Source organism: Pontibacter russatus, from assembly GCF_009931655.1.
In the GTDB taxonomy this organism is placed as follows: domain Bacteria; phylum Bacteroidota; class Bacteroidia; order Cytophagales; family Hymenobacteraceae; genus Pontibacter; species Pontibacter russatus.
On sequence record NZ_CP047984.1, the window covers coordinates 3,528,970 to 3,586,640 of the forward strand.

Annotated in this window: 50 protein-coding genes, 1 tRNA gene and 1 pseudogene (2 of these 52 only partly in view); 31 read left to right on the plus strand and 21 right to left on the minus strand. The window is 55.6% G+C overall.

Translation table 11 applies throughout. The features are described from left to right. From pheT to GSQ62_RS14695, 7 genes are all read left to right on the plus strand, one after another. Positions 1-572, plus strand: the final stretch of a protein-coding gene (pheT, locus tag GSQ62_RS14665) for a phenylalanine--tRNA ligase subunit beta (protein ID WP_161890200.1). 1,849 nt of this gene lie to the left of the window's left edge; 572 of the gene's 2,421 nt are visible here — the last part of the coding sequence; its start codon lies off the left edge, out of view; its stop codon occupies positions 570-572. Between the two features lie 4 nt (positions 573-576). Further along, positions 577-873, plus strand: coding sequence for a hypothetical protein (locus GSQ62_RS14670; protein ID WP_161890201.1), 297 nt, complete (start codon positions 577-579; stop codon positions 871-873). Positions 874-952: 79 nt separating this feature from the next. Beyond that, positions 953-1,243, plus strand: a complete 291-nt coding sequence (locus tag GSQ62_RS14675) for a cell division protein ZapA (protein ID WP_161890202.1) — start codon at positions 953-955, stop codon at positions 1,241-1,243. A 110-nt stretch (positions 1,244-1,353) separates the two neighbouring features. Further along, positions 1,354-2,985 carry a ribonuclease Y gene (gene rny / locus GSQ62_RS14680; RefSeq protein WP_161890203.1) on the plus strand — a complete coding sequence of 544 codons (1,632 nt, stop codon included), beginning with the start codon at positions 1,354-1,356 and terminating at the stop codon, positions 2,983-2,985. Between the two features lie 333 nt (positions 2,986-3,318). Next, positions 3,319-4,431: a glutamate 5-kinase gene (gene proB / locus GSQ62_RS14685; protein WP_161890204.1), complete on the plus strand. Its 1,113-nt coding sequence runs from the start codon at positions 3,319-3,321 to the stop codon at positions 4,429-4,431. Next, positions 4,409-5,659, plus strand: a complete 1,251-nt coding sequence (locus GSQ62_RS14690) for a glutamate-5-semialdehyde dehydrogenase (RefSeq protein WP_161890205.1) — start codon at positions 4,409-4,411, stop codon at positions 5,657-5,659. The genes proB and GSQ62_RS14690 overlap by 23 nt, the downstream gene beginning before the upstream one ends. 181 nt (positions 5,660-5,840) lie before the next feature. Next, positions 5,841-7,190 carry a transposase gene (locus tag GSQ62_RS14695; RefSeq protein WP_161888298.1) on the plus strand — a complete coding sequence of 450 codons (1,350 nt, stop codon included), beginning with the start codon at positions 5,841-5,843 and terminating at the stop codon, positions 7,188-7,190. 32 nt (positions 7,191-7,222) lie between these two features. Here the strand turns inward: GSQ62_RS14695 and GSQ62_RS14700 are convergent, their stop codons facing one another. Further along, complete coding sequence (locus GSQ62_RS14700) at positions 7,223-7,696, minus strand: Dps family protein (RefSeq protein ID WP_161890206.1); 474 nt, start codon at positions 7,694-7,696, stop codon at positions 7,223-7,225. A gap of 172 nt (positions 7,697-7,868) precedes the next feature. Between GSQ62_RS14700 and GSQ62_RS14705 the strand changes: the two genes are divergently transcribed. Further along, the gene (locus GSQ62_RS14705) at positions 7,869-8,816 is read left to right on the plus strand and encodes a hydrogen peroxide-inducible genes activator (RefSeq protein ID WP_161890207.1); all 948 of its coding nucleotides are present in this window, start codon (positions 7,869-7,871) and stop codon (positions 8,814-8,816) included. Positions 8,817-9,168: 352 nt separating this feature from the next. Here the strand turns inward: GSQ62_RS14705 and sucD are convergent, their stop codons facing one another. Next, positions 9,169-10,059 (minus strand): succinate--CoA ligase subunit alpha, encoded by an 891-nt coding sequence (sucD, locus tag GSQ62_RS14710; protein WP_161890208.1) that lies wholly within the window; start codon positions 10,057-10,059, stop codon positions 9,169-9,171. 313 nt (positions 10,060-10,372) lie between these two features. Here sucD and GSQ62_RS14715 point away from each other — a divergent pair. After that, a pseudogene (locus tag GSQ62_RS14715) lies at positions 10,373-11,356 on the plus strand (PLP-dependent cysteine synthase family protein); the annotation flags it as partial. A 342-nt stretch (positions 11,357-11,698) separates the two neighbouring features. After that, complete coding sequence (locus tag GSQ62_RS14720) at positions 11,699-12,139, plus strand: response regulator (RefSeq protein ID WP_161890210.1); 441 nt, start codon at positions 11,699-11,701, stop codon at positions 12,137-12,139. Between the two features lie 65 nt (positions 12,140-12,204). On the opposite strand, the gene GSQ62_RS14725 is transcribed toward GSQ62_RS14720, so the two are convergent. Together GSQ62_RS14725 and ade are read right to left on the minus strand one after the other, a co-directional pair. After that, positions 12,205-13,050: a sulfite exporter TauE/SafE family protein gene (locus GSQ62_RS14725; RefSeq protein ID WP_161890211.1), complete on the minus strand. Its 846-nt coding sequence runs from the start codon at positions 13,048-13,050 to the stop codon at positions 12,205-12,207. A 33-nt stretch (positions 13,051-13,083) separates the two neighbouring features. After that, complete coding sequence (gene ade, locus GSQ62_RS14730) at positions 13,084-14,724, minus strand: adenine deaminase (protein ID WP_161890212.1); 1,641 nt, start codon at positions 14,722-14,724, stop codon at positions 13,084-13,086. Between the two features lie 297 nt (positions 14,725-15,021). Between ade and cmk the strand changes: the two genes are divergently transcribed. The 8 genes from cmk to GSQ62_RS14770 all read left to right on the plus strand — a co-directional run bounded on the left by cmk (position 15,022) and on the right by GSQ62_RS14770 (position 22,620). Beyond that, entirely contained in the window at positions 15,022-15,726 is a 705-nt protein-coding gene (gene cmk, locus GSQ62_RS14735) for a (d)CMP kinase (protein WP_161890213.1), read from the plus strand. A 10-nt stretch (positions 15,727-15,736) separates the two neighbouring features. Further along, on the plus strand, positions 15,737-16,627 hold the full coding sequence (locus tag GSQ62_RS14740) for a 4-hydroxy-3-methylbut-2-enyl diphosphate reductase (RefSeq protein WP_161890214.1): 891 nt from the start codon (positions 15,737-15,739) through the stop codon (positions 16,625-16,627). A 79-nt stretch (positions 16,628-16,706) separates the two neighbouring features. Next, the gene (locus tag GSQ62_RS14745) at positions 16,707-17,288 is read left to right on the plus strand and encodes a DUF502 domain-containing protein (protein WP_237586648.1); all 582 of its coding nucleotides are present in this window, start codon (positions 16,707-16,709) and stop codon (positions 17,286-17,288) included. A gap of 256 nt (positions 17,289-17,544) precedes the next feature. Further along, positions 17,545-18,351: an alpha/beta fold hydrolase gene (locus GSQ62_RS14750; protein WP_161890215.1), complete on the plus strand. Its 807-nt coding sequence runs from the start codon at positions 17,545-17,547 to the stop codon at positions 18,349-18,351. 363 nt (positions 18,352-18,714) lie between these two features. Then, positions 18,715-19,914, plus strand: a complete 1,200-nt coding sequence (locus GSQ62_RS14755; protein ID WP_394351327.1) for a PQQ-dependent sugar dehydrogenase — start codon at positions 18,715-18,717, stop codon at positions 19,912-19,914. Between the two features lie 367 nt (positions 19,915-20,281). Next, positions 20,282-20,770, plus strand: coding sequence for an ATP-dependent zinc protease family protein (locus GSQ62_RS14760; RefSeq protein WP_161890216.1), 489 nt, complete (start codon positions 20,282-20,284; stop codon positions 20,768-20,770). Then, positions 20,767-21,672 carry a 30S ribosomal protein S6--L-glutamate ligase gene (rimK, locus tag GSQ62_RS14765; protein WP_161890217.1) on the plus strand — a complete coding sequence of 302 codons (906 nt, stop codon included), beginning with the start codon at positions 20,767-20,769 and terminating at the stop codon, positions 21,670-21,672. The genes GSQ62_RS14760 and rimK overlap by 4 nt, the downstream gene beginning before the upstream one ends. A 6-nt stretch (positions 21,673-21,678) precedes the next feature. Beyond that, the gene (locus tag GSQ62_RS14770; RefSeq protein WP_161890218.1) at positions 21,679-22,620 is read left to right on the plus strand and encodes a succinylglutamate desuccinylase/aspartoacylase family protein; all 942 of its coding nucleotides are present in this window, start codon (positions 21,679-21,681) and stop codon (positions 22,618-22,620) included. A 77-nt stretch (positions 22,621-22,697) separates the two neighbouring features. On the opposite strand, the gene GSQ62_RS14775 is transcribed toward GSQ62_RS14770, so the two are convergent. The 4 genes from GSQ62_RS14775 to GSQ62_RS14790 form a co-directional block, all read right to left on the minus strand. Beyond that, the gene (locus GSQ62_RS14775; RefSeq protein ID WP_161890219.1) at positions 22,698-23,189 is read right to left on the minus strand and encodes a hypothetical protein; all 492 of its coding nucleotides are present in this window, start codon (positions 23,187-23,189) and stop codon (positions 22,698-22,700) included. Positions 23,190-23,299: 110 nt separating this feature from the next. Next, on the minus strand, positions 23,300-24,088 hold the full coding sequence (locus tag GSQ62_RS14780) for an SAM-dependent methyltransferase (RefSeq protein ID WP_161890220.1): 789 nt from the start codon (positions 24,086-24,088) through the stop codon (positions 23,300-23,302). A gap of 213 nt (positions 24,089-24,301) precedes the next feature. After that, positions 24,302-24,973, minus strand: coding sequence for an NAD-dependent epimerase/dehydratase family protein (locus GSQ62_RS14785; RefSeq protein WP_161890221.1), 672 nt, complete (start codon positions 24,971-24,973; stop codon positions 24,302-24,304). 121 nt (positions 24,974-25,094) lie between these two features. Beyond that, positions 25,095-25,931, minus strand: coding sequence for a CvfB family protein (locus tag GSQ62_RS14790; protein WP_161890222.1), 837 nt, complete (start codon positions 25,929-25,931; stop codon positions 25,095-25,097). A 201-nt stretch (positions 25,932-26,132) separates the two neighbouring features. Between GSQ62_RS14790 and GSQ62_RS14795 the strand changes: the two genes are divergently transcribed. Beyond that, positions 26,133-26,603: a DUF6252 family protein gene (locus tag GSQ62_RS14795; protein WP_161890223.1), complete on the plus strand. Its 471-nt coding sequence runs from the start codon at positions 26,133-26,135 to the stop codon at positions 26,601-26,603. 83 nt (positions 26,604-26,686) lie between these two features. On the opposite strand, the gene GSQ62_RS14800 is transcribed toward GSQ62_RS14795, so the two are convergent. Together GSQ62_RS14800 and GSQ62_RS14805 are read right to left on the minus strand one after the other, a co-directional pair. Further along, positions 26,687-27,313 carry a Dps family protein gene (locus tag GSQ62_RS14800; RefSeq protein ID WP_161890224.1) on the minus strand — a complete coding sequence of 209 codons (627 nt, stop codon included), beginning with the start codon at positions 27,311-27,313 and terminating at the stop codon, positions 26,687-26,689. Between the two features lie 74 nt (positions 27,314-27,387). Beyond that, a complete protein-coding gene (locus GSQ62_RS14805) occupies positions 27,388-29,280 on the minus strand; it encodes a BamA/TamA family outer membrane protein (RefSeq protein WP_161890225.1) in 1,893 nt (630 codons plus the stop codon). 269 nt (positions 29,281-29,549) lie between these two features. Between GSQ62_RS14805 and GSQ62_RS14810 the strand changes: the two genes are divergently transcribed. The 6 genes from GSQ62_RS14810 (at position 29,550) to GSQ62_RS14835 (ending at position 37,169) form a co-directional block, all read left to right on the plus strand. Further along, the gene (locus GSQ62_RS14810; RefSeq protein WP_161890226.1) at positions 29,550-30,815 is read left to right on the plus strand and encodes a putative DNA modification/repair radical SAM protein; all 1,266 of its coding nucleotides are present in this window, start codon (positions 29,550-29,552) and stop codon (positions 30,813-30,815) included. A gap of 161 nt (positions 30,816-30,976) precedes the next feature. Continuing rightward, positions 30,977-31,117 (plus strand): hypothetical protein, encoded by a 141-nt coding sequence (locus tag GSQ62_RS14815; protein ID WP_161890227.1) that lies wholly within the window; start codon positions 30,977-30,979, stop codon positions 31,115-31,117. Between the two features lie 6 nt (positions 31,118-31,123). Then, entirely contained in the window at positions 31,124-31,900 is a 777-nt protein-coding gene (locus tag GSQ62_RS14820; RefSeq protein WP_161890228.1) for a TIGR03915 family putative DNA repair protein, read from the plus strand. 286 nt (positions 31,901-32,186) lie between these two features. Further along, a complete protein-coding gene (locus GSQ62_RS14825) occupies positions 32,187-32,555 on the plus strand; it encodes a hypothetical protein (RefSeq protein ID WP_237586649.1) in 369 nt (122 codons plus the stop codon). 643 nt (positions 32,556-33,198) lie between these two features. Next, entirely contained in the window at positions 33,199-35,163 is a 1,965-nt protein-coding gene (locus GSQ62_RS14830; RefSeq protein WP_161890229.1) for a DUF3857 domain-containing protein, read from the plus strand. A gap of 98 nt (positions 35,164-35,261) precedes the next feature. Then, positions 35,262-37,169 (plus strand): DUF3857 domain-containing protein, encoded by a 1,908-nt coding sequence (locus tag GSQ62_RS14835; RefSeq protein WP_161890230.1) that lies wholly within the window; start codon positions 35,262-35,264, stop codon positions 37,167-37,169. Positions 37,170-37,307: 138 nt separating this feature from the next. On the opposite strand, the gene GSQ62_RS14840 is transcribed toward GSQ62_RS14835, so the two are convergent. From GSQ62_RS14840 to GSQ62_RS14850, 3 genes are all read right to left on the minus strand, one after another. Beyond that, the gene (locus GSQ62_RS14840) at positions 37,308-39,395 is read right to left on the minus strand and encodes a ComEA family DNA-binding protein (protein ID WP_161890231.1); all 2,088 of its coding nucleotides are present in this window, start codon (positions 39,393-39,395) and stop codon (positions 37,308-37,310) included. Beyond that, positions 39,392-40,231: a PorV/PorQ family protein gene (locus tag GSQ62_RS14845; protein WP_161890232.1), complete on the minus strand. Its 840-nt coding sequence runs from the start codon at positions 40,229-40,231 to the stop codon at positions 39,392-39,394. Before GSQ62_RS14845 ends, GSQ62_RS14840 begins: the two co-directional genes overlap by 4 nt. A 314-nt stretch (positions 40,232-40,545) precedes the next feature. Continuing rightward, positions 40,546-42,870 carry a S46 family peptidase gene (locus GSQ62_RS14850; protein WP_237586650.1) on the minus strand — a complete coding sequence of 775 codons (2,325 nt, stop codon included), beginning with the start codon at positions 42,868-42,870 and terminating at the stop codon, positions 40,546-40,548. Between the two features lie 95 nt (positions 42,871-42,965). Here GSQ62_RS14850 and yidD point away from each other — a divergent pair, with 95 nt between their 5' ends. Continuing rightward, the gene (gene yidD / locus GSQ62_RS14855; protein ID WP_161890233.1) at positions 42,966-43,187 is read left to right on the plus strand and encodes a membrane protein insertion efficiency factor YidD; all 222 of its coding nucleotides are present in this window, start codon (positions 42,966-42,968) and stop codon (positions 43,185-43,187) included. 233 nt (positions 43,188-43,420) lie between these two features. Here the strand turns inward: yidD and GSQ62_RS14860 are convergent, their stop codons facing one another. Beyond that, the gene (locus GSQ62_RS14860; RefSeq protein ID WP_161890234.1) at positions 43,421-43,801 is read right to left on the minus strand and encodes a DUF6334 family protein; all 381 of its coding nucleotides are present in this window, start codon (positions 43,799-43,801) and stop codon (positions 43,421-43,423) included. Positions 43,802-43,988: 187 nt separating this feature from the next. After that, positions 43,989-45,974 carry a peptidylprolyl isomerase gene (locus GSQ62_RS14865; RefSeq protein ID WP_161890235.1) on the minus strand — a complete coding sequence of 662 codons (1,986 nt, stop codon included), beginning with the start codon at positions 45,972-45,974 and terminating at the stop codon, positions 43,989-43,991. 115 nt (positions 45,975-46,089) lie between these two features. Between GSQ62_RS14865 and GSQ62_RS14870 the strand changes: the two genes are divergently transcribed. The 4 genes from GSQ62_RS14870 to cysK all read left to right on the plus strand — a co-directional run bounded on the left by GSQ62_RS14870 (position 46,090) and on the right by cysK (position 49,634). Beyond that, the gene (locus GSQ62_RS14870; RefSeq protein ID WP_161890236.1) at positions 46,090-46,569 is read left to right on the plus strand and encodes a hypothetical protein; all 480 of its coding nucleotides are present in this window, start codon (positions 46,090-46,092) and stop codon (positions 46,567-46,569) included. Between the two features lie 468 nt (positions 46,570-47,037). Then, positions 47,038-47,397, plus strand: coding sequence for a hypothetical protein (locus GSQ62_RS14875; RefSeq protein WP_161890237.1), 360 nt, complete (start codon positions 47,038-47,040; stop codon positions 47,395-47,397). Positions 47,398-47,736: 339 nt separating this feature from the next. Next, positions 47,737-48,570: a serine O-acetyltransferase EpsC gene (gene epsC, locus GSQ62_RS14880; protein ID WP_161890238.1), complete on the plus strand. Its 834-nt coding sequence runs from the start codon at positions 47,737-47,739 to the stop codon at positions 48,568-48,570. Between the two features lie 143 nt (positions 48,571-48,713). Then, the gene (cysK, locus tag GSQ62_RS14885) at positions 48,714-49,634 is read left to right on the plus strand and encodes a cysteine synthase A (protein WP_161890239.1); all 921 of its coding nucleotides are present in this window, start codon (positions 48,714-48,716) and stop codon (positions 49,632-49,634) included. Positions 49,635-50,107: 473 nt separating this feature from the next. Here the strand turns inward: cysK and GSQ62_RS14890 are convergent, their stop codons facing one another. After that, entirely contained in the window at positions 50,108-50,884 is a 777-nt protein-coding gene (locus GSQ62_RS14890) for a hypothetical protein (protein WP_161890240.1), read from the minus strand. Positions 50,885-51,827: 943 nt separating this feature from the next. On the opposite strand from GSQ62_RS14890, the gene GSQ62_RS14895 reads away from it, so the two are divergent. Then, entirely contained in the window at positions 51,828-53,981 is a 2,154-nt protein-coding gene (locus tag GSQ62_RS14895) for an outer membrane protein assembly factor BamB family protein (RefSeq protein ID WP_161890241.1), read from the plus strand. A 218-nt stretch (positions 53,982-54,199) separates the two neighbouring features. On the opposite strand, the gene GSQ62_RS14900 is transcribed toward GSQ62_RS14895, so the two are convergent. The 5 genes from GSQ62_RS14900 to GSQ62_RS14920 form a co-directional block, all read right to left on the minus strand. Further along, positions 54,200-55,018: a hypothetical protein gene (locus GSQ62_RS14900; protein WP_161890242.1), complete on the minus strand. Its 819-nt coding sequence runs from the start codon at positions 55,016-55,018 to the stop codon at positions 54,200-54,202. Between the two features lies 1 nt (position 55,019). Next, complete coding sequence (locus GSQ62_RS14905) at positions 55,020-55,904, minus strand: DUF488 domain-containing protein (protein ID WP_161890243.1); 885 nt, start codon at positions 55,902-55,904, stop codon at positions 55,020-55,022. 498 nt (positions 55,905-56,402) lie between these two features. After that, complete coding sequence (locus GSQ62_RS14910) at positions 56,403-56,654, minus strand: GIY-YIG nuclease family protein (protein WP_161890244.1); 252 nt, start codon at positions 56,652-56,654, stop codon at positions 56,403-56,405. 37 nt (positions 56,655-56,691) lie between these two features. After that, a tRNA-Ala gene (locus GSQ62_RS14915) sits at positions 56,692-56,765 on the minus strand. Positions 56,766-56,978: 213 nt separating this feature from the next. Beyond that, positions 56,979-57,671, minus strand: partial view of a TonB-dependent receptor gene (locus tag GSQ62_RS14920; RefSeq protein WP_161890245.1) — the end only. 2,589 nt of this gene lie beyond the right edge of the window; the window shows 693 of its 3,282 coding nt (coding positions 2,590-3,282); its start codon lies off the right edge, out of view — the gene reads right to left on this strand; its stop codon occupies positions 56,979-56,981.

Below are 57,671 nucleotides of genomic sequence, written 5' to 3' on the forward strand. Positions count from 1 at the left end.
AGCAGACAAGCAACAAGTCAACCTTCCATGACCTGGCGGGCGTGGTGCAGAACGTGCTGCGCAAACTGAATGCCGGAGACTTCGAGGTGCAGCCGCTGCAGCCCAGCAGCTATATGCGTCAGGGCGTCGCCTATGTAAAGAACGGTACTGTGATAGCAGAGCTCGGGCCGCTGGACGCCAGTGTTACCCGCTTCATGGAAGTGAAGGAGCAGGTTTGGTATGCCGAGCTCAACTGGGATTACCTCCTGAAGAAGTACAAAGACAACCTGGTGGCCGGGGAGCTGCCTAAATTTCCGGAAGTGCGCCGCGACCTGTCGCTCGTTCTGGATAAAAATGTTACCTTCGATGAGGTACGGCGCATCGCTTTTCGCACCGAGCGTAAGCTGCTGCAGGAAGTGAACGTGTTCGATGTGTACGAGGGCGACAAGATCGACGCCGGTAAGAAAGCCTATGCCCTCAGCTTCACGCTGCTGGACCGCCAGCAGACCCTGACCGACAAGGTGATCGACGCCACCATGAGCCGGTTGATGCAGCAATTTGAGAAACAACTGGGAGCTTTAATCCGCAAATAGTGTTATGGCCAAGGAAAAGCAGTTACAACAACTCCAGCATATTGAGGACAGGTTGCGCAAGCTCGTTGCCCGCCACACCGAGGTGCAGCAGAAGCTGGCCCGCGCCCAGGAAGAAATCAAGTTCCTGGAAGGGCTGGTGGATGAGAAGGAGCAGCAAATAAAAAATTTTCAAAATCAGGAGAATATTGTTAAAATTGTAGACACGATAGCAGGAAATCCTGCAAATTCGACAGAGTTAAAGCTCAAGCTGAACGAATATATCAGAGAGATTGATAAGTGTATCGCTTACCTACAGGACTAAGCACCAGCATATAAGGAGTATTTAAGAACTCCGTCGCTATGAAAGCACCTGAGAAAGCACAACCCCTAAAACGCAACGGATGGGTGAATTAGCCATAAAGATTCGCATCGCGGAACGCGAGTATCCGATGCGGGTGAAGGAAGAGGAGGAAGAAAGAATCAGGATTGTCGGCAAGATTCTGAACGAGCGTTTGCGCTTTTTCAAGGATCAGTTCGGCCTGCAGGACAAGCAGGACCTGCTGGCCCTGGTGGCCTTCGAAACCATGGTCGACAAGGTGAAACTGGAGGAGGAGAAAGACTCCCACGGCACCGACATCGGGCAGCAACTTTCTGTTCTGGAAGACATCTTATCAACCGTTAACCTGAAGTAGGCATTGCGGCCGCCGCTGGCCCGCCACTTAATTTTCGTTAGGGCTGTAAGCCTTACCTGTCTTTTGCAGGCACTGCTATGTGTTTTTATTCATCATAAAAGCTAATAGTTATGCCCGATATCCTTTATATTTTACTGACGGCCATCGTCGCGCTCGGAGTGGGCGTGTTCATTGGCCGGTCCATGCTGCAGAAAGTGTACAAGCAGCAGGAGGAAGACGCACGCCAGCGCGCCAAGAGCATCATCCGCGAGGCCGAGGCAAATGCCGAAAGCATCAAGAAAGACCGCATCCTGGAGGCCAAGGAAAAATACCTGAAGCTGAAGGAGGAGTTCGACGAGGAGATGAACAAAAAGAAGAACATCATCCTCCAGAACGAGGCCAAGGTGAAGCAGCGCGAGCAGCAGGCCACCAAGCAATATGAGCAGGCCAAGCGCCTGGAGGCGGACCTGGAGAAAGAGAAAGAGGCCCTAACCACGCAGCTCGACAAGGAGAGAGCCAATATGAGCAGCCAGCTCGACAAGGAAAAGGAGAACCTGAACACGCAGCTGGAGCAGCTGAAGAAGCGCAAAGAGGAGGTAGAGGCGAAGCACAGCGAGATTGTAGGCCAGTTGGAGCGGATAGCCGGACTCACAGCCTCTGAGGCCCGTGAGCAACTGGTGGAGGCGCTGAAAAGCGAGGCGCAGACGCAGGCTTCGTCGCACATCAAGGACATCGTGGCGCAGGCCAAGCTCACCGCCACCAAAGAGGCCAAGAAAATCGTCATCGAAACCATCCAGCGGACCGCTGCGGAGCACGCCATCGAGAACTGCGTGTCGGTGTTCAACATCGAGAGCGACGATATCAAAGGCAAGATCATTGGCCGCGAGGGCCGCAACATCCGTGCCTTAGAAGCCGCCACCGGTGTGGAGATCATCGTGGATGATACCCCGGAGGCCATCATTATATCTGGTTTTGACCCGGTGCGCCGCGAAATCGCGCGCCTGTCGCTGCACCGCCTGGTGGCGGACGGCCGCATACACCCGGCCCGCATCGAGGAGGTGGTTGCCAAAACACGCAAAAACATCGAGGAGGAAATCGTGGAGATCGGGGAGCGCACCGCCATTGATTTGGGCATCCACGGGTTGCACCCTGAGTTGGTAAGAATGGTGGGCCGCATGCGTTTCCGCTCGTCTTACGGGCAGAACCTGCTGCAGCACTCCCGCGAAGTAGCCAACCTTTGCGCCACCATGGCCGCCGAGCTTGGCCTGAACGTGAAACACGCGAAACGCGCCGGTCTGCTGCATGACATCGGCAAGGTGACGCCGGACGAGCCGGAACTGCCGCACGCCATCATCGGTATGGAGCTGGCCAAGAAATACAAAGAGCACCCGGATGTGTGCAACGCCATCGGCGCGCACCACGACGAGGTAGAGATGACCGCCATGGTGTCTCCGCTGGTGCAGGCCTGCGACGCCATCTCCGGTTCCAGACCGGGCGCCCGCCGCGAAATCATGGAGTCCTACATCAAGCGCCTGAAAGAGCTGGAGGAAACGGCCGTTTCGTTTGAGGGCGTGAACCAGTGCTACGCCATCCAGGCGGGCCGCGAACTGCGCGTGATGGTGGATGCCGATAACGTGTCGGACGAAAAAGCGTCCCAAATCTCTTATGACATCTCACAGAAGATTGAGAAGGAGATGCAGTACCCGGGCCAGATCAAAATCACGGTTATCCGGGAGATGCGCGCCATCAGCTACGCCAAGTAATAAGCCATATATAACAAAGCCGCCTGCCGCGTTTGTGGCGGGCGGCTTTGTTTTTTTGCCATTTCGCCCTCCACTTTCCTTCCACAACCAGCACTCTTGTACTGCCTGCCAAGTTATAGTCCCCCTTTGAAGGGGGTAGGGGGATGATAGGCTGTGAGAAGATTCTAATGCGACATGAACGAGAAAAGTTGTTGAAGAGAACTGATTACATATCGCATATATGGCTGCCCTGTTTTTGCCTGCCGTACCTGCGTTCCCTCAATTCACCGGCGATTGCTTCTGTTTTAGAAACATTAGCTTTAATTTAGTTCTTCATTGTTAAAATGACGCCGCATGGCCTTAGCTTATAAAAGAATCATAATCAAAATAGGGTCTAACGTGCTCACGCTGGACAACGGCATGCCTGATCTGGCCAGAATCGGGCATTTGGTAGAGCAGATAGCGGAGATAAAGAAGCAGGGAAAGGAAGTGATTTTGGTGTCGTCGGGGGCGGTGGCGTCGGGGAGGAGCCTGGTGCAGGTGTCGGAGAAGTTTGACGCGGTGGCCAGCCGGCAGCTGCTGGCGGCAGTGGGGCAGGTAAAGCTCATCAACACCTACTCGGAGCTGTTCGGCCGGTTTGGCCTTGTTTGCGCGCAGGTGCTGGTGACGAAGGAGGATTTCCGCGACCGGCTGCACTACCTGAACATGAAAAACTGCTTCCAGATTCTGCTGCAGCACGACATCATCCCGGTCATCAACGAGAACGACGTCATCTCCATCACCGAGCTCATGTTCACCGACAACGACGAGCTCGCCGGGCTCGTGGCCTCCATGCTGAATGCCGACGCCCTGATTATCTTGTCGAATGTGGATGGCATCTACAACGGGAACCCGAAAGACCCCGGCGCGGAAGTTATCCGGGAGATAGACCATGCCGCCACGGGCCTGTCCTCGTTTATCACCACGCAGCGGTCGCAGTTTGGGCGGGGCGGCATGCTCACCAAAAGCCATATGGCCCGGCGGGTGGCGCAGCTGGGCATAGCCGTGCACATCGCCAACGGCAAAACCGAAAACGTCCTTCCCCGGCTGCTGCAGGAAACCGTCATCAACACCCGCTTTGTGCCCAGCAAGGCTGCCTCGGGCAAGAAAAAGTGGCTGGCCCACAACGAGAACAACGCCAAGGGGGCCGTGCAGGTAAACCAGGGAGCCCGCGAAGCGCTCTTTTCCTCCCGCGCCACCAGTCTGCTGCCGGTGGGCATCACGGGCATCCGCGGCGAGTTCCTGAAAGGCGATGTGGTGAAGCTGCTGGATGAGAACGGCACGCTGCTAGGGCTGGGCATCGCGGAGTACGGCTCAGGCAAAGCGCTGGAGCATATCGGGGAGAAAAACCAAAAGCCCCTGGTACATTACGATTACCTTTTTTTATATCCTGAACCAACTGACTATGGAGTTAGACAAAATATTTGAACAGACACAAAAGGCCAGCAGAGGCCTGAGCGGGCTGACACCGGAAACGGTAGACGCCATTCTGCGAGATGTGGCTACCGCAGCCGTTTCGCAAACGGCCTTCCTGCTTTCCGAAAATGAGAAAGACCTGGCCCGCATGAGCCCGGACGACCCGAAGTACGACCGGCTGAAACTGACCGCCGCCCGCGTGGAAGCCATAGCAGCAGATATGCGCAACGTGGCCGGTCTGACCTCTCCGCTTGGCGAGGTGCTGCTGGAGCGGGAACTTCCGAACGGGCTGCACCTCTCGAAGGTGCGTGTGCCGCTGGGCGTGGTCGGGGTCATATATGAGGCGCGGCCCAATGTGACCTTCGATGTGTTCTCGCTGTGCCTGAAAACCGGGAACGCCTGTATTTTGAAAGGAGGGAGCGACGCCTCTTTCTCGAACGAGGCCATCGTGTCGGTCATTCACGGGGTGCTGGAGAAACACGGCGTCAGCAAAGACATCGTCGCCCTGCTCCCGCCCGACAGGGCGGCCACTGCGGCGCTCTTGGGCGCCGTGGGCTACGTGGATGTGCTGATACCGCGCGGAAGCCAGCAACTGATAGACTTTGTGCGGCAGAATGCCAAAGTGCCCGTCATCGAAACCGGGGCGGGTATTGTGCATACCTATTTTGACGAGACCGCTGACCTGGAAAAGGGAGCAGAAATCATATATAACGCCAAGACCCGGCGCGTGAGCGTGTGCAACGCCCTCGACTGCCTGCTGCTGCACCGCAGCCGGTTGCAGGACCTGGCGGCGCTCGCTGCGCCGCTGGCTGCGGCGGGCGTTACCATATACGCCGACACGCCTTCTTTTGAGGTCTTGCAGCAAAGCTATCCGCAGGATTTACTGCAACAGGCGTCGGAAGAGGATTTCGGCACCGAGTTCCTGTCGCTGAAGATGGCCCTGAAAACCGTGGAGGACCTGGACGAGGCGCTTGACCATATTGCCACCCACAGCTCGAAGCACAGCGAAGCCATCATCTCGGAGAATGAGGCGCATATAAACCGTTTTCTGCAGCTGGTGGATGCGGCCGCCGTGTACGCCAACGCCTCCACTGCCTTCACCGACGGGGCGCAGTTCGGCCTCGGGGCCGAAATCGGCATCAGCACGCAGAAACTGCACGCCCGCGGCCCGATGGGGCTGGAAGAACTCACCAGCTACAAATGGCTCGTGAAAGGCAACGGGCAGACCAGACCGGCTTAACCTTTAGGAAAAAGCATCTTTTTATATGCTGATATAGGCTGCCGGAGAAAGAAAGTGGCAGGTCAGTATATAGAGTCCTATATAAAACATGAGTCATCCCGGAGTTTAGGACTGGGATAAAAAAGGAGAACCTCCTGTTTTAGTGGTACAGTCTATGTATCACCAAAGACGGGAGGTTCTTATGTTTACTACTTTCAAAAACGCAGCACGCCAAGCCGAGGTTCTCTCCCAGGCTCTGTTTTTCTCCTACCGCCTCGAAGGATTTCTTTCTCCTTTCCTTGCCAGGCTCGATGAGCTGCTGGACCGCCGCCTGGTCTACACTTTCCAGAACCTATGCCGGGCGCTGGTGCGCCACCGCAGCCGCTCCACCGGTCTGCTTCTAAGCGAGCTGGGTGGGGTTGTGCTCTCGCCCGACAAAGCCCCGGCGGGCACCAAGCGCCTGTCTAACCTGCTGCGCAGTAAGAAGTGGTCTGCCCAACTCATCACCGACTACCTGAGTCAAGAGGCCCAAACATACGTAGAGCAGCTGCTGGAAGCGGAACGTGAGCTGCCCCTGCTTTTGTGGGACGAGAGCGTGCAGGAAAAGTGCGAAAGCCTCCAAAGCGAGGGCTTATGCGCCGTGCGCAGCGTCAAAGCTAAACGGCAACTCAGAATCAAGAAGGGCTATTATGATCCCCCCACCCGGGAGCCGGTGCACGTGCCAGGCTTTCGGTGGGTGGGCCTCTTGTGCTGCGGCCTGTGGCAGGCTCCACGCATCGCCCGCTTTGCCTGGTGGAGTAGCCGGGGCAAAGAGGCCACCTCCCTGGAGCAGGTGAAGCTCACGCTGCTCTTGTGGGCCCGCCAGACCTTCGGCCAGGCCGTGCTGCACGTCTTTGACCGCGGCTATGCCTCCTCTAAGTGGCTGGGGCTGCTTTTAGGCCGCCACGACCGCTTCCTCTTGCGCTGGCCCTCCAGGTATAAGCTCGTGGATGGGCGTGGGCTTCTAAAGAATGCCTACCGCTTTTCGGTCGGCCGCAAAGCCACCTCCTCAAGAGTAGTAAGGGACATGGTCCGAAAGATCACTTACCGGCGCAGCCTCTTGTGGCAGCCCTGCCTGCACCCGGACTATGACCAGCCGCTCACGCTCCTGATCTGCCGGCCAGGTAAGAAAGGCCGCCAACCCTGGTATTTGCTCACCAGTGAAGAAGTCAGGAGTGATCGCCAGGCCTGGCGCCTGGTCTTTGCTTACGCCAGAAGGTGGCAGGTGGAGCAGGCCTTCCGCTTCAACAAATCAGAAATGGGCATGGAGTCGTGCCGGCTTTGGTTCTGGTCGAGCCGCATGAAGCTCTTGCAGGTGGTCACCCTGGTGTATGCTTTTCTGCTCTCGCTGCTGGATAAAGAGCTGCGGGAGGCGGTCTCCCATCTCCTTAGGCAGGGCTGCCATAGAACAGGAAAGCGGTGCAGGAAAACTCCTACACCGCTTTACCGTATCCGGCTGGCACTGGCCAACCTCTGGAATCTACTCTATCTATCCCTGCAAACTCCGGGATGACTCATGTCTGTTTTGAAATAAGGATATATAACTCAGCTCAGGAAGGCGTTCAGCATCCAGAGCGTTTTCTCATTCTGGTTGATGTCGTCGCTGATGAGGCTCACGGTGCCCTCGTCGCCAGCTTTGGAGGCCATTTGCAGTATCTCCCGTTCCAGGTCCAGCAGTGTGCTCAGGTTCTGGTGCGTCACCATCACCGTTTCTTTGTCACCGCCCAGGTCGCCCGCCTCGTGTATCCGCGACACCCGCACGTAATCAGACAAGGTGTGCAGCGGCGGCTGCCCGATGGTGAGGATGCGTTCTGCGATAGCATCGATTTTGGTGAGGGCAACGGTGTATAGCTCCTCGAACTTGGCGTGCAGCTCAAAGAAGTGGATGCCCTTGATATTCCAGTGGAAACCGCGCAGGTTCTGATAATACAGGTGATAATTGGCCAGCAACTCGTTCAGTTTCTCCGCTATCTGCCTGCTTTCCTCCCGCTGCAGTCCTATATTTGTTCTCTTCTCCATAACTGTATCGATATTTACTGTTTGAAATGTCATACAACAAAGATTATGAAATCCCATATATAAATCAAATCGATATAATATATACAGTTATCGCTTTAATCTATTTTGTAAATTTACACCCAGAGGCATACCTCCCGGATGGCCTGCTTCTTCTTACACTTATAGAAAGCAAATGACACTTGTGCAATTGGAATATTTAGTGGCTGTAGACACCTTCCGGCATTTCGCCACCGCGGCAGAGCACTGCTTTGTGACGCAGCCCACCCTGAGCATGCAACTGCAGAAGCTTGAGGAGGAGATGGGGGCGCAGCTTTTTGACCGGAGCCGGGTGCCGGTGCGGCCCACAGAGCTGGGCAGGGACGTGATTGCGCAGGCGCGGGTGGTGCTGGCCGAGGCCAAGAGGGTGCAGGAGATCGTGCAGAGCCAGAGGCAGGAACTGAGCGGGGAACTGCGCATCGGCATCATCCCGACGCTGGCGCCTTACCTGATCCCGCTGTTCATCACGGGCTTCATGGAGAAATACTCGGAAGTGCGCGTGGAGGTGCAGGAACTGCTGACCGATGAGATTGTGGAGCGGCTGAACCACGAGCTGCTGGACGTGGGCCTGCTGGTGACGCCGCTGGAGAACAAATCCGTGAGGGAACTGCCGCTTTTCTACGAAGCCTTCGTAGCCTATGTAAATCCGGCGCACGCGCTTGCAAAGTCAGCCACCATCAACCCGGGCCAGTTGGATATGGAGGAACTGTGGGTGCTGAACGAGGGACATTGCTTCCGGAGCCAGGTGCTGAACATCTGTAACCGGGGCGGCTTCAGGGGCGCAGACAGAAAAGGGCACCTGGACTATAAGAGCGGCTCGCTGGAAACCCTGAAACGCATCGTGGAGACGCAGCACGGCCTCACGCTGCTCCCGGAACTGTCGGTGCTGGAGATGCCGGAGGAGAAGCGCCGGTTGGTGCGCCCCTTTGCGGAGCCGCAGCCGCTGCGCGAGGTGAGCCTGGCCGTACACCGCAGCTTCCTGAAGAAGAAGCTGGTGCAGGCGCTGCAGCAGGAGATCATCGCCGCCGTGCCCGCAAGCATCCTGAACAGGAAAAAAGAGCAGGTGGTGTCGGTGAAATTTTAGAGTTAGAAATTTAGAGAGTTTAGGAGTTAGAGAGTTGCTGTTGACAAAGACCTCGCAGCGTGCGCAGCTCCTGCGAGCGTCTGGCTGGAGCGGCCGCCGCTTCGTAGTTCAGACGCTCGCGGGACCTTCGGACTCCGCGAGGTCTTTGGTGAAATAGGGCGTGCAGGCAAATTTATATATGGATGTTGTTTTCGGATAAGCTTAATATAGGGAGAAGGCCTCGCAGCGCTCGCACCTGCCCCGAAATGCTTCGGGGCAGGTGCGAGCGTCTGATGGTGTATAAAACAGAGGAGGCTGCCTTTGCGGGGCAGCCTCCTCTGTTTTATAAAGCTTATATACTTGCTATATATACTTACGCGTTGATACCAGCTTCCTGCAGTGCTTTCACCATCTCATCGCCTATTTCGGCAGGAGACTCGACCACGCGGATTCCGTTTTCGCGCATGATCTTCATCTTGGCGGCGGCTGTGTCTTCCGCGCCGCCCACGATGGCACCGGCATGGCCCATGCGGCGGCCCGCTGGCGCTGTCTGGCCCGCGATGAAACCAACCACCGGCTTCTTGTTGCCCGTCTCGCTGATGTACTTGGAAGCCACGGCCTCGTAGTTACCGCCAATCTCACCAATCATCACAATCGCGTCCGTCTCGGGGTCCTCCATCAACAACTGCACGGCGTCTTTTGTAGGTGTCCCGATGATTGGGTCGCCGCCGATACCGATGGCGGTCGAGATGCCCAAACCGGCTTTCACAATCTGGTCAGCGGCCTCATAAGTCAGGGTGCCGGACTTGGAAACAATGCCGATGCGGCCCGGCTTGAACACGAAGCCCGGCATGATGCCGACTTTCGCCTCGCCTGGCGTGATGACGCCCGGGCAGTTCGGCCCGATCAGGGTCACGTCTTTATTTTTGAGGTAGTTTTTAGCAGCCACCATGTCTTTCACAGGAATGCCTTCCGTAATCGCCACAATCACTTTGATGCCTGCGTCAGCGGCCTCCATAATGGCGTCGGCGGCGAAAGCGGGCGGCACGAAGATGATAGACACATCGGCGCCTGTTCTTTTCACGGCTTCCTCCACGGTGTTGTAAACAGGAAGATCAAGGTGGTTGGAACCTCCCTTGCCTGGCGTTACACCACCTACTACGTGTGTGCCGTACTCAATCATCTGAGACGCGTGGAAAGAGCCTTCTGAGCCAGTGAAGCCCTGCACGATCACTTTAGAATCTTTATTTACTAAAACACTCATGTGTATCTTGTTTAGTTTGTGTTGACGGTCGAACTGTAAGCTTGTGCAAAAATAGGCTTTTTTATGGCCGGTACAAAAATTTTTGGCCCTAATACCGCCCCGACTTATGCCATATCCCGGAACAAGTTGTGGCTTCGGGGCTGTTGTGGAGATAAGGTTTACAGGCAGGCAAAACGCGCGGATACGCTTTTCAGCGCAACATCCCGGCAGAGGCTATGTAAGGGAGGTCGCCGGCAAACCTAAGCCAGACAGCCGCCGAAGCATTGAACCGTTTAAATCATTACCTTTGCATCCAGACACAAAAAAGAAGCAGATGAAATATCTGAACCATATCACCGACTCAATAGGGAACACTCCCCTGGTAAAGCTCAACCGCGTGACAGAGGGCATCGAAGCCACAGTGCTGGCCAAGGTAGAGTACCTGAACCCGGGCAACTCCATCAAAGACCGCATGGCCATCAAGATGATTGAGGATGCGGAGGCGGCCGGTATTCTGAAGCCGGGCGGCACCATCATCGAAGGCACATCCGGCAACACCGGTATGGGGCTGGCGCTGGTTGCCATCGCCAAAGGATACAAGTGTATTTTCACCATGTCGGATAAGCAGAGCAAGGAGAAGATTGACGTGCTGAAGGCCGTGGGGGCCGAGGTGATCGTGTGCCCGACCAACGTGGCGCCGGAGCACCCGGATTCTTACTACTCTGTGGCCCGGCGCCTGAACCAGGAGATACCCAACTCGTTTTACCCGAACCAGTACGATAACATGTCGAACACGGTGGCGCACTACGAAACCACCGGCCCTGAGATATGGGACCAGACGGAGGGCCGCATCACGCACTTTGTAACGGGCGTAGGCACGGGCGGCACGGTGTCCGGCACCTCGCAATACCTGAAAGAGCAGAACCCGGAGATCATCACCGTGGGGGTGGACACCTATGGCTCCGTGTTCAAGAAGTACAAAGAGACGGGCATTTTTGACGAGAAGGAGATATACCCCTATGCCACCGAGGGCATCGGCGAGGACATCCTGCCCAGGAACGTAAACTTCGACCTGATCGACACCTTCATCAAGGTAACGGACAAGGACGGGGCCGTAATGGCCAGGAGGCTCACCAAGGAAGAGGGCCTTTTCGTGGGCTGGTCCGGCGGCTCGGCCGTATACGGCGCCCTGGAATACGCCCGCGAAAACAACCTGACAGCGGAAGACATGCTGGTGGTGATACTGCCCGACCATGGCTCGCGTTACCTCGCCAAGCTCTATAACGACGACTGGATGCGCGCCCAGGGATATATGGATTAAACGACGAAGCTATATATAGCCGGAAAGACACCCGATTAGCGGGCTTGGGCGCTTCCTCCCCTATATAAGCAGGGCCCCGCATGTAAAGATGTTTCCGGATTTGAAGATTTTTTTTATTTTTGCTATTGGCTGATAACGTCATAGAGATCGTTTTGCGGGGAATCAAGGAAAACTGTTCGTGCGCCAGCGCGACCAGGTAGAAGGAGACAGCGCTAGCCTTTATACCGCAGGCAGTATGGCCGAAACCATATGGCAGCGCAGCGGTTACATCTGTAGTAGGGGAGGAGACCGCACTTATTATTGCGTTTTCCGCGTGCCTGACACTTTTGAATTTAACTGATGAAGAGAAAGCTTACCGGCGTTCTGCTGATCGACGACGACGACACGACGAACTTCCTGAACCAGCGCCTGCTCGACAGGATGAAGGCAACAGACCATATCCGCACCTTCCAGAACGGCAAGCAGGCCTTCGATTACCTGTACAACGTCAGCAACAACAATTACGAGGCCGAGAGCCAGAATTATTTTAAACCGGAACTGATTTTCCTGGACATCAACATGCCGGTGATGGACGGTTTTGAGATGCTGGACCTGTACGAGCGCCTAAGCCCGGATTTCCGGAGAAACATCAGCATGGTGGTGCTCACCACCTCCACCCACCCGCAGGACACAGCCAACTCCCGCAAATACAACGCCGAGTACCTGACCAAGCCCCTGACGGAAGAGAAAGTGAACGGCCTGCTGCGCAAGCACTTTGCCAGCCAGGAAAGCGAAACATAAAACCCGCCTATATATAAAACGGGCCCCGCAGGATGCTGCGGGGCCCGTTTTATATATAGGCGGGCCTAAAAAGAGAAACCCGTATTCGATTTAAGCATCAGGTTCAGGAGCACGCCCACACCCGCCAGCAGCAGCCCGATGGCAATGAGTTTCTCCATATTATAGCCCGGGTGGTTTTCCTTTTTGAAGAGGCTGCCCAGCAGCGAACCCACGGCAAAAGACAGGACGACAGGCAGGCTGCGGCTCCAGAGCACATTGCCGATGAGAAAGTGGCTGATGAAGCCCGTGAAGCTGGTGACCACCAAAATGAACAGCGAGGTGGAGGTGGCCACCTGTGCGGGTATCCGGAAGAGTTTGATCATGATGGGCGTCTGCAGAAAACCGCCGCCGATGCCAAACAGTCCGGCAATGGTGCCCGACAAAAAGCCAAACACCGACACCACGCCGGCATTGAGGCGGTAGGCCAGGTGGTTTGTCTTGTTTTTCCGGATGAAGGTGGTGGGGATGTCGCGTATCTGGTACATCAGGCCGGAGTGCCGGGGCGGTTTCTTCTGCGTGTGCGGAAGCAGCATTACTATCCCAACAACGATCACAAACAGCGCGAACACCATCTGCAACTCCTGCACCGGCAGAAAGGCCACCAGAAAGGCGCCAAGTACCGTGCCAGCCATGGCGGGCAGCTGTATCAGGGTGCTCACCACATAGTCGATGCTGTGGTTGCGTGAGTTGAAGAAGGAGCCGATGAGCGCGGCGGGCACCATGGCCGCCATGCTGGAGCCGACGGCGATTTCGATGTTATAGCCGAAAAACAGCATCAGAACAGGCACCAGGAACACACCTCCGCCAAAGCCCACGGTCACCCCGAACGCGCTGATGGCAACACCCACTATAAAAAGCACTATCTCCTGCATCCGCTGTTGCTCCGCTGCCGCGGCGAAAGGTTGTCAGTCTGTTTCTGCCACAGGTACGAATTTAAATTCGTCTCCGTTGAAAAGGCCTTTGTCGCTGAGCTTGAGCGACGGGATCACGAGCAGCGCCATGAACGAGAGCGTCATGAACGGCGACGCCAGTTGGCTGCCCATCTCCTTGCTCATCCGGTCGATGGCCGCATACATCTCCGCCACCTTATACCCGTCCTCCGCCGACATGATGCCCGCCACCGGCAGCGGCAGCAGTTGCTCTTTGTCCCTGCCCACGGCCGCCACCCCGCCCCTGGACTGGATAATCAGGTTCACAGCGCGGGCAATGCTGTCATCATCCACGCCCACGGCAATAATGTTGTGCGAGTCGTGGCCCACGGAGGAGGCAATGGCGCCTGCCTTCAGCCCTACGTGCCGGATGAAGGCCACGGCCGGGGCGGCATTTTCGTAGCGGTTCACCACCGTCAGCTTCAGCACGTCCTCGGCCACGTCCGGCACAATAAAGCCATTTTCCACCTTAGCTGCTGCCCAGGCCTCCTTCGTGATCAGCTGCCCGTCGAAGGCCTCTATCACCCTGATTCTGGTGGCGGAAGCGGCCGGTACGGCAAACTCCTCGGGGGCCTTGGGCGCGGTGTTGAAGTTGTTGATCTCCTCGCTCTTCGTCAGCGCAATCCTGGTTTGGCCTTGCTCCGCCACCAGCTGCCCGTTTATATAGGTGGCCTGCACGTTAAAGTCCTCCAGGTTGTCCACCACGATAAAATCGGCGGCGTCGCCCTCGCGCAGCAGGCCCACTTCCAGTTTATAGTGCTCCACGGGGTTTACGCAGGCCGCCTGCAGCACCTGAAATATATCGTTGCCTTTGGCCAGCGCCCGCTTCACCAGCAGGTTTATATGCCCCTCCACCAGGTTGTCGGGATGCTTGTCGTCGGAGCAGAACATGATGTTGTGATAATGCCCGGGCAGCAGCGGAATCAGGGCCTCGAAGTTTTTGGCGGCGCTTCCCTCACGGATAAGTATTTTCATACCGGCGGCCAGTTTGTCCAGCGCCTCTTCGGCTGTGAAGCACTCGTGGTCGGTGGTGATGCCGGCGGAGGCATATAGCCGGGCCTGCTCCCCGCGCAGCCCCGGGGCGTGGCCGTCCACGGCTTTGCCGTATTTTTTCGCCAGCGCGATTTTCTCCATCACCAGCGGGTCGCGGTGCAGCGTGCCGGGCCAGTTCATCATCTCGGCCAGGTATTTTATCTCGTCCCGCTGGAAGAGCTTTTCTATATCGGCGGGCGTTATCTCGGCACCGGCCGTCTCGAACGGCGTGGCCGGAACACAGGACGGAGCCCCGAAGTAGAACTTGAACGGCATCTTGCTTCCGTTGTCCAGCATATACTCCACGCCCTTCAGCCCGAGCACGTTCCCAATCTCGTGCGGGTCGGAGACGGTGGCCACGGTGCCGTGCGGCACGGCCAGCCGGGCGAACTCGCCCGGCACCAGCATCGAGCTCTCGATGTGTACATGGGCATCCACAAAACCCGGTAGTATATAACGGGAGGCCTCCACAGGCGCACGAACTATTTTAGAAATGTGGCCGTTTGAGACATGGACGGTTCCCGGAAAAATCTCGCGGTTGTGTACGTCGATGATGCGCCCGCTCAGGGAGAAGTCTGTGTGCATGGGAACAGTGTTTAGTTAAGAGTTTAAAGTTAAGAGTTAAACATGAGGAGTACATTTTAACTCTTAACTTTAAACTCTTAACTCAAATGGATTTATATTTGCACCAAAATCAGTTGTTTTGAGAAAGATAATTTCACATATCCTTTTAGCGGCCTTTCTGGCGTCGGGCCCCCTGGCCGGCTGCACCGCTAAAACCCCGCAGCAGAAAAAAACAGCCTCCCTCAAACGAAAAAGCAAGCGCGGCGACCTGCCCTGCCCCTGCGACTCTAACTAAACGCTCTCTTAGCTTCTCTCCTGATGAAGAAAATCGTAATCGCACTCGACGGGTATTCCTCCTGCGGCAAAAGCACCACCGCCAAGTTAGTGGCCGCGCAGCTTGGTTATGCCTATATAGACACCGGCGCCATGTACCGGGCGGTTACGCTCTACTTTCTCCGGCACCACGTGTCGCTCACCAACCAGAAGGAAATTAAGGAGGCGCTGGAGAACATCGACATTGACTTCCACTACAACCCCAAAACCGGCCGCAACGAGGTGTTCCTGAACGGGCTGAACGTGGAGGACGAAATACGCAAAATGTATATATCGAACCAGGTGAGCGAGGTGAGCGTAGTGCCGGAAGTGCGCCGGGCCATGGTGGCACAGCAGCAGAAAATGGGCCGCAAGCGCGGCGTGGTGATGGACGGCCGCGACATCGGCACCGCCGTGTTCCCGGACGCGGAGGTGAAAATTTTCATGACGGCCGACGTGGATACCCGCGCCCGGCGACGCCAGGAAGAACTGCTGGAGAAAAAGCAGCTCGTGAACCTGGACGAGATACGCGAGAACCTGCAGAAGCGCGACCACATCGACTCTACCCGAAAGGAGAGCCCGCTGCGCCGCGCCGAGGACGCGCACCTGCTCGACACCTCGCACATGACGATAGACGAGCAGGTGGAGTTTGTGATGGAGAGAGTGGCATCAAACATATTAAGCACCCAGGAGTCTTTGCAACAGAACTGAAGCAGAAAGAATGAACGTAACCATAGACAAGAATTCCGGCTATTGCTTTGGCGTGGAGTTCGCCATCCAGATGGCCGAGGACGAAATGGAGCACTGCGAAGAGCTCTACTGCCTCGGGGATATCGTACACAACAGCATGGAGGTGAAGCGCCTCTACAACAAAGGCCTCCGCATCATCGACCGCGACCAGCTGAAAGAGCTGCGCGACTGCAAGGTGCTGATACGGGCACACGGCGAGCCGCCCGAAACATATAAGCTGGCCCTGGAAAACAACATCGAACTGATTGACGCCTCCTGCCCGGTGGTGCTGAAGCTGCAGAACCGCGTGAAGCACGCCTTCGACAGCGGCAAAGCCGAAGACGCCCAGGTGGTGATATATGGCCAGGTGGGCCACGCCGAGGTCATCGGGCTGACAGGCCAGACCGGCGACGAGGCCATCATCGTGACGACGGAGGCGGACCTGGATAAGATTGACTTTACCCGGCCGGTCACGCTCTTCAGCCAGACCACCAAGAGCACCAAAGGCTTTTACCACATCAAGGGCCTGATAGAAGAGCGCCTGCAGCAGGCCAACCGCGACAGCACCCAGCCTGCCTTCAACGCCAACGACAGCATTTGCCGCCAGGTATCGAACCGCGAGCCGCAGCTGGCCAGGTTTGCCACCGAGCACGACGTGATCGTGTTTGTGAGCGGCAAGAAAAGCTCGAACGGAAAAGCCTTATATAGCGTATGCAAGCAGCACAACCCCAACAGCTATTTCGTGGAGAACGAGGAGGAACTGGAGCCGGAGTGGTTTACCGGGGCCGGGAGCGTGGGCATTTGCGGGGCCACCTCCACACCCATGTGGCTGATGGAGCAGGTGTCGCGGGGTATTTCGGCCCTGGAGGGCGCGCAGGTATAAATATTAGTAAAAGACTATAAAGGCTTTTTTGCTGCATTCAGGCTTTGCTTCGGCAGGGCCTTTTTTGTGAACCGGATATATGAAAAAACTTTTCCGTTACTTTGTTAAAGCTATCCTGATGCGGCAGTTGTTTCGTTTCTTCATAAACGGCCTGCTCATCATCGCGCCGATTGCCATCACGGTGTTTATCGTGGTGGGCATCATCGACTGGCTCGACAGCCTGTTCGACCTGGGCATACCGGGGCTGGGCATCCTGCTGATGGTGGTGCTGCTGACGGTGATTGGCTATATCGGCTCTTCTTTCTTCGTAAAACCCTTTTTCGAGGTGATGGAGCGCATCGTACACAAGGTACCGCTTGTCAGCATCATCTACTCCAGCATCAAGGATTTATTCGACGCCTTTGTGGGCGACAACCAGAAGTTCAACCAGCCGGTGCTGGTAAAAATGGCGGAGGATTCTGATAACCACAAGCTCGGCTTTGTAACCCAGGAGGTGCTGCAGACCATCAACATTGAAGACAAAGTGGCCGTGTACTTTCCGCACTCCTACAACTTCTCCGGAGAGCTCTTCCTGGTGCCCAAGCGCAACGTCACCTACCTCGACCTGCCCAGCAGCGAGGTCATGAAGTTCATCGTGTCCGGCGGCGTGTCCAGGCTGTAGTTTTAGTTGCTGATTGTTGTTTGTTGAATGGCTGCATGGTTAAATTGTTGTTTGTTGGGAGTACGCGTATTATATATGATTGATGATTATATCATAATGATGCAGCCATATATGATAAACAAACCATTTATATATAGCCCCTTAACCACTCAACAATTTAGCAATTCAATGGCCATCAATTAGCAACTAACAATCAACACCCAACAACTCGTAATTCGGAACTCGTAATTCGTAATTCGTAATTCGTAATTAACCCGTGCCCTACCTTCTCCACCATAGGTCGAAGCTGTACTACCGCGTGATCGGGCACGGCAGCCGCGCGTTGCTGGCCTTTCATGGCTACGGGCAGAGCAGCGCTTATTATGAGCCGATGGAGCAGGCGCTGGGCAGCGATTACACCATCTACGCCTTCGACCTTTTCTTCCACGGGCGCAGCCACTTGCACAAGCACGACATGCCGCTCGAAAAGAAGTTTCTGCAGGAGCTGATCGAGCACTTCCTCGCAAAGCAGCAACTCGAGCGATTTTCGCTGATGGGCTTCAGCATGGGCGGCAAGTTTGCCCTCACACTGGTGGAGTGCATGCCGGAGCGCATCGACGAGCTGTTCCTGATTGCGCCGGACGGCATCAAAACAAGTTTCTGGTACAATATCGCCACGTACCCCGGCTGGCTGCAGCAGCTCTTTAAGCGCACCGTGGTGAAGCCGGAGCTGTTCTTCGGGCTGCTGCGCATGCTCGACAAGTACAACATGGTACACAAAAGCATGCTGCGCTTCGCCCACTACCAGATGGACAGTACTCCAAAGCGCCTGCGCGTGTACCGCAGCTGGGTGGGCTTCCGCGAGCTCAACTTCGATATCCGGAAAATCGTGCAACTCCTGAACCGGCACCAGGTGCCCGTCACGATGTTTCTGGGGGAGTACGACCAGATCATTGCGCCGAAGCGGGTGGCGGTATTCATGGATGCGCTGGAGAAAGGGGAACTTGTTGTGCTGAAAGCGGGGCACTCGTTCCTGCTGCAGGATGTGGCGACGCTGCTGCACCGCAAGCGCCTGGAAGGGTAGGCCATGCATCAGCTCCGTGGTATATATAGCTTGATGGCATATATAAAACTGGTTGGTTTTTGATGGCAGGAAGCCTATCCTAACTCCCAAAGAGAGTAATCTACCCAGAAACGGGGTCTAATTCCCCTGCTCGGAGGGGTAGGGGTGAGTTTCCAGTTATCTGAGTTCTGGCAGGTTTATATAGCGCAACTGGAGTTATTTAGGCTATACCCTCGGGATAGTGAAGCACGGGGCCTGAAAACATTGTGCCCCTGTACCAGTATACTTATTCAGAATTCAGGACCCATATGCCTGCCTGTTGTTACTTTCCGGGACTATGCGCAACTTTGGACCGCATGTCCTATATATACCTAGCGATAAAACATGAAAAAACCACTAAGCATTCTCCTTTCTGCCGCTGCCGTTTTCAGCATGGGCTGCTCCTCCGGCGAGAATACCGAAAACGCCGATGTCGCCAAAACGGGCCCGACGGAAATGGAACAGGCCGAAGGCGAAACAGAGGGCAGCCTCCCCACCGGGCCAATAGACAAAGACCTGGAGCGAATAACGCTGCCGGAGGGATTCCGGATAGACTACTATGCCAAGGACGTGGACAATGCCCGCTCCATGGCGCTGAGCGAGTCGGGCATTCTGTTTGTGGGCACCCGTGAGGAAGACAAGGTATATGCCGTGGTAGACGAGAACAAAGACGGCAAAGCCGATGAAGTGGTGGTGGTTGACTCGGGGCTGACGTCTCCGAACGGCGTGGCCATCCGCAACGGCGATTTATATGTGGCGGAGATCAGCCGCGTGATAAAATACCCGGACATTGAGCAGAACTTCCGCAACAACCCCGAGCCGGAGGTGGTTAACGACGATTTCCCGAGCGATGCCCACCACGGCTGGAAGTATATCGCCTTCGGTCCTGACGGCAAGCTGTACGTGCCGGTGGGGGCGCCCTGCAACATCTGCGATCCGGAGAAGGAGATTTACGCCTCCATCACCCGCATGGACCCGGACGGCTCTAACCTGGAGATATATGCCGAGGGCGTGCGCAACACCGTCGGCTTCGACTGGCACCCCGAAACCAAGGAACTGTACTTTACTGACAACGGCCGCGACATGATGGGCGACAACATTCCGCCTGACGAGTTGAACAAGGCCACGGAAAAGGGCCAGCACTTTGGCTACCCCTACTGCCACGCCGGCACCATTCCGGACCCGGAGTTCGGAAAAGGGCACGACTGCAGCGAGTTTGTGAAGCCCGTACAGAACCTGCACCCGCACGGCGGCACGCTCGGCATCAAGTTTTACACCGGCAACATGTTTCCGGAGGAGTACCGGAACCAGGCGTTTATAGCACAGCACGGCTCCTGGAACCGCTCCGAGAAAATCGGCTACAGCGTGGCCACGGTGAAGACCGATGCCAACGGCAACACCACGCACGAGCCTTTTGCCGAGGGCTGGCTGCAGGGGCAGGAAGACTGGGGCCGCCCGGTGGATGTGCTCGTGATGCCCGACGGTTCCATGCTGGTGTCGGACGATAAGAACGACGCCATCTACCGCATCACCTACAGGAAATAGAATGACGAGTTCCGAGTTGTTAGTTGCTGATTGTTGATCGTTAAATGGCTAAATTGTTAAATAGTTTTAGGCTTATATATGAATGATTGACCTATTATATATGGATGCATTGTAATCAAATCGTCATCTGTGATATATAATCAGGACTTACGCAAATAGAAGAATCAAAAGCAAGTCTGGCCGTTGTTGCGTGTTTTCACCATCAACTTGCCGGTGAAAACACGCGGCAAGGGCGACTTTACGTAAGACTTAATAATTAAAAACTATAGTTACGCTCAACAAACAACAATTAAACCATGCAGCTATTCAACAATCAGCAACCAACAATGTATGTTCGGAAATTTGAAGCTATTACTGATTAGAAAGTGTGGGAAAGCGAATCAATCCAAGGCCTGAGAAGAAGACCATCGGGAGGCGTGAGCTGGTTTCCTTCCCGGAACTGGACATCGACGCCATCGAAGCCAAGATAGACACGGGGGCTTACACCTCCGCCATCCACTGCTCCAATATACACGAGGAGACGGCGCCGGACGGTGCCAAAGTGATTGCGCTGGACCTGCTCGACCCCTCGCACCCGCAGTACAACCACAAAAAGCTGAAGTTCTCGGAGTACGACCTGCGCGAAATCAAAAGTTCTTTCGGGGAGGTGCAGGAGCGGTACGTCATCCGCACCAAAATCAAGTTTTTCGACGAGGAGATTGAGGAGGAGTTCTCGCTCTCAGACCGGAGCGATATGAAGTATCCTGTGCTGATAGGCCGCAAGCTGCTGCAGCACCGCTTTATAGTGGACGTGGCCCGGAAGAACCTGGCCTACAAGTCAAAAATCAAACAGAAACAGCATAAAAAGCATTTATGAAGATTGCTATTCTCTCCCGCGACACGAAACTGTACTCTACCAGGCGGCTGGTGGAGGCGGCGCACAAGCGGGGGCACGAGGCCGTGGTGCTCGACCATTTGCGTTGCGACCTGGTGATGGAGCAGAACGACCCGCATATACTATATAAAGGGGAGCGCCTGACCGATATAGATGTGGTAATCCCGCGCATCGGCGCTTCGGTTACGTTTTACGGGGCGGCCGTGGTGCGCCAGTTTCAGATGATGCAGAACACGAAGAGTGCCGTCAGCTCGCAGGCTATCCTGCGCTCCCGCGACAAACTGCGTAGCCTCCAGATTCTCTCACGGGCGGGCCTCGGCATGCCCAAAACCGCATTCACCAACTACTCTAAACAAACCTCCGAGCTGGTGAAGGAAGTGGGAGGCGCGCCGCTGGTGATTAAGCTGCTGGAGGGCACGCAGGGGCTGGGCGTGGTGCTGGCCGAAACCAAGAAAGCCGCCGAGTCGGTGATTGAGGCATTCCACAACCTGAAGGCGCGCATCATTGTGCAGGAGTTTATCAAAGAGGCGGGCGGCGCGGATATCCGGGCTTTTGTGGTGAACGGCGAAGTGGTGGGGGCCATGAAGCGGCAGGGCAAGGAGGGCGAGTTCCGCTCGAACCTGCACCGGGGCGGCAACGCCACCCTCATCAAACTGTCGCGCAAGGAGAAAGCCGCGGCGCTGCTGGCCGCCAAGTCCCTGGGCCTCGCCATTGCCGGCGTGGACATGCTGCAGTCCTCGCGCGGGCCGCTGATACTGGAAGTGAACTCCTCGCCGGGGCTGGAGGGCATCGAGAAGGCCACGCAGAAAGACATCGCCAGCAAGATTATCGAATACACCGAGGCGCTGGTGCAGCAGAAATCAAACAAAGGAGTAGAAGAGTAAAAACGGATGCCAGAAACCATCGTTATCAACGGCAGGCGCATTGACCGCGGCGAGAAGGTGCTGACCAAATTGGCCATCAGCAAGCTGCCGAGCGGCACCGTGATAGAGATTCCCATCTACGTGTTCCGGTCGGTACACGATGGCCCGGTGGTGCTGGTGATGGCGGGCATGCACGGCGACGAGGTGAACGGCACCGAAATTATCCGGCGCATGCTCACCCGCAAAATGCTGTACCCGCTGAAGGGTACCATCATTGCGGTGCCGGTGCTGAACATATATGGCTTCCTGAACTTTTCGCGGGAGGTGCCCGACGGCAAGGACGTGAACCGCAGTTTCCCCGGCAACCGCGAAGGCTCGCTGGCCAGCCGCGTGGCGCACCGCTTCATGAAGGAGGTAATCCCCTACGTAGACTATGGGCTCGACTTCCACACGGGTGGCTCCAGCCGCGCCAACTACCCGCAAATCCGCTGCGTGCTGGCTGACTATCGCAACGAGGAACTGGCCAGAGCTTTCGGAGCGCCCTTTATCCTGAACTCATCCTACCGGCAGGGCTCGCTGCGCAAAGAGGCGGCCAAGCTCGGGAAATCCATCCTGGTATATGAAACCGGCGAGTCGCTGCGCTTTGATGAGAATGGCATCAACATCGGCATTGAGGGCACCTGCCGCGTGCTGCACCACCTGGGTATGATGCTGAACCACACCCCGCCGCAGGAGGAGAGTGTTATCTGTTTAAAAGATATATGGCTGCGGGCCAAAAATGCGGGCCTGTGGCGCAGCCACGTCCGACTGGGCGAGTTTATCAAAAAGAACCAAAACATCGGCAGCATCACCGATCCGTATGGGGAGATGGAGGTGCGCCTGAACGCCCCGGCAGGCGGCTACGTGGTGGGCCTCAACAACATGCCGGTGGTCAACCAGGGCGACGCGCTGCTGCATATATCTTTTTAAATGCACTCCCATATATAAAACGGGCCGCTGCAGGAAACTGCAACGGCCCGTTTTATATATGGGTGAGAGAGTCTTACTTAGAACACATACCGCACGTGCAGGGCCGTGTTCCAGAAGCCGCCGCCCACCGGAATGTTCAGGTAAGGCTTCACGTCTGCGCCGATGGTGAAGGGGATGTCCCGTATATAGTACTCCAGTCCGAGGATGCCGTCAATTCCCACACCCAGCACGTCGTCGTCGTAATGCTTGTGGCCGCGGTCGTAGTAGTCGTGGCCGTCCCAGAAGCCGACGTGGCCGCCGAGGCCGTAGTACCACAGCAGCCCTTCCGCGTTAAATGCCTGCGCGTGCTTCTCGTACAGCACGGTCACCACGGTGCCCCTGTACCGGAAGCTGGTGCTGACGATGCCCTCGATGGCGGCGTCGCTGCTGATGAAGTGCTTGACGGTGAGGCCGGAGGCGCTGCCTCCCCGCAGGCCGATGCCTGTGGTGTAGCTGCTCTGGGCGTTTGCGCTAAAGGCCATGCACAGCACAAGGGCCAGTGCGAAAGAAATGCGGTAGATGGTTTTCATGAAACTGTTAAGAAATTAGGTAAGCAATGGCTGCGGCCTGAACCCAGGCAACAGCGGCAGCAAAATTACTAATCTTAACGTAGCAAAAAACCGATTTTGTGTGGCTGGCGCTACTTATTCGGGCTGGTTTTGTAGTCCTGCAGGTAGGCTGTTTTGCCGGTGCGCCGCCCGATGAGCTTGAAAAAAGAGATAAAGTGCTGCTGGTCAAGCTGCAGGGCCTTGGCAAAAGGGTCGGGCGTTCCCGCCTCCTCGTAATCTTTTATATACTGCTCGCGCACCTGCTGCGCCTCCTCCAGTTCCTGGGCTGCTTGTATCTGCACCAGCCCCGTTTTCTCCCACAGCTTTTTCCACCAGCCGATGGTATGGATAAAGTACCAGTACTTCTGGTAATCCTGGCTTAAAAAATCCGGCACTTGCGCCACCGACTCGATTTCCCTTGTGAAGCAAACGTCCACGATGGCCAGGCAGCCTCCGGGCTTGAGGAAGCGGGCGATATAGGGCAGGTACTTTTCGTCGGTGCCGAAGTAGGTATAGGAGTCTACCACAATCACTGCATCAAAGTATTCTTCGGCGAAGGGCAGGGAACGGGCGTCGGCCTCTAGCGGGATCACCTTTTCCGCGCAACCGGCGTCCAGTATGCGCTGGTAGTTGTCGCTGGCTGCGATGGCCTCGTCCACGGCCCACACGGTCACCCCGAACTCCTTCGCCAGAAAGATAGAGCTGATGGCCTTGCCGCAGCCCAGGTCCAGCACCCGCATCCCCGGCTTCAACTCCAGCGACTTGGTGAGGCTCTCGAGGTTGAAGAGCACATTCTCGCCCATGGAGTGCCGGCGCACCCACTCCGGGTCATATTGGGAGGCTTTCGGGAAAGCGTGTTGCAGCGGTTGTTCAGATGGCATATATAAAGCGTTAGCGGCGATAAGTTAAACGTGATAGCTGTATGGTTGAATGGTTAAATTGTTGAATGGTTGTGGGCTTGTTAATGGATGGTTGATCTATTATATAGAAATACAGCATCATATCGTCATTTGTGCTATATATGGCTACTCCCCATAAATAACCATTAAACCATTTAGCCATATAGCAACTAACAATCAGCAACCAACAATCAGCTAAAGCTTAGCGCCGAGCCTGGCAATGTCGTCGGAGGGATGGATATATACGCCGCGCTGGTCCTGCGAGGCGGCATACAGCATGCCTTTGGCTACGGTTTCCGCCTCAATGGGTTTGTATTTTTCCAAAGGGCCTACCATCAGCCCGCTCAGCGGTTTCATAATTTTGGAGGCGAACGCCTCACCGGCACGGTGTTCTTCGCGCTCCCCCAGCAGCAGCGACGGCCGGAAGATATGCACCGCTTTGAAGGGCTGCGCTTTTACGTGCTGCTCCATCTCGCCTTTCACCTTGTTGTAGAAAAACATGGAACCGGCATCAGCCCCCATGGCCGAGACAACCAGAAACTGCGAGGCGCCTTTCTGCGCGGTGATTTCCGCCAGTTGGGCCACGTAGGTATAGTCCACTTTATAAAACGCTTCTTTGGAACCTGCCTTTTTGATGGTGGTGCCGAGGCAGCAGAACACATCATCGGCCACCAGGTTGGCGGAAAAGTTCTTCAGGTTGTCGAAATCCACCAGGCGCTGCTCCAGGTTGGGGAAGATAAGGGGCAACTCCCGGCGGCCAGCCGATACCACCTCGCTGTAGCGCGGGCATTTCAGGAGCAGTTGCAGGAGTTGGCCGCCAACCAAGCCACTGGCACCGACGATAAGGGCAGTTCTTACTTTTTGCATAAAACATATAGCTTACGCAGTCAGTACGTGCTTCAGGGCTGTATAGGCTGAAAAGAATGATATCTTGATACGGAAAATATTCTGTTGCGGCAGCCCGCCATATATAGGGGTTATAAAAGCGCTACACCAGCCGGATGCTATCCTCTTCCAGCTTTATTTTTCCGGCTTTATACAGGCCGCCGATGGCGCGCTTGAACGTTTTTTTACTCATGGCGAGGGTTTTATAGATGTCCTCGGGTGTGCTGCTGTCGGAGAGGGGGAGCCAGCCGTTGCCCTGCTGCAGCAGCCGCAGTATTTTTTCGGAGGCGTCCTCCGCCTCGCTTAGGATGGTGGCGTCCGGCTTGCGCAGCGTCACGTCAATCTTGTTGTCGGGGCGGATGGCCTTGATATAGCCGGTGGTCTTGTCGCCCATGTGCAGGTCCTGGAACACCTCGTTGCGGTAGAGGATGCCCATATAGGCGTTGTTGATGATGACCTTGATGCCGATATCGGTGAAACCTGCCACCAGCAACTGCACTTCTTCACCTTCAGTCAGTTGGATATGGTCGTTCTGCAGGTATTTGCGCAGTTTGGAGGTGGCCACCACGCGGTCCGAGGCCTCGTCCAGGTACAGGTACACGCAGTACTTGCGGCCCACCTCCATCTTGTCTTTCTGGTTGTGGAAGGGCACCAGCAGGTCTTTCTCCAGGCCCCAGTCCAGAAAAGCGCCGAAAGGGGCGGTGTCGGTGCAGGTGAGGCAGGCAAACTCGCCCACGGTGGCATAAGGCGTCAGGTCGGTGGCGATGATGCGGTCTTCGGAGTCGCGGTACACAAACACCCGCACAAAGTCGCCCACCTGCGCCCCTTTCGGGATGTATTTGGCGGGCAGCAGGATATCGCCGTCGTCGGAGGTGAGGTATACCCCGAAATCCACCTCGCGCGCTATTTCCAGTACGTTGTAATTGCCAAGGTCTACCATATATAAAGTCGCTGTGTCTGTCTTTTTAACGCAGTTCCCCGCCCTGCAAATCTAACAAAAAGCAGCCGAGGGTGAAAGCCGCCGTTAATTTAGCCTGTATATATAAAACGGGGGTATACGCATGCAACGTTTTGACCGATTTCCGGGTCCTATATAAGTAAGCATTTGCCAATCTCTATGGAACGTTCAAGCCTTTTTCCGATGCTCCCCCAACCCCCCGGGGCACTTGCCTTCCAGTTTAGTCCCGACGCCTGGGCCGCAGCCCCGGATGAATTTGTGTCCGTCAAAAAGAATGGCCTCGCCTGGGCCGGAGTGCCGGAAATGCACCTGAACAAAGCCACCTCCACGCTTACGCTTCTGGGAATAGCTAACCGTCCGGCAGACGAGGAAGTGCTCGTCCTGAAACTGAAGTTTGAGGGCCCCGGCACGTATTCGCTCACGAAACAGCAGGCGTACTATTACACCACTGCCGGGGGGCACGAGCTGACAAGCGCCTATGAGCTGGCTTCCTGCGCGGCGGGGGTGCTGGAGATTTCCGGCTACGACCCGGCCGAGATGTTGCTGGAAGGAAGCTTCCGGGTGGTGCTGACGAAAGAGCAGGGCGGCCCGGAAACTAATGCAGAGGCAGTGACTTTTACCGAAGGCCGGTTCAGGGGGAGGGTTGCCATATAGCCCGGAGCCATATATAAAAAGCATATATAAAAAGGCAGCCCCGCGGGCTGCCTTTTTATATATGGCTTAGTAAGATGACTGTTCTACGCCTTTGGTTTGGCGGCGGGTTTCCTGGCAGTGGTTCTGAGGCCTTTTTTGCCAGCCGAGGCTTTGTCGTCTTCCTCCATGATATCCTCCGGCCGCGCAATCAGCCCGATGGAAAGGCCGTCTTCGCCCAGGAAGTGCTCGATGTGGTGGCAGCGGTCCTCGGTTTTGAACAGGATGCCTTCCAGCAGCGACTTGGTGCCGAAGTCGTCGTGCTCAAACGCCAGCTTGATAGACTTGCGCAGTTCCACCGCAATGGTTTTCTCATCCTCCATGTCCTTTTGCAGCATTTCCCGGATGCGGAACTCGCCTTCTTCCTCGTGTGCTATATAGGCCAACTCTATTTGCCTGGCCGGGTGACAAGTCGGCACCACGCCCATCACGGTCAGGCGCTCGGCAATGGCGTCGTACTGCTCGTGAATCTGTGTGTAATGGTCCTCGAAAAACAGGTGCAGGTCGCGGAACTGCGGGCCCTCCACCAGCCAGTGGTGCTTGTGGTACTGGTTATATAGGATGATGAACGAAGCCAGGTGGCGGTCCAGTTCTGCGGCCATTTTCAGGGCCGTTTCTTTTTTCAGCCCCACCGGGTTTCCCTCGTACTCTGATTTCTCTCTAACTTTTTCCATAGTCGGTTTTCGCGTGCTTTTTTGGTTTTGTACCTCTTTAACAGGCAAACCGGCAAAAAGGATACGCCCGCCCTCTAATAAAACTCAGCCACGCCGGGGCGGGTGAACCGGAAATCGCGGAAGTCGTAATAGGGCCGCGATGACTCAAAAATCTTGAACTCGTTGATGCTCTCGTTGGGTGGCAGCTGCGGATAGTAGCTGATGAGAAACTGTATGGTGCTGAAGGACAGGTACTCGTTCCGGAACCGGAAACCGATGCCGTAGCCCCGGTAAGGCGCGTCTCTGAACGGGATGCTCTTGTTGCCGGTAGACAGCCAGGCCACATCAGCGAAGAAAACGGTGGCCAGCTTAAACCCGAAAAGCGAGAAAGGCGTGTAGAGGTTCGCCTCGTAGTTGAGCGCCACCCGGCGCGAGCCCCGCAACAGGCTGGAGCGGAAGCCCCGGATGCCGCTCTCGTTGTTGATGGAGAGCAGTTCCTCGGGGTTGCGGTTGATGCCCCAGGTGCCGCGCCCCCATATAAAATGGCGCAGCTTCCAGTTGCCCCACTCATACAGCCTGGTAAAGTAGAGGCTCTCCAACTGCACCACGCCCTGTTCCCACTCGCCCTCCCGCCGGAAAGAGTCGTAGGAGGCGCGGCCGTAGAGGTAGCCGAAGGTGGGGGCGTACTTTGCCATGGAGAGCGACGCCCCCAGGTACTTCCGCTGCCGCAGGTCGCCGTTCTCATACCCGCCGGTGAGGGAGAGGAGCCCGCCTGCCGGTATATCCTCTGTCCGGCCAAAGCCGAAGAGGTAGCGGTCTTTGTAGTACTTCCGGACGCTGTAGCCGAGGCTGCCCATCACCAGCGTGTTGTCCTGGAAATTCTCGGTGGCTATGACGGAGTAGTTGGTGTTGATGACCCGGAGCCCCGCAATCAGGCGGCCGCGCGGCTCAAACCCCAGATAATACGTCTTGAACTTGAACGAGCGGCCCAGCCAGACGTCCTGTTGGTTATAGGCCAGGTTGCTGTAGCGCGGGATGGTGTCCTCTTCGGTGGGGGGCAGCATGATGCGCTCCTCTATCCAGCTGGCGCCCGCCGCGCCCGCGTACTTGGTGTTGGTCGCGAAAAAGTCGCGGCTCAGGAAAGCGCTCTTCTCTTTGTAGTAATTTTTATGCACAAAGGCCATATCGGCGGTTATATAGGTTCTGCCGATGTTCTCGATGGTGTAGTAGCCCGCCGCCTCCCAGGAGCGGGGCGCGTTGTCGATGCCGAAGCGGTAGGACAGCTCCGTCTGATGGCCCTGGCCCAGGAAGTTGAGCTCGCGCAGCGTGACGCGGCCCCGGCCGGAGGAAGGCGTGAAGGAGCCGGACCCGCCCAGGCTGAAGATGTCCTTCGTGATGACGAACACATCCACGCTGTCGGCGGTGGTGGTCTCCTCGTTCACGATGATGCGGGCATCCAGCAGGTAGTCCGTCTGGCGCAGCAGGCGCTCCGACTCCACCAGCGCCAGCGGCTCCAGGGGCTCCATCTTCTCAAAGAGCAGCTTGTTGCGGATAAGGCCCCGGCCCGTTTTCACGTGGAGCGAGTTGCCCAGTTTCTCTAGGATGTTCTGAGGCACCCGGGCCGTGTCGTTGATAGAGTAGCCAAAAGCGTCCAGAGACAGAATATCGATCCGGCGCACGATTTTATAGGTGTGCTTCTCGTACTCGCGCTGTATCAGCTCGGCATCCAGGCCATATACCTCCTCATCCACCTGGTCGAAGACCAGCACGGCCTTCAGCAGTTTTCCCATGATGGTTTTGCGCTCCGACAGTTTCTTCAGGTTGTCCATCACGCGATCGTCGAAGCGCTGCCGGGTAGTGTCGGTCAGGGTAGAGTCCTGAACGGCGGCGGGTACCTCCTGCGCACGGCACACCCTGCCCAACAGCAACAGCAGCCCCAACAGGCACAGCAGTGGCAGGCGGTAAAGTTTCGGGTGCGGATAGGACATAAGTACAGGTTGGTGGCGCTCAGGCATCTGTTTGTACAGCCTACTAATATAACGGTTTACGGAGGCATTAGTGCTACCGGCGACTGTAAAATTAGGCTCCCGCTCTTTACAGGAACATTTGCGGCATATATAAAGTAAATCTATGTGCTAACATTTTTAGCTTATGCACACTTGTTGATAACCATGTGTATAAAATTTGCTAATAATATTAGGTGATATCCGGTTGATGCCTTACCTTTAAGCTATTGAAAGGGATGAACGTCAGCTATATGGACAGTAAAATAACAGGCAAACTAAAAGTGTTAGCAGATGCTGCGAAGTACGACGTTTCCTGCTCGTCCAGCGGCGGTAAGCGCAAAAACGAAAACAAAGGCCTGGGCAACGCCGAGGGCATGGGCATCTGCCACAGCTACACCGAAGACGGCCGCTGCGTGTCGCTGCTCAAGATACTGCTCACCAACTTCTGCATATATGACTGCGCCTACTGCGTAACGCGCAAGAGCAATGATGTGCAGCGGGCGGCCTTTACGGTGCAGGAGGTGGTGGACCTGACGATTAACTTTTACCGCCGCAACTATATAGAGGGGCTGTTCCTGAGCTCCGGCATTTTCAAGAACTCCGACTATACCATGGAGCGCCTCGTGCGGGTGGCCAAGAAGCTGCGGCAGGAGCACAGGTTCAACGGCTACATCCACCTGAAAACCATACCGGGCGCCAGCGAGGAACTCATCAAAGAAGCGGGGCTATATGCCGACCGGCTGAGCGTGAACATCGAGCTGCCGTCGGAGGCGAGTTTGCAGCAACTGGCCCCGGAGAAGAACTACACAGAGATTCTGCTGCCCATGGGCGCTATCAGCCGGCAACTGGTGCAGGCCAGGGAGGAGAAAAAGCTGTTCAGGTCGGCCCCGGCCTTTGCGCCCGCCGGCCAGAGCACGCAACTGATCGTGGGGGCCTCTGCCGAAAACGACCACCAGATTCTGCAGCTGTCCGACCAGTTATATAAAAGCTTCAGCCTGAAGCGCGTCTACTATTCCGGTTATGTCCCCGTGAGCAGCGACAGCCGCCTGCCCATCATCGCGGAGCCGCCCATCATCCGTGAGAACCGCATTTACCAGGCTGACTGGCTCATGCGTTTCTACGGCTTCGACGCGAAGGAGATCGTGGACGAGCAGCACCCGCACCTGGAGCTGGACATTGACCCGAAACTGGCGTGGGCGCTGCGCAACCGCTTCGTGTTTCCGGTGGAGGTGAACACGGCCGATTATGAGCTGATCCTGCGCGTGCCGGGCATCGGGGTGAAGTCGGCGAAGAAGATTGTGTCGGCGCGGCGGTTTACACAGCTGAGCTTTGAGCACCTGCGCCAGATGGGGGTGGTGCTCAAACGGGCGAAGTATTTTATCACCTGCCAGACCCGGAGCCTGCAGCGCCAGGAGTTCGACTCGCACCAGATCCGAAGAAAGATCCTGTTCGGCGACGGTTCCCTGCGAAGCGCGCTGCTCACACAGCAACTGGACCTGTTCCGGAAAGTCGGCTAAAGCCAAGGTGGTTTTCCATGAAAGCCAGGGGGAGCCGGGAAGGCCTGTTTTCCTATGTCTAATATCTTTTGTCTTAAAAAGGAGCCATGGCCACAGCAAAAAGAAAAGCAGTCATTTCAAATTATAGAGCAAAGTCTGTCACACTTAAAAAAGTTACTGTTATGAGAAAGAACCAGAAAGTCGCCCGCGTATCGCTTTGCTGCAAACTGAACATGCTGGTGCCCCAACTGCAGCGCCTGACGGCCAGGATGCAACCTGAGACGCAGGACAAAAACCGCGGCGGCTACAGCGGCGGCAAGTAACCCGGCATGCACCTCTATACCTACGACGGTTCGTTTGAAGGACTGCTGACGGTGGTGTTTGAGGCGTATGAGCGGAAAGCCTGGCCCACCGCCATCGAGCAGCAGCACCTGGCGCAGCCCAGCATGTTCGGCGAAACTGTTGCCGTGCCTGCCGATGAGCAGAAGGCGCAGCGCGTGTGGCAGGGGCTGCAGAAAAAGTTGTCTGGGGGAGCGCTGAAGGAATTATACCATACCTTCCTGTGGGAGCAGCCGGGCTTCGAGCAACTGATTTTCGATTATATCCGCCTGGCCTTCGGTTCCAATGAAAATATCGAGGGGAATTATGCGGCTCCCTGTGTGCTGCAGGTGCAGCAGGCGGCAAAGCAGGTACACCGCGAGAAGCACCGGATGGAGGCTTTTGTGCGTTTCCAGAAAACTTCCGACGGCCTGTTTTACGCCACTATTTCCCCGGACTTCAATGTGCTGCCGCTGATTGTAAGACACTTTGAGAAGCGGTATGCCGACCAGCGCTGGGCCATATACGACACCCGCCGCCGCTACGGCGCCTACTACGACCTGCAGAGCACGCGGCTGATAAACCTCGAGCTGCCACCGCAGCAGCGGCAGGCAACAGTGGCGGCTGCCGCCCTGGATGCCGAGGAGGAGGGGTACAGGCAACTTTGGCAGGTTTACTTCGAGAGTGTGAACATTCCCGAGCGGCGAAACCCGAAACTGCACCTGCGCCACCTGCCAAGGCGCTATTGGAAGTACCTCTCCGAGAAACAGCCCCAAAGCCTGCGTTGAACGCGGGCTGACTTGAGGTATATATGCCCCTTACCCGTTGCAGAAACTTGATTCACAATAAGATAAGCATTCTGCGAAGAGGCCCGAATAACTGCCTTGGAGCTTTTGGCGCGGTATCTTACGTAGTTGTACTAAAAAGAGATGGGAATCGTGCCTTGGATGTAACTTTGTTTCCCTAAATACGTTCATAGTAATATATATCACTTTAATTGTGCAGCAGAAGGGGAATGTTGTGCGCTTTGTTGTGTGCATATATCCACTTTTTGCCGAAATCTTATTTTGTATTATGAACATACGGGTACGAAAGAAACTGATTCAAGTCGCTCGTGGTCGGGCGCACCTGATGTCCTTCCAAAATCTAATCTACGAGGCCGAACTCGGCCTGAACCTTGAAAACTCCTACGAAAAATCGATGCTGACAGAGGTGATCGATGAAATATCGGAGAAAGAGCATGCCGCAGGGAGGCCGCTGCTGAGTGCGCTGGTGCGCGTAAAAGGGCAGAAAAACCAAGGCGACAATTTCTTCAGGCTTTGTGAGCGGTTGGGCTACGGAAGCTGGAAGGAACTGAAGCGGAACCACAAGTTTATTGAAGAGCAGCGGGAAGCCTGCCGCGAGTTCTGGCAGGACCGCAAAAATTTCGCATCCTATCTGTAACGCAGATAAAATTATCCTAAGGCGCAACTAACGCCAATTTTTTGTGGCGTAGTTGGTGCTGCAGCCATAAGTTAAGCCCGTGCCGCTGGCGTTATGCCAGCGGCACGGGCTTTTTTATGTCCCTTCCTGTGTGATAAATGCGTGTGCGGCAAAATGCCGACCCGGTTGTAGTAATGTCCTGGGCAAAAGACAATTGGGAGGCTCCTGCCATGCTGGCCCATATCTTGTGGCCTGGAACAGGTGTCCGGATAGAGTACAAGTTCCGAAAGGTAGGGTTGTTACCGGTCAACCGGAGTAGATGAGGCAGGTATTAGTGCGTCAACCGCCTGTAAAGTCTACGCCTTGCCCGTGGAACCCGAGTTGCAACAGGAGCCGATGGCAAAAGCTTTCGCCCCGGAACACGTGCTGAGGGAAGCTATATAGCAGTTAATAGGTGGTGAAAAGATATAAAAAGACCTTAAAGTAAAGAAATACATAAAATTATTTAATTTTAATTTGGCTATATATATAAATATACTTTTCTTTATGAAGAATAAGTAACTCAGCTGCGCGGGTCTGAAAGGGCGGCGCTGTAACCCTTGCGTGGACTCACAACTGCTTCTGAATTTATAACCTTAATACAATTACTTTTAGCCGCTTGTCTATGAAAGCAAGAACTTTTACAAAATTCATTATCCTATTTTTTCTTCTGGGAAGCGCCTCGCTTCAGGCGCAGGCGCAGGCAGGCAAATTTGGCAAGGTGGAGGAGGCCGAGCTCAGGATGCAAACCTACGAAAAAGACACCAGCGCCGCCGCCGTGGTGTTATCGGATTACGCCCTGACACGCTTCGACTTTTCGGGGGAGATCAGGGTGATAACAGAGCGCCATATGCGCATCAAAATCCTGAAGAAGTCGGGCTACGACGTGGCCAACATCTCGGTGCCATATTACTCCTACGGCACTACAAGGGATAAAGTGATGAGCATAAAAGGGTATACCTACAACCTGGAGGGCAGCGAGATTGTGAAGGAGAAGCTTGACTCCAAAACGGTTTTTGACGAGAAGCGCAACGAGTACTGGTACCTCAAGAAGTTCACGATGCCCAACATCAAGGAGGGCTCCGTGATTGACGTGGCCTATACCATCAGTTCGGAGCGCGTCTACAGCCTGGATGACTGGGAGTTCCAGCGCTCCATCCCGACTGTGTGGAGCGAGTACCGCCTGCGCATCCCGGAGTATTTCGACTACAAGTTCCTGATGCAGGGCTACCACCCCCTGTACCAGACCGACAACCAGAAATCTGGCGGAACCAATATGGTGAACAACGCCTACGTCTGGATCATGAAAGACGTGCCGGCCCTGAAGGAGGAGAACTACATCACATCTATCACCGATTACCAGTCCAAAATCGGGTTTGAGCTGCAGCAGGTGCGCTTTCCGGGAGAGGCTGCCCGCATCATGACGGGCAGTTGGGACAAAGTGAACGAGGACCTGCTGACATCCGAATATTTTGGCAATCAGCTAAAACGCAACAACTTCTTCAAAGAAGACCTGGCCGCCGTGCAGGCGAAACACAAGGAGCCGGAGCAGCAGATGCTCGCCATCTTCGAACTGGTGAAAGCAAGAATGACCTGGAACGACAAGACCGGCCTTTTTGCTGAAAACCCTATCCGGAAAACGTACGATCTCCGGCAGGGCAGCGCCGCAGAAATTAACCTGCTCCTGACGTCGATGCTGCGGGAGGCGGACCTGGAGGCAAACCCGGTGGCGGTCAGCACCCGTGACCACGGCCGCGTGCTGACATCGAACTCCCCGATGATCGGCAAATTCAATTATGTGATTGCGCATGTGAAGGTGGGAGACAAGGAGTATCTACTGGATGCCACTGAGCCGCTGCTGCCGGCTGGCATGCTGCCCTTCCGCTGCCTCAACGGACACGGCCGCCTGATTAAGAAGGATGGCCACGGCTGGGTTGCCCTGAATGCCTCCTCTCCGCGTTCCACACTCTTCAGCGCCGACATCACCATCAACAGCAAAGGCGGGATGGCCGGGACCGGCCACGAGTCGGCAGCGGGCTACAACGCCCTGTACCTGCGCAAAACCATACTGGAAGAAGGCGAAAGCAAATATGCCGAGAGCAAGGCCAAGGAGGTGGGCGATTTTAAGATGGGCAAGCCCGAGATCAAGAACCTGCGCGACATTGACAGCGCGCTGGACATCACCTACGAAATCAGCGCCAGTGGCAGTGGGCAGGAGAACAGCATTATTTACCTGAACCCGATGCTGGGCCAGGGAGAGAAGGAGAACCCCTTTAAGCTGGAGGAGCGCCTGTACCCGGTTGATTTCGGCGCGCCGATAGACGAGACCTATATGTGCCGCTTCACGATTCCGGAAGGATATGCGCTGGACGAGGCGCCCAAGAGCATCGCTGTGAACCTCCCCGAGCAGGCGGGCCGCTTTATGTATGTGGTGCAGCAGCAGGGCAACGTGGTGCAGGTCATGAGCAAGGTGAGCATCAACAAGCCCGTGTTCTACGCGCCGGAGTACGGCAACCTGAAGGAACTCTACAACCAGATCATCGCCAAGCACGCCGAGCAGATTGTGCTGAAGAAGCTGGCTGCCAAGTAGAGACGCAAGATTTTGTATCCTGTCTGTAGAGACGCAAAATCTTGCGTCTCTACAGACCCCATATTTCACCTTTTTGAGACAGACTCAACACAATCATTATGCACAAGCTATATACATTCCTGTGGGTGCTGGCAGGGCTCCTGCTGCTGCAGCCGCAGGCCCGCGCCACCGGCGATGAGGTGCTGGCAGAGCTGGCGAAGGATGCGAACATCATCATCCGGTCCGAGGAAACCATTTTCACGGTCAACTCCATCAGCAGCGGCACCACCACCTACAAAGTCATCCTCACCATCCTGAACGAGAACGGCAACCACCGCGCGAAACTGTATGTGGGCTACGACAAACTGACAAAGGTAGAGTATATAGAGGGGACCTCGTACGACCGCTTCGGCAAGAAGATCAAGTCGCTGAAGAACAAGGACATCGTGGACATGAGCGCGGTGGATGACGGCTCGCTGTTTACAGACAACCGGGTGAAGATTGCCAACCTGACGCATACCGTGTTCCCTTACTCCGTGGAGTTTTCTTACGAGCTCTCCAACAGCAACATGTTGGTTTACCCGGGCTTTTACCCGCAGGACGAGGAGCGCCTGTCGGTTGAGAAAGCCATATATGAAGTGCGGGTGCCGCTGGGCATGCAGCTGCGCTACCACGAAAGCAACATGCCGCAGGCCGTCAAGAAAGGAGCTACCGCTACGCATGATACTTATATATGGCAGGTGGAGCACCTGAAGCCGGTGGAGACCGAGCCGTACGGGCCGGATTTTGTGGAGCTGGTGCCGGTGGTGCGCACCGCCCCCTCCGATTTCGAGGTGGAAGGCTACAAGGGCAACATGGACACCTGGAAGAGCTACGGACAGTGGTTCAACCAGCTGAACCAGGGCCGCGACGTGCTGCCGGAGGCGACAAAGCAAAAACTTACCGCACTTACCGCCAACGCCAAAACCGAGGAGGAAAAAGTGCGGATGATATATGACTACCTGCAGGGCAAGACGCGCTATGTGTCCATTCAGCTGGGCATTGGTGGCTGGCAGCCATTCGAGGCCAGCTTTGTGGACAGCAAAGGCTACGGCGACTGCAAGGCGCTCACCAACTATACCCAGGCCATGCTGAAGGCAGTGGGCATTGCCTCGCACCATGCCCTGATTCGGGCCGGAGACGATGAGGCGGACATCAGGACGGCTTTTCCGAGCTCGCAGTTCAACCACGTGGTGCTGGCCGTGCCCTTGCCTAACGACACGCTCTGGCTGGAGTGTACGAGCCAGTCAGAGGCCGCCGGCTACTCCGGCAGCTTTACCGGCGGCCGCCATGCGCTGCTGGTAACGCCCGGGGGAGGCAAACTGGTGAAAACCAAAGATTATCTGGCCACCGACAACTCCCAACTGCGCCATATCACGGTGCGGCTGGATGAGAAGGGCAGCGGCACGGCCAGCGTCACGACCCGCTACAAAGGTCTGCAGCAGGAGTCGCGCAGCGGGATTATCCACAACCTGCAGCCCGACGAACAGCGCAAATGGTTGTACAGGCAGGTGCAGGTGCCGTCGTTCGAGATCAGCAAGTTTGCCTTCGAGCAGGAGAAAAGCCGGGTGCCGGTCGTGAAGGAGCAACTGGAGCTGAGCCTGCGCCAGTGCGCCACCATCAGCGGCAAGCGCATGTTCGTGACGCCCAACCTGATGAACAAGTGGACGCACGTGCCCGACCAGAAGGAAAAGCGGCTAACAGAAGTGGTGTGGGAGATGGCTTTCCTGGATGTGGACACCGTGGAGATTGAGCTGCCGGCCGGCTATGCCGTTGAGTTCCTGCCGCAGGAGATAAGCCATACCTCGGAGTTTGGCACATACAAGGCCACTGTAGAAGTAGAGGGCCAGCGCGTCATCTACCGGCGCAGCCTGCAGATGGACAAAGTCCGCTACAGCCCCGAGTCATATATAAAGCTGGTGGAGTTTTTCAACAATGTGATCAAGGCCGACGGCCAGCAGGTCGTGTTTGTGAAGAACATCCCCTGATATATAGCCGTTGAGCTTATTATACAGCGCCACTACATATAATTGTAGTGGCGCTGCTGTTTAGTGTTAGCTGGGTCGGGCGCCTTACATCTCCTACTCGTGAGCAAGCCCGGAACACTACACACGATTCACATCACACTAAAACCGATACCGCACCTGCGCCTTCACATCTGATCTCGCAGGTCCCTCAATCGTGTCGAGGCCTGAGCCGACGCTGTTTTGGTTACGGTAGTGCGTAACACCGTACTTCAGCCATATATCCAGCTTGCGGTGCGGGCGGAATTGCAGCAGCGCATAGAAGCGGCTGCCTTTGCCGCTGAAGGCCGGGATGGAGAACGCAGACAGCACATCGCGCTCATACACATACTGGCGGGTGTCGTAGCTGTCGGTGTCAAAGAGGGCGTAGCGGGTGCTGAGGCGTACCCTGTCAAAGCTAAAATTCACATCCTGCGCAATCAGATAGCCTTTCGTACGGGGCGATTCGTGGCTGTAAGTGCTGAACTGCACCCGCGACTTCAGGGTGATGATTTTAGTGGCAGCCGTCTCAAAATGGATAAGGTAGTTCCGCCGATCCGTCTGCGCCACATAATCCATCGGCGTAGCGTTCTCTGCTACGTTGCGGCCCTTGCTTTCGTAGCGCATCTGGGCATATAGCCCGCTCTCCCGGTTAGGTTTAAAATATAGCCGCACCATATACTCATGGCCATAGGAGGGCGCATCTACGAGGTAGCGCAGCCACGGAAACCGGAAGCGGTCATAATACGCCGTCACCTCCCACTTTGCATAAGGCCTGATTTTGATGCCAGTATATAATCCCTGCTCATTCATGTTGCGGGTGCCCTCGCTGAAGGCGCTGCCGTAAAAGCTGTGGAAGTTACGGGCGTAGTAGCGGTACAGCATCGCCAACTCGATATGGTTCGAGAGGTTCGCGACCAGCCCGTTCACGCTCCCGATGCCGCCGCTTTTGCTCATGGCCGTCTCCCCGAACAGGTACACATTCTGCCAGGTGTAGCTGTAGTGGGTGCCGAGGTTGTAATTGTTCGTGCCGCCAAACTCGAAGCGCTGATATGGTGCCCCGGCCTTTTGTATAGGCGAGCTGTAGTGCGTGCCGAGGGCGGTGAGGCCCAGGTTCAGGGTTCTGTCGCGGGACTGGTAGCTGGCGGTGGTGCCATATACCTGCTCCCGCACCCGGTGCTTGTTGGCCAGCTCGGTGGGGGTGCGGTGGAAGCCGGTGGTCTGGATACCAGAAAAGAAATCATCAAAAGCAGCGAGCGTGTCCAACTGGGTCTGCAGGTTCGCATCCACCCGTTTGTTCGAGTAAAAGCCCGTTATATCTATTCTGCCTAAATTATACGTTACTGCCGCTCCCCTCAGAAAAGCATATTCCAGCACCGAACTGTAGGGCCTGATGCCCACGCTGGCCCGGCTCACGGTGGCAATGGTTTCGCTGCCCTTGCCCACGCTGTAGCCCGAGGAGAGCAGCAGCCCCTGCCCGATTTGCAGCTGGTAATCGCCGAGGGCGATGGCCTTGAACCTGCCCCTGTTATATAGCTGCAGGTGCGCCGTATAATAATCAAAGCCATACCGCCTGGTGCCGGGACTCCATGTAAAAGCTTCGCCGGCGTCTTTCTCGGCTGCAATGCCAAAGCTGTAATCGCGGGCGTGGCTGATGCGGTAGCGCATATATAGTTTTTCAGGCGAGCCAAGGTAGCGGGTGGTGGCGCGGCTGCTGGTGTCGAGGGGCATATAGCCACGGCGTTGCTGTAGCGTGCGCTCGTAGCGGAGAATCAGCGCATTGTTGTCTTCCCCGATCATGCGCTGCCACAGCGGCCGCTGGTCGGCCTGCAGCCCCGCGTCCTGCACCTGCACAAACGGTAGCAGCCTGCGGATGGTGAGTAGGTCAAAACCGGGGATGGCCTGCAGTTCATATATGCTCAGCAACTCCCCGTTTTCGGCTATATAGCTGAAGAAGGAAGCTATCTGCGGGCGCGACAGGATATATAAAGATGCAAGTTCTTCGGGCGTGGCACGGTTCAGGTCGAGAGGCCGCTGGTAGTACTGGAAGAGCGTCTCATAGAAGTCCTCGTACGGCACGTTGGCGTCGTCCTGCTCGGAGAACAACTCCTGCACCAGCAGGTCCAGGTCGATTTGCTGGCGCGGGTAGTCCTGCGCGTGCCCGGGCATATAGCCTGTATATATGACAAGCGCCAGCAGCAGCCGTCTCATCGCGCATCCCCTTTCTGAAATTTATAGGAAACCGAGATATGGTGGCTGGAGCCGAGGCGGGTGGTGGAGCCAAATGCATAAGCCACCTGCAACTGACGCGCCTGAAACCCGATACCGAAGGTGGCGCTGCTGGTAAGTGTGCTGAAGCCGGTGCGCAGGGCCAGTTTCTCCTGCAGCAGCAGGTACTCCAGGCCTGCTTTGAACGTGGCATCATGGTCAATGCTTTTCTCTGTTTCCATCGCTAAAAGAAATCTTGGATAAGGCGCGTAGGAGAGGCCCGCTTTCATCACCGTGGCCAGCCGCTCGTCTTCAAAAGCAGCTAATTTAGCCTGGTTTATATTGAAGGCGTAGGCACCGAAGTACAGGTTTGGGAGTATCTCGCCCCGGCCGCCCACCGACAGCGCCACCGCTTTCCGGCTGCCGTAGCTCGCCACAGCCACCTGCCAAACCTCTGCCTTCGCGCCCAGGCTGAACTGCCCCAACCTGTGCGCCGCGCCTATCCCGACCGACTGCTGGCTATACAGCGCATCCCCAAACCGGCTCAGGCTGATGCCATATATGCCGAACTTGCCCGTGGGATACACCGCCTGCAGGGCCACCGTAGTAAACGCCAGTATCCCAAACCTGTTTTCGACATATACTCCTGCCTCCGGCTGCGCCAGGCTGGCAATGCCGGCTACATTGTTGTGCAGCGCCCACACATCAGGCAGCGTCACCGAGGCGTTCCCGAGGGCGGCGGCGCGTGCTCCCGTCGGCACACCGGCCTGCGCCCTTGCCAGGCCTGGAGCCAGCCAGCACACGGCTGCTATATATAGCAGTAAAAATTGCCTTTGCACGGTTGCGCTATTAGATTCTGCGAAGTTTTAGAATAAGTGCGGTTACGTTGCTCTTTCTGATTATGTTAAAAAGTATCCTTCCACAGTGCAAAACACCTGAAAGTGCCTGCATAGCGGAAATGTGTTGAACCTGACAGAGCCGCTGTTATATAGCTTACAATCTTCCTGCTGTTTCCTCTAAGGCAGAATTTTGGATGACTGAATGGATTAAACCTCACAGCATCATTCTGACCTGTAGTGTTTCAGTTATATATAAAAAAGGCGCTGAGGATAGTCCCCAGCGCCTTTTTTATATATGGCTTTGAGCGGGAAGCTTAGTCCTGCACCTGTAGCTTCACCTTCACATCACCTTTCTTTTTCTGAATCTTGAACTCTTCCTTGCCGTTTTGCAATCTTTGCTGTGCCTCATCCACCACAGCCCGGAGCAGTTCGGCCTGCGGGGTTTCAGCCACAGGTTCGGCCGCGTCGCCGGCACCGGGGCTTTCGGTATCCACAATCGTCATCTCATCAATCAGGTTCTGCGCTCCCGCATACTTGTCGATGATGAACAGCACGTAGCGGGAGTCCACGTTGATGCAGCGCTTGAATTCCGGGTCATATACCAGGTCGCCTGTCATGGCCTCCCAGTTGCCGTCGAAGGCCAGCCCGATGAGTTCTCCCTTTCCGTTGATGACCGGCGAACCGGAGTTGCCGCCCGTAATGTCGTTGTCGGTGATAAAGTTTACAACCAACTCGCCCTCCTCGTTGGCGTAGCGGCCGTAGTCTTTGGCTTCATAGAGTTGAGTCAGCTTGTCAGGCACTATAAACTCCTCGTTCGTAGAATCTGCCTTTGCCATTGCCCCCTCCAGCGTGGTGTAGTAGTTATAGAGCACGCCGTCCTGCGGACTGTACTCTTTCACGGTGCCGTAGCTCAGGCGCAGCGTGGAGTTAGCGTCCGGGTAAAACACTTTGTCCGGGTTCATCTGGCGCAGCCCGGCAATGTACAGGCGGTTTGCCTTGTCCAGTTTGGCATTGCTCTCGGCCAGTTTCGGCGCGATGTTGCTGCGGTAGTTCTCGATGATGGCGTTCACTAGCTGGAAGGCTGGGTCGTTCTCCAGCGCCTTCTGCGTCGGGTTCTTCAGGAAGCTGTTCAGCTTCTGCGCATCCACCACCAGCGAGTTACTGTACACATAATCCGCCAGCTTCCCGAAGTTGCCGTTATACTTCTTCACCAGGTTCTTGAAATACTCTGGCTGCTGCTCTTTGGCGATGTCTTCATAATAATACTTCATCAGCGCAGCAAACACTTTCTTGTCGGCTGGCAGGTAGTAGTCTTTCAAAAAGTCGTCCACGCGCGGCTGCACGTCTGTCGCTGCTGCACGGGCAGCATCCTTGTTCCCTGATTTCAGGGCGTTATACAGTGGTGTCAGGCGGTACGCCATCAGCAGCGACTCGGTGCCCAGCACGGCTTCGTTCAGATATACTGTTCCCAGGTTATATTGCTCGATGTTTTTGTAAGCCTCGGCTATATCATTCAGCACGTTACCATATATGGCTTTGCGCTGCGGGTCGGCATTGGCCCAGGCCTGGAATTTATCCTCGCCCACTAACTTGCCCTCGATGGTGCGCATGCGCTTGATGCCCTCGTTCTGGCCGATAGAGTATTTGTAGTAGTTGGAGGTGGAGGCGTACTTGGAGGCATACTTGATGCGGGTTTCGTCGCTCTTGTCCATCTCCTCTTTCCAAAGGGCTAGCTTGTCTTCGCGCAGCTTGATACGGGACTTGTTCAGCTGGTTTACTTCCAGCTTCAGGCCGTGCGAGGTCATATAGCGCTTGGTACGGCCCGGGAAACCGAACACCATCGTGAAATCGCCGGGGTCTTTGTCGCCGATGTTGATGGGCAGGTGGTGCTTGGGCTTGAACGGTACGTTGTTCTCGGCGTAAGGAGCCGGAGAGCCGTCCGGAGCGGTATATACCCGGAACATGGAGAAGTCGCCGGTGTGACGCGGCCACATCCAGTTGTCGGTGTCGCCGCCATATTTACCGATAGAGGACGGCGGCGCACCTACCAGGCGCACATCGTTGTAGCGGTTGTACACAAACAGGTAAAACTCGTTTCCGTTGTAGAAATCGCGCACGTAGGTTACGTACTTGCCGTTCTCGGCGGCTGCTTTGGCGATGGCCTCCGTGCGCTGCGCAACCAGTTGCTGGCGCTGCTCCTCGGGGGTGCTGCCGTCGATGCCCTCCAGCACTTTGGCAGTAACGTCGTCCATGTGGTGCAGAATATCGACATAGAGGCCCTCGTTTGGCAGTTCCTGCTCTTTAGAGGTGGCCCAGAAGCCGTTGGTGAGGTAGTCGTCCGTCGGGGTGGAGTGCGACTGGATGGCGCTGAAGCCGCAGTGGTGGTTGGTGAGCAGCAGGCCCTGGGGCGAGACGAACTCACCGGTACAGAAACCGCCGAACTGCACGATGGCGTCTTTCAGGCTGGAGTTGTTGACGGAGTAAATTTCTTCGGCGGTCAGCTGCAGGCCCATTTTCTGCATGTCTGTGTGGTTCAGACGCTTGATGAGCATCGGCAGCCACATTCCTTCGTCTGCTTTGGCGGTGAAAGGCACGCTCAGCGACACGAAAAGTAGTAGTGCAAGGATTCTTTTAAGCATGGAAATTTGTTTAGATGAATTAAACTGTTGCAAATTTAATAACATTACGGCACCTAACAGCTGTTAGGTGCCTGAGGCGTCGCAAAAACCAAACCATGGCCTGGATTCTGAAGAAAATCGTGCTGGCGCTGATCTGGTTGTACCAACACATGATATCGCCGCTCACGCCTGCCAGCTGCCGCTACACGCCCACCTGCTCTACTTACGCGGTGCAGGCCGTGAACCGGTACGGCCCCTTTAAAGGCGGTTGGCTCGCCCTGAAGCGCATCGGCCGCTGCCATCCCTGGGGCGGCAGCGGGTATGACCCCGTGCCTTAGGCATTTGGGAGGTGGAGTTTACAGTCATGAGGGTGTGCTGAATTATATATGCCGTTACGCAAGCTTCATTTTGTCCCACTTCAAAGGGGGACTTTTTAAAGTGCTTTACTTCGTGCGTAACATCAATTATATATGATTTCCCCACTTGCACGCGACCTTCCTTATACCCTATGCGCGTCATGTGATGGGTAGCCTTGCCAGCTGATGAAGTAGAACGGACCTATATGGCTGCCTTATCCCCTGCGGAACATGGTTATATATAGCCGCGACTCTTCCGCCACCAACTGCACGTTTGTTCCCTCCGCGTCGTCAAACTCCACCTGAAACCCGTCTTCATAGCCGCGTTGGTTGGTCATGCGCCACAGCCAGCTGATTCTTTTGCGCTGGTTGGAAATCTGGGTCCGGCTGAACTGCTGCTCCAGGGCGGTAAAATCAAGTTCCGGCAGCAGGGACAGCAGCACTTCATCCGTGTCCGCATCCACGGTTATAACCAAGTATACATCCTCCACCAGAAACACCACCTGCCGGAGCCAGCCAAATTCCAGGTCGTGCAGGGCAAAGGCGAGTGTTACCTCCTTCCCGGCAAGTGCTTCTAAGTCAACAGTGCTTTCCATATATAAGTGAGAGACACAAGTATCAGGTAGCAAGACACAAGGCTTTTATGCCGCACCTGATTAATTACCAGTTATTTAAGATGGGTGATGCTGCTGTGGAGAGTGTAAGTTAATTTTGTCCGGACACTTCGCACGCCTCCCCGGTTTATATACCTGCGCCACTGTCAGGGGCTGTCCGGTCATATACTCATTTTGCGGTGATGGGGCTGGTTTCAGATTGCTTCAGTTCCACGTCCAGTATGCGGTCGCCTACTTCCAGTTGATGCACGATGTCCATGCCAGCCACTACCTTGGCAAAAATCGTGTAGCGGCCGTCGAGGTGCGGGGCGGGGGAGTGGGTGATGAACCACTGGTTGCTTTCGGTGTCCTTTCCGGCGGAGGCCATGCCTATATATCCCTCCATATAGCGCAGCGGGGCCAGCTCGGAGCGGATGGAGTAGTCGGAGCTGCCCCAGCCGTCGCCGCGCCTGTCGCCGCCCTGCACCACAAAGTTGGGCACCACCCGGTGAAAGTAGAGGCTGTCGTAGAAGTTTTGCTGTGCCAGCTCCACGAAGTTAGCCACTGAGCCCGGGGCATCCTCCACAAACAGCTGAAGCGTGATGTCGCCTTTCTGGGTGTGCAGCACCACCTGCTGGTCAGCGGGGATAGTCTGCACCAGGCTCCAGTCGATGGGGTGCGTGAAGGGGTTCTGCGATGGGGCGCTCTCGGGCTGGTTGTTCAGGTAGTCCAGCGTTTTCTGAATCTCGGTGTAGGTTTCCATGTCGCGGGGCAGCTGCAGTTTCTGCTGCGCCTGCGCCAGGAAGCTGTAGTCGCGGTAAAATAGGCGCAGGTTGAGCTTCGGGGCCCGGATGGCGGCGGCGGCCATGCCCACGAGGGCCACGTCGCCGGTGCCCACGGCCCGCCGGAGGATGCCGGCAAACTCCTCCTCCAGCCTCTTCGGAAAATCGGGCTGCTGGCGCATCAGCATCAGGGCGTCCATGGCGGCAGTGGCCACCGCGGGCTCCTGCGCCGCGAACATCTCGTCTGCTATATACCGGTAGTTGCCGTAGTCGCCGGAGAGCGCCCGGAGGAGGTAGGCCTTCTCGTAGGGGGTGCGGGCGTTCTGGTACTGCTGCTTATAGCGGCTGTTCAGGTAGGCAATGCCGTGCGGGGGGCTGTTGTGCAAAATCACCCAGATAAGGTTGCCGCGCACGCGGGCGTCCTGCAGCCGCGGCAGAAGCTGCTGGAGCGGGGCCACCGCCACGCCGTTGGGGTTTGCCACCAGAAACTCGGCGGTGGCTATGGCCGTGTTGATATTCTGGTCCTGCAGGGCGGCCAGCACCGCCTGCTCAATCTCCGGGTAATCAAGCCCCGTCATCGCCCGCACCGCACTCAGGCGCACGCGGTAGTCGGGGTCGCTTTGCAGGATGTTGGACAGGAACTGCGCCTTGTCGCGTGCCCGCACCTTCGCCAGCGACTGCACTACGGCCATGCGCACATCCGGCGCTTTGTCGGAGGTGGCCGCTGTGAGCAAATCCCTGCGGTAGGGGGTCAAGTCTATTTTGGGTGTGCGGGCCAGGTAGTGCGCGGCCGCCAGCCGGGTCTCATACGGGTTGGCTTCCGCCAGCAGGTGTACGGCCTCGGCGGTTCCCTGCTGCGTGACCTGCTGCCGTAGCCCGGCGCGGTACAGCCCCCAGGCCTGGCCCGTTCTGGCGACTGGGTTCGGCGGCATATAGGAGTTCAGGAAGACAGTGCCTGCCGGTGTGGACACTTTGCCGACCGCCTCCAGCAGCGCAGCCTGCACCTCCGGGGCTTGCTCCTGCTTCAGATGGCTTATCAGCTCTTGCTCGGCCTGCGCGCTCCCGGTCTGGCCGAGGGCGTAGGCGGCGGCCCGGCGCACGGCCACGGCGGTGTCGGCCAGCAGGTGTACCAGAGTGGGCACCGCCAGCGTGTCCTGCACTGAGGCGAAAGCCAGGGCCGCGGCGGTGCGGTATTGCGGCGAAGGGTTACTCAGAAAAGGCAGCAGGCCGGTGGTGTTGCGCTCGTCCTGCAGGGTGTAAATCTGCCGGAGGGTGCCGTCCGAAAACTTGTTGGCGGCGGGCTTCGGCGCCTCGGCCCGCCGCAGCGGCAGGTACTGGCACGCGGTGAGGGAAACAAGGGCAAACGCGAGGCTGAATGTAAAGGCTCTGTTCATAGGCAGCCTCAAGTTACAGAAAATGCGGCAGAGGGCATAGCCGGGCCAATTCAAATTGCGGTTTGACATTTCTTGAAAATTAGCTATTTTTAAACAACACAAACCGCTGTGGTGCATGCAGGAGATAAGTATCAGGCTCTTTGAAGGTGCTTACACCCTGAAACCCAGGGCGGAGAGGCGTGTGATGCTGCTGGCAGCGGTAGCAGTGGTGCTGCAGGTGCTGCTGCTGGTATACCTTGCCGCCTCCAAGCATTTTGCACCGGCCCTCGTGCTTATTTTTGTGCTCAACCTGGCAGTACCCGCTTATTTCTTTTTCAATATTTGGCTCGACCGCAAGCCAAAGTACCGCCGCCACCTCACCCTGACGGAAGAGGGCGTGTGCTACAGGTCGGGGTTTATGCGTGCCGAGCAGGAGTTTGACTGGGAGGAGGTAGACACCGTACATATCGGCCTGTACCATGTGGTGTTTGTCCTGAAGAACGAGGAGGAGCACTATATAAACCTGGAACGCATCCAGAACGACGAAGTACTGCAGCAGGTAAAAGAGCAGATTGGGGAGATGGTGGAGCAGAAGAGAATTTTGTTCCAAAGATAGTCGGCAGACCCAACGCAGCCTATATAGGGGCGTCTGCACTCTTCCTGGCCGCAGGGCATCCTTTCCAAACGGCGGACATAGACAAAATCAGGCGGAGGGATGCCTGGCTCTCCGGCAAACCTGAGCGCCGCCATGGAATAGGGCATTGCTGATACGGTAAAACTGCCAATCCTTGCAAAGCCTCATTCGAGTAGTAAAACCTGCCGCCGGGCCTATATGATCGGCCCCTTATCTGGGGCCTTGGCCGCCCCGCCACTGCGGATGCATGCGCTCCACAATGCGGGAACGTGTTCTACACTCTGTAGAGCAACTCCCCACAAAACTGTACAATTTTACTTTCCCCTATTTTTCGGGTTTAAACATTAATATCCTGGTATTCAGGATATTGCGTTGGGGTAGTGCGTTCTGGCACGGTTCTGCCATATACCGGAATGTAAACAATTTAAAAGTTTAACTTAAAACTGAATCATGAAAAAGATAACTTTTGTAGCAGCAGCATTCGCATTTGTAGGTTTCTTCTCTAACGAGGCAAGCGCCCAGACTACTACCGAGCCGCAGCAGGAGCAAACGCAGACACAAACACAGCCGGCACAGGAAGCAGGCGCCAAGGAGAAAGTAGCTCAGGACCAGCTTCCGGAGCCCGTAAAAGCCACTCTTGCCAGCGATGTGTACAAAGACTGGGAGATAGGTGACATCTACAAAGTGGCCCCGGCAGCAGGAGCGACGGATGCCAAGGTTGTATATGAAGTTACCATGACAAACGCACAGGGCCAGAAAGGCTCCGTGATGCTGGACGAAGCAGGCAAAGACGCCTCCGCCGGAGAGTAACGGATTTTACCTATTTTGAAAAGGGCAGCCACCTATCGCAGGTGGCTGCCCTTTTTGCTTTATATAGCCTTGCCTGTCACGAACCAGATAGCGCAGGGCCGGAGGTCTCCGCATCTCAGGCACAAGCCGGGAGATTCGCCCAGTACCCGATATAACCCAAAGCCGTGAACTCTGAGAGGATATAGCTGATGCTGAAAAGCCGCCTGGGTTTATATAGGCCCATCTATGCTGTGCTGTTGGCACGGCAGCAGTAGCTTTCAGATTGGGAGGGAATAAACAAGTGCCCCGAATTTTTGTTAATTTCAACGCAACGCCCACACGATACGTTGATAAATCATAATGAACAGTCAGTTTATAAACACGCTCTTTCGGCGGCACCAGGAGGCAAGGCACCAGGTGCCCTCCTCGGCCATATGCAACCTGATGGAGGGTGTGCTCCAATTGCTTTTCCCGGCTTTGGCCGATGAGCGCTTCGAGACGGTGCGGGAACTGGAAGAGTACGCCGGCAGCCTGCAGCAAAACCTGATGCGCGTGCTCTCGGGCATGGAGCAGCAGTTGCCCATGCCCCCGGAGGAGGTGGCCCGGCAGATGATGCAGCACCTGCCCCAGATACACCAGTTGCTGCTGCTCGACGCGGAAGCCATTGCTGCCGGGGACCCTGCGGCGCAGAGCGTGGAGGAAGTCATCCGGACCTACCCGGGCTTTAAGGCGGTGGCCATCCACCGGATGGCCCACGAACTGTACCGGCTGCAGGTGCCGCTGCTGCCGCGGGTGCTGGCCGAGTACGCCCACGCCCGGACCGGCATCGACATCCACCCTGGCGCCCAAATCGGCACGCACTTCTGCATCGACCACGGCACCGGCATCGTGATCGGGGAGACGTGCGTCATCGGCGACTATGTGAAGCTGTACCAGGGCGTGACGCTGGGTGCCCTGAGCGTGGACAAGGCCATGGCCAACATCAAGCGCCACCCCACCATTGAGCACCACGTGGTGATATATGCGGGGGCCACCATACTGGGCGGCAACACCGTGGTGGGCGCCTACAGCACCATCGGGGGTAACGTATGGCTTACGGAGAGCGTACCAGCGTATTCGAGGGTGTACCACCAGCCGCAGATTAACGTGCGCCGCTCCGCCGACCCGGCTGACGTTGTGAATTTTTCCATTTAAACCAGGTGAAGGGATACAGGTATCGCAACAAAAGAATAATTCAGGGCAGCCGTTGCTGTTCAATTCCTTTATCCATATAGCCCCAGATGGCAAAACCTTAGTGAACTTACCCCAGTACGAACGCAATAAAACAGGATAGAAACATGAAAGCGAAATCAGTACTCGAAGTTATCGGCAACACGCCGCATGTGCGCATCAACAGGCTCTTCGGCGATAGGAACGTGGAGGTGTGGATGAAGCAGGAGCGGGCCAACCCAGGCGGCAGCATCAAAGACCGCATCGCGCTGGCCATGATTGAAGACGCGGAGCGCAAGGGCCTGCTGAACGAAGACAGCGTGATCGTGGAGCCGACCTCCGGCAACACCGGCGTGGGCCTGGCGATGGTGGCCGCGGTAAAAGGCTATCAGGTGGTGCTGGTGATGCCGGAGTCGATGTCGATTGAGCGCCGCCGCCTGATGGCCGCCTATGGCGCCAAACTGGAGCTGACGCCGCGCGAGAAGGGCATGAAAGGCTCGATAGCCCGCGCCCAGGAGATACTGCAGGAAAACGACAAGGCCTGGATGCCCATGCAGTTCGACAACGAGGCCAACACGCAGATCCATATCGACACCACCGCCCAGGAGATCCTCGACGACTTCCCCGAAGGGCTGGATTATATCATCACCGGCGTGGGCACGGGGGGGCACATCACGGCAGTGGCCAAAGTGCTGAAGGGCCGCTTCCCGAACCTGAAGGTGTTTGCGGTAGAGCCTTCTGCCTCGCCTGTGCTGAGCGGCGGACAGCCCGGACCGCACCCGATACAGGGCGTGGGCGCCGGCTTTATCCCTTCCATCATGGATACCACTTTACTTGATGGCGTGATTCAGGTAAACGCCGATGACGCGTTTGACTACACCCGGCGCGCTGCCCGCGAGGAAGGTCTGTTTGTGGGCATCTCCTCGGGCTCGTCGCTGGCGGCCGTGGCGCAGAAAATAGAGGAGGGCGTACCCGAAGGCTCCCGTATCCTCACCTTCAGCTATGACACCGGCGAGCGCTACCTCTCCGTAGAGGGATTGTTTGTGTAGCGCCCATGATTTTGTATTGAAACCGCCTCCTGTGATATATGGCCTATATATAGCAGGAGGCGGTTTTGCGTCAGGGGTGAATCAATCCTATCGTCCTGCAAACATACCCACACTTCCCTCCTCGGAGCAGTTAGGGGTAATATATAGCGTATACCCCCTGTTCCGGCAGCAGCTGTGCTTTCAGCTTCCATGTCCTCGTAGGGACAGGTCGCGACCTGTCCGAATCGTTCCCGAACCAATCTGAATCAGGATTTACAGAATTGGAAGGATGACCAGGATTGGCTGTTGTGGTATCAGCTGTTCCTGTTTCATCTTTCGGCCATCGCGTGGACAGGTCGCGACCTGTCCCTACCAGACAAAGGCCAGGTGCCAAACAGTAAAACTCTCCTGAGAATTTATGGGAAGGAAAAGGCCGGAGGCTCGCGCTAAAGGATTTATTACAGTGGCACTGCCATATATAGCACTCCAGCCAGTCAATCCCCGGCCACCAGCGCCGTCATGCGCCACCGGCCCTGTGCATCCTGGTTGAAGATGGCGCGGTAGCCCACGGGGCTGTGCATGTCGGTGTGGTGTATGTATCCGCTCAGTTGCCCGTCCGGCGTCTGCACATACCACCATTCTTTCCGGGCGGCGGCCTCGCCCTGCGGGTAGGATTTAGAGTAGTCTGCCTGCAGGATGATGCGGTCGAGGGAGCAAACCGCGGCGGCGTTGGCGGCGGGCTGCTCCCGCAGGATGGCCCCGGCCCGCGTGACGGCCACGTGCGTGAACGCGTCCAGCGAGTCGGGCCAGTTGCTGTACACGTAGGGGAGGGCATATAGCTTTTGGTTGCCGCCAGCCATATAGCCGCCGCGGAGGCGCAGCAGGTTGTCGAGCAGCAGCCATATCTCCGAGGTGGCGTTCTCGGGATGCCACTGCCTGCTGAAGGCATCCCAGCCGCCGGTGCCGCCAAAGCTGGTTCTGATGCCTGGGTCGAGAAGGGCTTGCAACTGTGGCGCATCCTGGGTTTGTACCGCCTCGTGCAGGTGCTGCAGGTAATTGCGCAGGCTGGTGTCGGCTACCGCCTGCTCCGGAGGCAGCAGGAGCGGGGCTGTGGTGGTGCAGGCGGGCACGGGTTCCGGGGCCAGGGCCGTGGAGTCCGGGGCTTCGGGCTGGCTTCCGGCGCTGGTGGCGCTGCCCAGTTCTGAGCGCCGCTCGTTGCAGGACGTCAGGCAGCTTAGGCCGAGGCTAAGGGCAAACAGTAGCTTTTTCATCGTCAGGTTATATATAACGTGCCGGCAGCAGGTGCCTAGCGCAAAGTCTCTGTCCTTACGTGAAACGGGAGTTGGAGAGGCGAATGCTGCCGGAAATTAATAGCTCCCGGACTTTGCCGCGTTTACGGAAGCGCCGCGCAGGATATAAACCGGGCATAACCTTAGCATAATTCACGGCGACGCTTTATATTAACGCTACGGCTCAGGCAGGCCAGACAAAGCTGGCAGCCCTGTACTTTTCTTTCAGCTCCATTACCGTTCAGAGAACTTCGGATTAATATATGGCTTTAAGAGCTTGCTTGAAATTCATCTTTTGCGCTGCAAATTTCCTGTAAAGGAACCTGGCTTCATGCTTTTTGCGCCCCATAACGCTGCTATGAAGCTCAAAAACCACCTCGCCAGAACCATGGGAAAATAAAAGTTGCAGGCTATATATGATTTGAGGAAAAACCTAAAGCAAAAAGGTAAAAGGCGAAGAACAGGAACCATTATAAATAATAACATGAACTGAATAAATAACTCTATATCAGCCTTTTTAAACGATAGAGTTATATACAGGAAGAAACACCTCAACTTCAGCACGGAGTGAAAGCTCTTCCAGTTTTTCCTTGAAGCGCCTTGTAAGTGTTGCGGTGCCGAACGCAGAGAGGCAGCCCGCAGCGGAGCGAGGGCAGCTTCACTTACACAGCGCTGAGAGGGAAAACGAGGCCTCTCGGCCTGAGAGCACCAAAGCAAACTATAGAACTTAAATTAGTGAAGCCGGAGGGATGAGCTGTAGAGAGCAGCATAAGCAAAACAATCCCCAAGTTCACGCTTAAATATGGCTTCTGTTCTTGCTAAGAACTCAAAGCAACTTCACCAGTTACCCCAAAACGCATACCGTTAAGGCAGAGCCGGAGGGGCTTATATATCACCCTTGTATACATAACACTACATTCAAAGAATGAAACGACTTCTCCTGCCCGTCCTTGTCATAGTTATTCTGGTTGCCGGGCTGCTGCTGTGGGCGCCATGGGCAGATGCCCCCGCTGCGTCCGAACTCTCTGCCTCAGGGCGGGACTGGCGCGAATACCAGGGCGGGCCCGGGCGGAACCAGTACTCCACACTAAACCAGATTACCCCCGCTAACGTGCAGCAATTGGAGATGGCCTGGCAGTACCATACCGGCGACACGGGCCAGATACAGTGTAACCCGATTATTGTGAACGGGGTGCTCTTTGGCATGACGGCCACCACACAGCCTTTCGCGGTAGAGGCGGCCACAGGAAGAGAAATCTGGCGGAAGCGGGCGGAAGGCGCGAATGATTTAAGCACGAGCCGCGGCCTGGTGTACTGGGAGAAGGGCGAAGACAAGCGCATCCTGTACACCAGCGGCGAGTGGCTCTACGCCGTGGAAGCCGCCACCGGGAAGCCTGTCGCGGCATTCGGGGAAAATGGCCGCACCAGCCTGAAAGCAGGGCTCGGGGAAACAGCCGCGAAGAAGATGGTGATCTCCAACACGCCCGGCACCGTCTACGAAGACCTCATCATCATGCCGCTGCGGGTGTCAGAAGGTTCAGATGCTTCTTTAGGGCATGTTCAGGCGTTCAATATCCGAACCGGAGAACTGGCCTGGGCTTTCCACACCATTCCGCAGCCGGGCGAGTACGGCTACGACACCTGGCCGAAAGATGCCTACAAGAACACGGAAGTGGGCGCTGGCAACAACTGGGCGGGCATGGCTGTGGACCGTGAAAGGGGCATCGTGTATGTCCCGACCGGCTCGGCCGCCTTCGATTTCTACGGGGGCAACCGCAAGGGCAGCAACCTTTTCGCCAACACCCTCCTGGCCCTCAACGCCAAAACCGGCGAGCGCATCTGGCACTACCAACTGGTGCATCACGACATTCTGGACCGCGACCCGCCCGCGCCGCCCAACCTGGTGACCATTACCCGCAACGGCAAGAAAGTGGACGCGGTGGCCCAGGTAACCAAGCAGGGCTATGTCTTTGTGTTCGACAGGGAAACGGGAGAGCCGCTCTTCCCGATTGAGGAACGGCCGGTGCCGGCATCCGATATACCGGGCGAAGAGGCGTGGCCTACGCAGCCTTTCCCCACCAAGCCTGCGCCCTATGCCCGGCAAAAGTTTACCGAAGCGGATATCAGCCCCTATGCGGAGAACCGGGAAGAGCTCGTGAAGCAATTACGGAACAGCCGCTCCGAAGGGCCTTTTACACCGCTTAGCGCTAACGGGACTGTCATATACCCCGGCCTGGACGGTGGCGCTGAATGGGGCGGGGCTGCCGCCGACCCGGAAGGCATCCTGTACCTGAACAGCAGCGAGATGGCCTGGCATATAGCACTGGGTTCTTCCGTTTCTGAAGAAGAACTGGCAAGCCTGAGCCTGGGGAAACGGATGTATACCTTAAACTGCACTCCCTGCCACGGGGCCGAACGGGAGGGAAACCCTTCCAGCGGTTTTCCCTCGCTGGTGGACATCAGCAGCCGACGGGAGAGGGAGCATGTGGCCAATGTAATTACGAAGGGGAAAGGCATGATGCCCGCCTTCAGCAAGCTTTCGGAAGAGGAGAAGAAGGCGCTGGTGGGGTTCCTATATGGGGAAGAGGAGGCGCAGCCGGTGATTACCAAAGAGCCGGGGCTGGAGAAGGAAGCGAACAAAAAGCTCCCCTACCAGATTTCCGGCTATACAAAGTTTCTGGACAGCAAAGGCTACCCGGCCGTTCGTCCGCCCTGGGGCACCCTGAACGCGATTGACCTGAACACGGGCGAATATGTCTGGAAGGTTCCATATGGAGAGTACCCCGAACTGATGGCCAAAGGCATTCCACAGACGGGTGCTGAAAGCTACGGCGGACCGGTGGTAACCGCCAGCGGCCTGTTGTTTATAGCCGGCACAAAAGACGGCAAGTTCAGGGCCTACGACAAGAAAACAGGAAAGCTGCTTTGGGAGACACAGCTTCCGGCAGCCGCTTTCGCCACGCCCAGCACCTACGAGGTAAACGGAAAGCAGTATGTGGTCATAGCCTGTGGCGGCACCAAGTTAGGCGCAGCAGGTGGAGACAGCTATGTAGCTTTTGCCCTGCCGGAGGTAGATTAGAAGGAGAGAAGTAGGATATATGGGTAAACGGGGCTGAGTTAAGACACAATTCAGTAGCTAAATCTGGAGCAGCTTAACTGTCAGATGATATCTTGATTATCTCACATAATCCGCAGAGAAAAATGACTATCTTTCTCCCTGCTGCCAGTCCAGATTGGTCTCCGTTTGTTCATTAGCAGCCTCAGACAACAGTCTTTTTAAATGCCATACAACAATTATTAATCGAAGAACACTAACTGGACAATATGTTTAGGATGAAAAGTCCCAATAATTATGAATGGGTTATGCGAAACGTAATGATGCTTTTGCGTGGTACCTAAAAACAAGTGCAGGTCTTTCGTACATGCGAAGTTATCCATGTACTTTTTGCGAACATCTTCAACTGCCCTTGCTTCATTTCCCTCATGGCGTGCTAAGCAATTCCAGTAAAGTTGTCCAATTTCCCAATCCTCTATCATCATAGTACTCTCTTTCCCTTGGTTATCAGTTAAACGGTAAGAGAATTTGTATGGTAACTTCCGCACAACCTCCCTCTTGCCAGACGGTGTAACTTCGAAAATGTTTAACTGCTGTAGACTGGCTAACTTTTCCTTGCTCCATTCCCGATCAACGCTCTCTACCTTGAAGTCAAGTATCTTAGTAGGCTTGAATACAGCCAGTGATGTACAGATATTCTTATCCTTAGATTCAGTAATCAATTCAGCTAAGTTGTAGTACACCTTTTTCAGAGCGTACTTTCTGCGCTCTTTCCACGTGTCGCCATCAGCATCAATCTTATCTACAATCTTGATTTCGCTGTCGTGCGTAACAGGTCTAAAGCTCTCAGGTCTAAAATCCTTTTCATTCTTAACAAGGTCAACCTCTACCCACTGATATTTCTGATATTGCTGTTCATAAGGCTTCTGCCGGAACTGCATAGGATAAATCCTTACCCAAGTCCCGTCTTCTTGGAAACCAGCAGTGCACACCAGTTCATCATACTTACTTGATATTGTCGGGTAAGTTTTAACGGCTATCAGGACCTTCGTTAGTGCCATTCTATATGTGGTTGATTGGAAATGAGGACTTAGGTCTCCCCGCTACGGCTTCCGCCAGATGCATGCGATGGCACTGGCAAATGTTAGCCTCAAAACAGGTTAACGCCACTCTTTTATACTTTGATAGTAAATCTACTATATTTTCCTGAACTGATACAGTACTACTTAGATTTTTACTTTTGTATATGGAGAAGAGTTTGTCGTAGTCCGCTTGACTGTTCAGCTCTTGCCGCTGGCTGGAATCAATACCAACTTCCGGAAAGTGAACGTAATGTATTCCCACATTCTCACAGTACTTGCGCAGTTGTGCTTTCGAGAAGCCGAACTTCTGGCTTAGAGGGTTTTTGCGCACATCGACAAGGACCTTAACGTCATGTCTGATAAGCCTGTTCAGGTATTCTTCTAAGGAGATACCTTCATAACCAATTGTGAACAAGATTGTGGCGTCACTCGCAGGTCTTGCTTCATGGACCCGGCTCACATCTTCTACGGGTAATATGTCTGTCAGTATCTCGCTGTTGATTGCGTAGTATGGGAAGTTTATATAGGTGTGCTTGGTTAGGGACTTGTGCCCCATCTTACCATATAGAGCCTTAATATTTAATAACAGCTTCTGGTCAGCGTCCCGCAGTTGTTTTATATAATCAACTCGGTCTACCTTCATTATTGCTGTTTCTTCCTCTGCCATTATACCCTTCCTTACCATCGTCTCCATGTCAGCTTGGACAGAAAAGGAGAAACAGCCGAACTTGTATGGTATGAAGTCATACTCCTTTTTTACTTGCTGCTGGCTAACTAAGAATAAGAGCTTATGTAAGCGTGTCCTTTCTAAATTTCCCTCAAACAGTTGGAGCAAAGCAAGAACTAATTTTCGTCTATAGAACATGAGACAAAGGTACTATCCCAGTTCAGTAATACTACTCTCCGATATTGAATTAAAACTAAGCACTAGCGGACGAGCAGATTGCTCGCTATGCGCTCCGGGACGGCAATATGTGGTTTAGGCATAGTTATGGTCCGCAGTGGAATACAGCAATACATAAAAGTCTCCAACTGGCGCAAGAGTTCCCCCAACTGGCGCAAGTGTTAAGCGAAGCGTCACTTGTGCCGGAATATGATAGCAAGTCTTCAGACTTGCGGAGACAGCAGGCGGTAAACGCAAGTCTGAAGACTTGCCGGTATTGTTAGTCACAAGCCTCGCTGGGCCAAGACTTGCGCCAGTTGAGACAGCGTTCCATTTGAAGAGAAGCAGGGTGCAAGGCTGCCATCAATAAGAAGGTCCTGCAAAAAAAGCACTTACCAGTTTTGTTTTTCTACTCCTAGATTATCAGATTAACAATATCGGAGTCGAACCAATAACATTCCCGAAAGCCTTCGGGACGCTTTATCCGGCTGAGTTAATCAGCCATTCTATATACTTGCGGCTCTTCTTGTTCTTTATTTGAGTCTCGCGCTGCGTGGCGGTAGATCGGGCTTCGAATGTTTCGGTGTGTTTCAACACCCAGGGGACACCGGCTTTTGTTGATTTGTTTCTGCCCGCATTGTGTTGCTCTAAACGAACTTCCATATCCTGGCAACTGCCAATATAGTAGCGATCGAGCTTTTCGGAGTAGAGGATGTAGGTATAGAAGGGCATAAAACAAAAAGAGGCAAAGCGTAATGCTTTGCCTCTGTGGAGAATATCGGAGTCGAACCGATGACCTCTTGCATGCCATGCAAGCGCTCTAGCCAGCTGAGCTAATCCCCCATGTTTTTTCGGCTTTTGTACTTGTGCTATCGGAGCCGATCCGCTGGCCTTCCCGAAGGCTTTCGGGACGCTCTAGCCAACTGAGCTAATCCCCCTTGTGTGGCACAAAAATAGGGGAAAATTTTTAGAAGCAAAACATCCCGCCGAAATTTTGTGCAAAAGAAAAGGGGCAGCTTTTGCCGCCCCTTTTCTGCAAGTCTATATATGCTTCCGTTAGTTGAAGATATAGCGCAGGCCCAGCTGCATGCTCCAGGTGCTTGACGTGCTGAACCTGTTCCGGAAAGGTGTCTCCGGCAGCAGCGTTTCGCCGCTCGTGTTCCGGATGGTCGTCATCTGGAAGGTAGGAACGCCCGCCTCCGATACATCGGTTACACGCAACAAGCCATAGTTATACAGAGAGCCGTTGTTCAGTTCGTCGTAAACGCCCCAGTCGGAGCTCAGCAGGTTTGCGAAGTTCTTCACATCAACGCTGAACTGAAGGGTGTTGCGCGTTTTGCCGACGTTGGCGAATACATCCTGCAGCAATCTCAGATCAAAGCGGTTGAACCACGGCAGCAATCCGCTGTTGCGCTCTACATAGCCGCCCCTGCTGTCTTTCAAAGCATCTACGTTATTCACAAAGCGGTCGAAAGCCTCGCGCTGCTGCTCAGGTGTGAACAGCACATTGCCATCGCTCATGATGGGGGCAAAGTCCAGGTCTTCAGAATTCTGGGGGATATAGAGCAGGTCGTTGCTGACGCCGTCTGCGTTGATGTCACCGCTATAGGTATAAGCGAAACGGCCCTGGTTGGCGCCCTCATAGAACAATGACACTGTTGTGGCCAGGTGGCTTATATACTCCTTGCGGTATGAAAGATTGGCTACCACGCGGTGCGGTGTCTCGAACTGGGAAATACCGAGCAGGAG

Bases quoted from the DNA above. Each gene is read 5' to 3' on its own strand.
- proB (WP_161890204.1), top strand. From the start codon at position 3,319: ATGGCCTTAGCTTATAAAAGAATCATAATCAAAATAGGGTCTAACGTG.
- GSQ62_RS14695 (WP_161888298.1), top strand. From the start codon at position 5,841: ATGTTTACTACTTTCAAAAACGCAGCACGCCAAGCCGAGGTTCTCTCC.
- GSQ62_RS14830 (WP_161890229.1), top strand. From the start codon at position 33,199: ATGAAAGCAAGAACTTTTACAAAATTCATTATCCTATTTTTTCTTCTG.
- cysK (WP_161890239.1), top strand. From the start codon at position 48,714: ATGAAAGCGAAATCAGTACTCGAAGTTATCGGCAACACGCCGCATGTG.
- GSQ62_RS14770 (WP_161890218.1), top strand. From the start codon at position 21,679: ATGCCAGAAACCATCGTTATCAACGGCAGGCGCATTGACCGCGGCGAG.
- GSQ62_RS14675 (WP_161890202.1), top strand. From the start codon at position 953: ATGGGTGAATTAGCCATAAAGATTCGCATCGCGGAACGCGAGTATCCG.
- GSQ62_RS14720 (WP_161890210.1), top strand. From the start codon at position 11,699: ATGAAGAGAAAGCTTACCGGCGTTCTGCTGATCGACGACGACGACACG.
- GSQ62_RS14670 (WP_161890201.1), top strand. From the start codon at position 577: ATGGCCAAGGAAAAGCAGTTACAACAACTCCAGCATATTGAGGACAGG.
- GSQ62_RS14705 (WP_161890207.1), top strand. From the start codon at position 7,869: ATGACACTTGTGCAATTGGAATATTTAGTGGCTGTAGACACCTTCCGG.
- epsC (WP_161890238.1), top strand. From the start codon at position 47,737: ATGAACAGTCAGTTTATAAACACGCTCTTTCGGCGGCACCAGGAGGCA.
- GSQ62_RS14835 (WP_161890230.1), top strand. From the start codon at position 35,262: ATGCACAAGCTATATACATTCCTGTGGGTGCTGGCAGGGCTCCTGCTG.
- GSQ62_RS14795 (WP_161890223.1), top strand. From the start codon at position 26,133: ATGCTCCCCCAACCCCCCGGGGCACTTGCCTTCCAGTTTAGTCCCGAC.
- GSQ62_RS14775 (WP_161890219.1), bottom strand. From the start codon at position 23,189: ATGAAAACCATCTACCGCATTTCTTTCGCACTGGCCCTTGTGCTGTGC.
- GSQ62_RS14815 (WP_161890227.1), top strand. From the start codon at position 30,977: ATGAGAAAGAACCAGAAAGTCGCCCGCGTATCGCTTTGCTGCAAACTG.
- GSQ62_RS14725 (WP_161890211.1), bottom strand. From the start codon at position 13,050: ATGCAGGAGATAGTGCTTTTTATAGTGGGTGTTGCCATCAGCGCGTTC.
- rimK (WP_161890217.1), top strand. From the start codon at position 20,767: ATGAAGATTGCTATTCTCTCCCGCGACACGAAACTGTACTCTACCAGG.
- GSQ62_RS14860 (WP_161890234.1), bottom strand. From the start codon at position 43,801: ATGGAAAGCACTGTTGACTTAGAAGCACTTGCCGGGAAGGAGGTAACA.
- GSQ62_RS14755 (WP_394351327.1), top strand. From the start codon at position 18,715: ATGAAAAAACCACTAAGCATTCTCCTTTCTGCCGCTGCCGTTTTCAGC.
- sucD (WP_161890208.1), bottom strand. From the start codon at position 10,059: ATGAGTGTTTTAGTAAATAAAGATTCTAAAGTGATCGTGCAGGGCTTC.
- GSQ62_RS14820 (WP_161890228.1), top strand. From the start codon at position 31,124: ATGCACCTCTATACCTACGACGGTTCGTTTGAAGGACTGCTGACGGTG.
- GSQ62_RS14790 (WP_161890222.1), bottom strand. From the start codon at position 25,931: ATGGTAGACCTTGGCAATTACAACGTACTGGAAATAGCGCGCGAGGTG.
- GSQ62_RS14780 (WP_161890220.1), bottom strand. From the start codon at position 24,088: ATGCCATCTGAACAACCGCTGCAACACGCTTTCCCGAAAGCCTCCCAA.
- GSQ62_RS14745 (WP_237586648.1), top strand. From the start codon at position 16,707: ATGAAAAAACTTTTCCGTTACTTTGTTAAAGCTATCCTGATGCGGCAG.
- GSQ62_RS14900 (WP_161890242.1), bottom strand. From the start codon at position 55,018: ATGGCACTAACGAAGGTCCTGATAGCCGTTAAAACTTACCCGACAATA.
- GSQ62_RS14890 (WP_161890240.1), bottom strand. From the start codon at position 50,884: ATGAAAAAGCTACTGTTTGCCCTTAGCCTCGGCCTAAGCTGCCTGACG.
- GSQ62_RS14840 (WP_161890231.1), bottom strand. From the start codon at position 39,395: ATGAGACGGCTGCTGCTGGCGCTTGTCATATATACAGGCTATATGCCC.
- GSQ62_RS14905 (WP_161890243.1), bottom strand. From the start codon at position 55,904: ATGTTCTATAGACGAAAATTAGTTCTTGCTTTGCTCCAACTGTTTGAG.
- GSQ62_RS14810 (WP_161890226.1), top strand. From the start codon at position 29,550: ATGGACAGTAAAATAACAGGCAAACTAAAAGTGTTAGCAGATGCTGCG.
- GSQ62_RS14785 (WP_161890221.1), bottom strand. From the start codon at position 24,973: ATGCAAAAAGTAAGAACTGCCCTTATCGTCGGTGCCAGTGGCTTGGTT.
- GSQ62_RS14865 (WP_161890235.1), bottom strand. From the start codon at position 45,974: ATGAACAGAGCCTTTACATTCAGCCTCGCGTTTGCCCTTGTTTCCCTC.
- GSQ62_RS14700 (WP_161890206.1), bottom strand. From the start codon at position 7,696: ATGGAGAAGAGAACAAATATAGGACTGCAGCGGGAGGAAAGCAGGCAG.
- GSQ62_RS14690 (WP_161890205.1), top strand. From the start codon at position 4,409: ATGGAGTTAGACAAAATATTTGAACAGACACAAAAGGCCAGCAGAGGC.
- rny (WP_161890203.1), top strand. From the start codon at position 1,354: ATGCCCGATATCCTTTATATTTTACTGACGGCCATCGTCGCGCTCGGA.
- GSQ62_RS14850 (WP_237586650.1), bottom strand. From the start codon at position 42,870: ATGCTTAAAAGAATCCTTGCACTACTACTTTTCGTGTCGCTGAGCGTG.
- GSQ62_RS14910 (WP_161890244.1), bottom strand. From the start codon at position 56,654: ATGCCCTTCTATACCTACATCCTCTACTCCGAAAAGCTCGATCGCTAC.
- GSQ62_RS14740 (WP_161890214.1), top strand. From the start codon at position 15,737: ATGAACGTAACCATAGACAAGAATTCCGGCTATTGCTTTGGCGTGGAG.
- GSQ62_RS14800 (WP_161890224.1), bottom strand. From the start codon at position 27,313: ATGGAAAAAGTTAGAGAGAAATCAGAGTACGAGGGAAACCCGGTGGGG.
- GSQ62_RS14895 (WP_161890241.1), top strand. From the start codon at position 51,828: ATGAAACGACTTCTCCTGCCCGTCCTTGTCATAGTTATTCTGGTTGCC.
- GSQ62_RS14805 (WP_161890225.1), bottom strand. From the start codon at position 29,280: ATGTCCTATCCGCACCCGAAACTTTACCGCCTGCCACTGCTGTGCCTG.
- cmk (WP_161890213.1), top strand. From the start codon at position 15,022: ATGAAGAAAATCGTAATCGCACTCGACGGGTATTCCTCCTGCGGCAAA.
- GSQ62_RS14825 (WP_237586649.1), top strand. From the start codon at position 32,187: ATGAACATACGGGTACGAAAGAAACTGATTCAAGTCGCTCGTGGTCGG.
- GSQ62_RS14875 (WP_161890237.1), top strand. From the start codon at position 47,038: ATGAAAAAGATAACTTTTGTAGCAGCAGCATTCGCATTTGTAGGTTTC.
- ade (WP_161890212.1), bottom strand. From the start codon at position 14,724: ATGCACACAGACTTCTCCCTGAGCGGGCGCATCATCGACGTACACAAC.
- GSQ62_RS14870 (WP_161890236.1), top strand. From the start codon at position 46,090: ATGCAGGAGATAAGTATCAGGCTCTTTGAAGGTGCTTACACCCTGAAA.
- yidD (WP_161890233.1), top strand. From the start codon at position 42,966: ATGGCCTGGATTCTGAAGAAAATCGTGCTGGCGCTGATCTGGTTGTAC.